Raw genomic sequence first — 57671 nt, forward strand, 5'->3', positions numbered from 1 at the left:
TTTAGGTGTGGTAACTCAAATATAACACTACAAAGGGTAGACTTAAAGCTACCCTTTTTTATAAACAAAAAAATATTTCTCCGGACAACAGTGAAATAAATTCAGCATGACGACAAACTAATTACTCAAAGGTAAACCTCACATTCTTATAACCCAATCCTTCAATAATTGGCTTAAGCACGGTTGTAGCATTAGTTTTCGTCTGCGTTAAAATGGTCGATTTTTTAACTTCAGCAGTAATTTGCCTTTCGGCTGCTTTATACGCTTCATCTACCAGATCAGCTTCACGAAAGAAAGCCATTTTTGTATCGTAAACACGAGAGTTTTTATGGTCTATTTTTACGTAGCAAATTTCAGGCTGTGGCAAATTTACTACAGCAGTGTCCGCATCAATATCAATATCTTCACGGGTAATTTTTGTTAAGTCGATACAACCTACCGCTTCAGCCTTAACAATCAACAAAACACTAGCCTCGGGCAAAAAATCTGTTTTATTTTTATGCTCTAAAACATCACTGATCTGATACCTCACCAGCTCTAATTTACCAATAGCCTCAATTTTTTCGACTAAAAGCTGGTGTTTGCTTTCTACGGAGGTATTGATACTAAATTTTTTAGAGATAAATAAATATCCTGCAACAACTAAAATTAACCAGGGGAAGAGGCGAAAAAAGAGCTTCATATCGATAAAAACTTGGCTGTGAACATTTGTGTATTTAATCTGTTGTACAATAATTAATCCACAAATCTTCGATTATATTTTTTTGGCAGCAGATTTGTAATAGCAATATCACACACAAATAAAAACTAATCAATATGAAAAAATTTACCATCTTAATGCTTTGCATTGCCACACTAGGTCTGGCTTCCTGCAAAAAAGAAACTATTTACCAAGAATTAAGAGCTAAAACTTATAATTTCACGATTAACTCAAATGAATGGGTGCGTAACGCCAATGGAAGTTATTCTGTAAGTAAGCCTTTAGCCGCTATTGATGGCGTAACATTAGATGACGAAGGCGTTCTAGTCTATTTTGAGCACCCAAGTGATCCAAATGGTGATATTCAATTACCTTACACATTCAATTACAATGCTTTTAGCTATAAAATTTCTAATGGCGGTTTGAGGTTTGATGTTCAAGACACTAATAACTTAACAGCTACGGTGCCTCCCAACTATAACACTTTAGTAAAAGTTGTGATCATTCCGTCTGATTATGCTGGAAATTAAATTTTAAAAGGTCTTTAAAACTCTAAAAAACGACCAATGTTCAACTGAACGTGGTCGTTTTTTTATGTTCTATTATTCCCACATTAAAAGTCTCAAATAAAATGTATTGTATTCTAAAAGTTACAAGTATAATTATAACTTCTAGGAAATTAACAGAAAGTTACAACTACAATTAAAACTCTAAAAAACGACCAATGTTCAATTGAACATGGTCGTTTTTTTTATGCGCCCCCCTGTTTAGCTGTAAGGCACGGATATTCACCCCATTTCTTTCCAAAAGTAATTCCTCATAAAAACCTTTATAGTATACATCTTTCACTTCAAAGCGTCTGCTGCTCCAGTTGTTACTAATCTCGGCCCATTCAGGGTAAAAAACGACGAATTCTTTTTCTGTCTTTAAACCGATTTTTTGAGCATCATTTTGTGTTAAAACCACAGCATTACCCAAAATCTGCGCAGTATAAATGTGTTTAGGATGTTGGTAAATTTCGGATGGTTTTCCTGTTTGTAAAAGTTCGCCATTCTTCAAAATCAATAACTGGTCTGCTAAGAATAAACCATCAGCAGGATCATGCGAAACTAAAATAACTGTTACGCCAGTTTCGGAGGCCACTCGTTTAATATCAGCGCGCAGTTGATTCTTAAGTAAGGCATCAACCTGACTAAAAGGTTCATCTAAAAGCAAAACCTGTGTGTCCGAAACCATTGCTTTGGCGATGGCCACACGCTGCTGCTCGCCCCCACTCAGTTCAATAATCTTTTTATTTTGAAGTGGTAAAATCCGAAGGTGCTCCATAATTTGAAGCGTTTTTTCGGCTTTGGTTTTAAGGTCGGTATTTGATAGCTGTGAAGCAATATTATCATAAACCTTCGCATAAATATTTAATGAAAAATCCTGCGTAACCATTTTCATTTGTTTGTGCCCGGGGATGAGTTGTTCATCGGGTCCTTTAACCCTTTCATCTCCAAAAAAGATTTCGCCCTCATCGGTTTTCAGCAATCCGTAAATGGATTTAAGCAAAGTCGATTTTCCGCTACCGCTCTCGCCAATAATAGCCACCACATCGCCTCTTTTAATGTCGAAACTTACATTTTTAATTCCACCGGCCTGTTCTGCCTGATATTGTTTGGTTAAATTTTTAACGCTGATTAGAATATTGCTCACGTGGTAAAGATAATAAAAAGGTGGAGGGTTTTAAGGTGGAAGGTATAAGGTTAAACCCGGTGTAATTGTTAATATTTTATTTAGAAATTCAGCGAAACTGTATTTATCTTTAAATCAACAAAATACAAAGACATGAAAGCTAAAATCACACTAACACTTGATGATGCTGTTATAGAGCAGGCCAAAATTTATGCGCAAGAGCAAGGTATAAGTTTGGATGAATTTATAGAGAATTGCTTAAAATCTTTAATCGATGAGAATAATCTTACCAAAACTTTAGAACCTGAATTCGATTAATACTTATGTATTTCGATCAGTTTTTTCCCTCTTTTTCTAACACGATCGTCACCCTGAATTTATTTCAGGGTCTTTCATGCTAAAAAGATGTTGAAATAAATCCGATAGCTATTGGATCAGTATAAGGAATCAATCTGGATTAGACGTTTTTAAAACACTTTTAACAAATAATTACTGAATTTAAGCTTATACCAAAAAATCCTATCTCGCCTAACCGAAACAGGATCTGTCTTATTTGTGTGTTGCTGTGTTTTAGTTTAATCCGAAAGTAACCCCGAAGCTCATATTCTTTAAACCAGCTTGCTGAGAAGTGGTAAACATATCGTTAAAGTAATATTTAGTAAACAAACCGATACCGCCGTAACCAAACCTTATAGTACCGCCATAACGAACCGATTGAAAGTGATAACTATCATATTGTTTTTCTTTACCACGCTCTTCGCTTACCTGTTTAATTTTTCCGTTTAACAAAAAGCTAACCTCTGGCCCTAAAACCAAGTAAAATCTTTTGCTGTTTTTGTTCTCGCTGGTACGGAATTCGAAATTTAATGGAATATGTACATAACTGCTCGAGAAACGGTTTTTAGAGAAATGTATGGGTGACTGATCAGTGTAAACAAATTCATTTGAGTTTTTAGCAATGGTAATATCTTTTCTTAAACGGATTAAGGTCCAGTCGAATCCTCCTGCTACATAAACTTTAAAATTAGAGTTAAAACGGTAGCCAAACTGTAAAACATCAAAAGAGAATGTGCTGGTTTTACCACCTTTATAATCCAAGAAATCGTTATTTGGTGATAAATTGAAGCTGCCGTTATCAATTAACCTGGAGAAACCCCAATCAACCCTGGTAAAAGTAATTCCACCTACAAAGCGGCCTTTTTTTACTGAATCTGCAGGCTTTGTCCTAATGATAATGCCATGTCCTTCACTATAATCCATTTTCTTTTTGGTACTATCTTGTTGAGCAAAAGCACCTGGAGCCATAACACCGGCAAGCCCGCTTACCAAAAGTGTTGTATAAATTAGACGTTTCATATATGCGTGTGTTTTATATTGTTAAATGTTGTAAAGTTGAAAGGTTTGAATGTTGAGTACCGCTAACTGATAATTGCCAATTGAAAACTATGAACTGAGAACTGTTATTTCTTACGTTTACCTATTTTAAAAGGACCGATATTGATCGATGCCAGAGAAGAATCATCATCATCCGTACGGAACTGGATCAGTTTATCTTTTCTTTTGTCCATTTTATTAACAATGAGGTTTACCACATCGCCAACATTACGGATGCCTTTACTGCTCTGCTCGTTATCGTTTACAGGCTCATCTGGTTTTACTGCTGTAGCATTAGCAACGATTACAGTTTCCGCTTTGGGTTGAATCGCCTCTTCAATTTTCGTATTGATATCTTTTTTAGGTTCCTCAACTTTGGCTATAACTGTTTCCTGTTTTAGCACCTCAGGTACAGTAATTATACTTTGTTTTTCTTTTAATGTAATAGGTTTCACTTCCTTTTTAACCTTTGTTTTGACAATAGTGCTTGCCGCTTTAGTTAGCGCTGGCAAAACCGGTGCAATATTTTCAACTACTACAGGTGAGGTATCTTTAGCAACAGGTTCCTGTACCTCAGGTTTAGTTTTTTCAATGGTATTACTTGCCAATTGTTTATACTCACTGCTTGTATTTTGTTGTTGATAAAGCAAAATCCCAATTGTAGCGATGAGTAGAACCGCTGCAGCCGATAACCAATAAATTGGTAAAGTTCTTTTTTTCTTCGGCATTATCTCGCTTTCTATATCGCTCCATAAATCCCTTGATGGCGTTACTTCAGCATCTGCAAAAGCATCCTTAAACAACTGATCAAAATCCTTATCCTGTATAGGTTGCATAACCAAATCCCTCCATTTTTATAATTTCTTCTTTTAATATTGCCCTTGCTCTCGATAGTTGCGATTTACTCGCCCCTTCTGAGATACCAAGCGTTTCACCAATTTCTTTGTGTGAGTAGCCTTCTATTACATACATGTTAAAAACCATGCGGTAACCATCTGCCAATTTTTGTATCACCTTCATCAGATCCTGCATCCCTAAAGTGCCAAAATCAAATCCGGTTGATGGTTGCTCGTAAGCTTCGTCTATTTCTACCACATTTAAGCTGCGTAAATTTTTACGGTAACTTTCAATTGCAGTATTCACCATAACCCTTCTAATCCAGCCTTCAAAAGAACCATCACCCCTATACTCTTTTATTTTCTGAAAAATTTTAATGTATCCCATCTGCAGCACATCTTCTGCCTCCATCCTATCTTTGGCGTAGCGCATACAAACGGCCAACATCTTGGATGCCGTTTGCTTGTAAAGCAACTCTTGCATCTTCCGGTCGCCAGCTTTGCAGCCTTCCATCAAATCGTTTATCGTATAGCTTCGCGTCAATTTCATTGTGTGTTTGTATATAGAAGATGGCAGATTACAAACAATGGTTGCATGGGGTGAGAAAAAAAGTTAAATAAAGTTAAAATCAGCTCAACAACAACTGATTATCAATAAGATATAGTTTAAATAAATTTCAAGAAAGATATAGATTTTTTATTTGAAAATGAACATGCAGTATTTCGTCGGGAGCAGCAGTCCCGCTATTCGCTCCAAAGCCTCGGTTCGTTCCTCACCATCGTGTTTTCGCTGCTATCGGGTTTAAAAACCGAGAGAAATGCTTAGAAACAAGAAACCTCGTAGGTTTTGAAACCTACGAGGTTTGAAATCGTATCACCCTCAGCCTTCCTATCTTTTACCTTCCGTCCTTTTTCACCTTAAACAATTTAAAATCCTGTTTATAGGTCAAGAAAAATGAGTGGTTAAACTGAAGTTGTTTATCAGTATGATCTAAATCGATATGTGGCTCGAAACGTACATCAAGGTATAAATGTGGAATTAACTCTTTTTGGTACGCATAACGCAGCGAAACAATGTTTCTGGCGCTTTGCTTCAAGCCTGGGCTATATAAATTATCAGAAACCGATTCGTATAATGGCATGCCCTTAATCGAAATAAAGTTATTACCTTTCCAATAAGAGGCCACCAAACTTCCCCATTTACTTTCTACACCTGCATTTAACCATAAACTAAAACCACCTTGGTAGGCCCTTCTTTTATCAGGAGAAAAATCTTTGTAAACAGCGATATAGTTATCAGTATATACCTGTTTAATATTGCTGTTAATATCTTTATGCAACTTAATACCCGTTGCACCGTTAAACATGGTGGTAATCGGGATTTCTTTCAGAACATCAATCTGCCCACCTTGATGAAAAGCCAAAAACTGTGCAGGAATGCTCAATTTCCAGTCATCATTTTTGATTAAAAAACTCTCCGTAGATAATCCGCCTATAATTTCTTCTTTGGTCGGATCACCCTTATAGATCATTTTTTGCCAGGCAATCCAGGCATCTAAAGTAAATTTCTTACGTTCAACCAATAACTGTGTTCCGTATTCAATCGGCGTGGTTAGAATTCTTTCGAAATCGTATAAAGGTTCAATATATTTATGCTGAATATTGCCTTCTAAACTTCCAAAAATTAGCGTAAGGTTTCTTTTATGGTATTTTACGCTGAACAATGGTTTCGCATCCGAAATCCCGTTTCGTCCAAAATCCTTTCTAATAAATGCACCAGCAGTGACGGCCAGATTTGGATGCGCGTAGTAAACGATTTGCGGCTGCAACTGCGTTCCATAATAAGTATAACCATCATGAAAATCGTTGGTGTATTCATAATTGCGGACGTAGTTTAAATTGTAAAAATTAAAGTGCACCTCATTGGTTAAGCTACTATCAGGACGGATCCGATTTTCAAAAGCCAATTGATTAAACTGAGCCGAAGCGAAATAAGTACTAAAAAGAAATGGTATTAAGAGTAAGGCCTTTTTCAGACCTGTATTTGTAGACATAGGCTTGGATTTTATCGCCCAAATTTAGAATAGTTTTTTATTAAAATATCAAGTAACAGGTATCAAGTACAAAGAAGTTTACGCAAAGTAAACAAAGTTTTATTCAAGTATCGAGTATTAAGTATTAAGATAAAAGTTTTGAAGGATTTGTTTTGATACTTATTACTCAATACCAATTACCCCTTATTTCTTCAATCGATAATTCTTATATAATTTAACTGCAATCATAATCGCCAGTGCAATGCCCATTATACCAATTAAACCATAAATCCAGTTGATTGCACTTTTTAAGATTACAACAAATACAATAGCAATCATAAAAATAGTGGCCAGCTCCCGCCATAACCTCAGCTGAAAGCTACTTAGCCTGTATTGGTTGTTTTTAAGCTGTTTAACAATATTTTGACAGATGAAATGATAAATGAGTAAACCAACAACAAAACCGAGCTTTACCCACATCCAATCGGCTTGAAGCAAGCCCGAATTTAAGGTTAACATAGATACACCCGCCAAAACAGAAATGATCATTGCCGGGGTAGCAATAATTTTCCATAAAGTACCCTCCATTTTAACAAACTGTTTCTGAAGAATACTTTTTTCGGGCTCTGGTTTATCGTTTGCTTCTGTATGGTAGATAAAAAGACTTAAAATATAGAATAAACCAGCCATCCAGCTAATTACAAATACGATATGTACAGCAAGGAAGTAATGATAATATGGCAATAAGGTTTCTATCATTATTTTATTTTATTCAAAATATAGGTCTCTATCCAATTCGGAATATTCAAAAACTCAAGATTTAAAATTCCGTTTTTAATATTTCCAACATACATATGTTTACCTTCTGAATTATCCCAAAGATAAGTTTCATCAACTTCTTTTAACATATCTATAAGTAAATCCATTGTAAGAAAATAGCGCTTCTCAATCTTGTCTTCACCAACAACATGGCCACCTTTTTTTACCCTATCTTTTACTCGTTCTAAGTTTATTATTGGTGTTTCTGTTCCAATAAAATATAAATAAACCTTATAGTCATTTTGATGAGCAAATTCGATTAATTCTAACTTCGATGGATGAGAAAAAACTGTTTCAAAAGAAAATGATTTCTTGGATTCAATTAATTTATGACGAATAAAGTCAGCTATTATTGCAAAATGATAGGAGTTATAATCATGAAAATTATGCTCTCCCTTTACAATAACATTCTCTTTTACAACTAAATTCCAATTTTCTATTGAAAAGCCAGCTTTAGTATATAAGCCATTTGTTACATTGAATTTTTCAAATTCGGATTGAGTACAATTAATATCGAAGTCGGAAAGGTTTAAAAAATTATTTCTCTTAAAGTCTGATTCTAAATTATCAGCATTTACAAAAAGTTTAGTAGAGAAATAGATTGGTTTAATTGAATAATAAATCGTTGTTTTTCCAGAACCATTTGGTCCTGCAAAAATTCTTAACTTAGGCTTAGTGGCCATGATTAAAAAAGTTTAATCCTTTTTTTAGCAACTCTTTTTTTAGCAAAATTTCCAGAAGAAATTTTTACAGTATCTCCATTGTTATAAGTTCTGTAAACACCATCAGCCTTCACCTCCGTTCTTCCCAAATCCATAGCATCAACCACGCGAAGAACATCATCCATCGTTTTATTTATGGCACTAATTACCTCTTTTATTGGTAATTTATCTTCGTCACTTAATGATTTAACTGTCATGGATGATAATATAATTTAAACTAATATAAGCAAAATGAGTAGAATTTTAGGCCATTAATACCTAAATTCCTTCACTACCTCAATAGCATACTTCACATTATCGAAAGGAATATCTGGCATAATACCATGACCTAAGTTAAAGATAAATCCTTCAGTACCGCGCATGCGTTCGAATAACTTATGGATCTGCGCTTTAATTACTGCTTTATCGGCATATAAAATATGTGGATCTAAATTACCCTGTACGGCAATACCTTTTGGCAAAGCATTTTTAATGTTCAATAAATCAGCATTCCAATCAACCGAAATTACATCTGGCTTTGCTTCTGCCATAATCGGTGCAAAAACAGAACTTCCTTTACAGAAAGAAATCACCGGAATATCTTTTCTGTTTAAGTTGGCAATAATTTCCTGTATATAACGGTGCGAAAACTCTTGGTAATCATTCCACGATAAAGCCAGCGCCCAACTGTCGAAAATTTGAACAGCATTAACACCTGCAGCGATCTGAAGGTTCAGATAATCTGCTGTTACTTTTGCAATTTTAGCCAAAAGTTTGTGTGCTAATTCTGGTTGGTTGTGTATAAAGAGCTTGGTTAATTTAAAATCTTTAGAAGAACCTCCTTCTATTAAATAACTCATTACGGTAAATGGCGCACCTGCAAAACCGATTAATGGAATTTTGTTATCCAATCGTTGTTGAATCACTTTAATCGCATCAGCAACATATTGCAATTCATCCAAACAATCAACATTTAGGTTTTCGATGTCTTTAGCATTACGTACAGGATTTGCAAATTTAGGACCAACACCTTGAGTGAAGCTTAAATCGCCACCCATAGCCTCTCCGGTTACCAAAATATCACAGAATAAAATCGCCGCATCAATATCCAACAAATCAACAGGTAACATGGTCACATCAGCCGCAATTTCTGGAGTTTTACACATCTCTAAAAAAGAGTATTTGTTTTTAATTTCCCAATATTGTGGCATAAAACGGCCTGCCTGACGCATCATCCATACTGGTGGGCGTTCGGTTTGTTTTGAAAATGCTGCGTCTAAAAATAAGTTATTCTTCATGATTTGTAGTAATATTCCATTTATCGTCATGCTGAATTTATTTCAGCATCTTTCTATCTAGTTAGCTCCTGAACTGAATTCAGGATGACGTATGGATAAAAATTTTAATTGCGCAAAGGTATAAATAAAAAAAAAACGAAGTACCTTTTTATCAAAAACTGGTGCTTCGTTTGTTCAAAATGACAATAGTTGTATTATATCTTGCCAATTTCCTTTTCTATTTTCACAATAATGTCTTTCGATCGTTGCGTTTCTGCAAGCTCTTTGGCCAATTTGGTATAAGCTTCTGCTCTTTCCCTGTCTTTCTTCCGCAAAGCCAGATTAGCCAAATGGATCAGCACATAAGATTTTTCATTCTTACCTCCTACCGGAAAGCGGCTTGCCAACTGAAAGTGATATTCAGCTTTATCATAGTCTTCTTCTTTCAAAGCTATATTGCCCTGCATGAATTCGTAGTAACCTCTGCGGCTTTTAGCCAAGCGCTCCGGCTTAACCACCTCAGCCAATAAGGCTTTGGTTTTGCCGAATTCATTATTCTTGAAATGCTTCGATGCCATTAACACCGAACTGTGCTTAAAATGGCTCCAAACAACAAAGGCAAACAATAGTCCTGAAACAGCCGCTAGCTGGTATTGACTATAAAATACACAAACCAATGCAGCAAGCGCAAAAACTGCCATTAAAGCATATCTGCCCTTATTATTGTACATTAATGACTATCGGTAAATTTATAGCCTACACCACGGATAGAGTGGAAATAAACTGGATTTTTTTGATCTGGCTCGAAATACTTACGGAACGTTAAAATAAAGTTATCTATTGTTCTGGTTGACGGGTAAACATCATAATTCCAAACAGTTTCTAAAATCTGCTCTCTTGAAACGGCATCATTTTTACGCTCGATCAACAGTTTCAACAACATCGTTTCCTTTTTAGTTAACGGTGTGATGGTACCATCATCATGTTTCAGTTCGAAAGAGTTAAAATAGATTGTTTTATCACCGATTTTGTAAGAATTCAATTCTTTTAAATCATCAGATTTTAAACTGCGTTTAACCAAAATACCAACACGAAGAATTAATTCTTCCAAGTTGAATGGTTTAACCAAATAATCGTCAGCTCCTTTTTTCAAACCTAAAACACGGTCTTCTGAAGTGTTTTTAGCTGTTAAAAACATAATCGGAACTTCTGCATTCTCTAAACGAATTGTTTCGCAAACCTGGAAACCATCCATCTCAGGCAACATTACATCTAAAATAATTAGATTAAAGCGTTCTTCTTTAAAAATTTTAAGAGCGGTTTTACCGTCTTTAACGGCGTGAACTTTATAACCCTCAAGTTCAAGGTTTAATTTGATAGCGTCTAACAAGTGATCCTCGTCTTCTACCAATAGAATTCTTAATTTTTGTGACATAATTGAGATTAACTAAATGTTACTTCAAAAATACTTCCTTGAGGCAAATTGTCTTTTACTGTAATATCTGCATCATGGTATTGTAAAACCTCTTTCACAATAAACAAGCCTAAACCTGTTCCTTTCGCTTTTCTGACATTCTCGTTACCAACGCGGTAAAACTTATCAAATATCAACATTTTTTCGGCATCTGAAATACCTGGCCCCTGATCCATCACACTTAATTGAATATGCCCATCTACCTTGTTTAAATGCACATTTATCTCATCACATGGGTTCGAATACTTCACTGCATTCTCAATTAAATTCGTTACTACTGACGATAAGGCAAATTTGTCACCTACTATCTGCAAATTTGGCTGAATTTTAGCATTTATGATCTGCTCGCAGCCGCAGGAATGAACTTGTAGCCTATCGGTAATTTTATATACTAATTCTGAAAAATTAAATTCTTCTTTCGGAAAAGTATACGAACGGTTTTCGATCTTGGTGGCCAGCAACATATTTTCGACCAGATCATCCAAACGTTCAATGTCTTTTAATGAATTGTTTAATAATGAAGTTTGGCGTGCCTTATCCAGATCCCGCTTAACAATGGTTTGAATAGAAAGTTTTATTGCCGCCAAAGGCGATTTCAGCTCGTGTGTAATCGACATTAGGAAATTCTGCTGTTGCTCTCTTAACTTATCTTCACGTTTTAACGATTGGTGAAGGAAATACCCACCGATACAGAGCAAAAACAAAAATACTGAACCTTCGCCCATAATCATCGTCATGCGGCTCGGCTGCAAACGCACCACCAATGTTCCCCACGAAACGAGTTGAATGAGTGCGTAAAGCAATAATGCGTAAAATATGATGATAGATTTCTTCATTCGTCGATTTTTCCTTCGGATTGATTACACAGTTTTTTGGATTTCACAGATTGTTTTTTTTCATCCTTGCTTAAAAAAGTCTTACTTCTTAAATACTAAATCCAATGCTTCAAAAATAGCGCGTTTCGCTTTCTCTAATTCAATCTTAGTATGTGCTGAAGATACGAAACCAACCTCATATCCCGATGGCCCCAAATAAATTCCTCTATTCAATAACTCCCGGTGCATAATTTTGAATTTCTCCATGCTGCTGGCATCAATATCATCAGCAGATTGGATTTTATCTTTATCGGTAAAAGCAAACCAGAAAATAGAACCAATGGTAAATACCTTAAATTTATAGTTACGTGCGGTTGCAAAACGTTGAATGCTGGCCACAAATTCTTGCGCTTTATTATTCAGATCCTTATAAAAACCAGATTTATTCAATTCGGTCAAAGTTGCAATACCCGCTGCCATGGCCACCGGATTTCCAGATAAGGTACCAGCCTGATAAACACCACCATCAGGGGAGATATGCGCCATAATTTCAGCACGTGCGCCATACATCCCAACAGGTAATCCACCGCCTATGATTTTGCCATAAGTAACAATATCTGGTGTAATGCCATAATGTGCAGCCGCCCCTTCAAAACCTACCCTGAAACCAGTAATAACTTCATCAAAAATTAAAAGGGAACCGTTATCAGTACAGATTTTACGCAAGAAATGGATATACTCTTCATCTTGCATAATCAATCCATTATTTGCCGGAATGCCTTCTATAATTACTGCAGCAATCTGATTTTTAAACTGGGCAAAAGCTTGTTCGATAGCTGTTTTGTCATTTAAAGGAACAACAATGGTTTCTTCGGCAAAAGATTTTGGTACACCTGCAGAAGAAGTTTCGCCAAAAGTAACCAAACCAGAACCTGCTTTAACCAAAAGCGAATCGCTATGGCCATGGTAACAGCCTTCGAACTTTAAAATTTTATCACGACCGGTAAAACCTCTTGCCAAACGTATCGCCGACATTACGGCTTCAGTACCAGAGCTCGTAAAACGGATTTTCTCCACAAAACGGTTGTTTTTGATAATCAGCTCTGCCAATTCATTTTCCAAAGCCGTTGGCGCGCCAAAACTCATTCCGTTTTGCATTACCTCGGTAACTTTTTCGCGGATTTTTGGATTGTTATGTCCTAAAATTAATGGCCCCCAGCTACCACAAAAATCGATAAACTGATTTCCATCTGCATCCCATATATAACAGCCATCACCTTTTTCGATAAAAAGTGGTGTACCGTAAACAGATTTAAAAGCCCTAACAGGTGAGTTTACCCCACCAGGGAAATACGTTTTTGATTTCTCGTACAGTTCGGCAGATTTTACCCTCGAAATATCAGGTTTACTACCTGTATTTACCGGAATATCGGCTTCGTTGCCTGAAAACATTTTCTTTAATGAATCTAACATTTTTTTAAGCTAAAAGCTGAAAGAATAAAGCTTAAAGCGAAGAATAAAGTGTATACATCATCACTTTGTTTTTTTGCTTTAAGCTTTCAGCTTATCTAAATCCAGTTGTTATTTAAAATATCTTTTATATGGTAAGTGGTAATAATACTTGCACCTGCACGTGCGAAGGCATGCATCGTTTCCATTACTACTTTTTGTTCGTCAATCCAACCGCGTTCGGCAGCTGCTTTTACCATGGAGTATTCGCCAGATACATTGTAAACCGCAATTGGCAAATTGCTATCCTGTTTTAACCTTTGGATAATATCCAAATAGGCCAAACCTGGTTTCACCATTAAAACATCAGCGCCTTCCTGTTCATCTAAAGCTGCCTCGCGCAAGGCCTCTAATGGGTTTCTGAAGTCCATCTGATACGCTTTTCTATCACCTTTACTTGGTGCACAGTCTGCTGCTTCTCTAAATGGGCCGTAATAAGCCGAAGCAAATTTTGTGGCATGGCTCATAATGGCTGCATTGATGAAACCATTTTCATCTAAGAGATTACGTATGACTTCAATCCTGCCATCCATCATATCTGATGGCGCTAACATATCAGCACCAGCTTCAGCATGTGTTAAAGCCATTTTAGCAATTACTTCAACTGTTTTATCATTTTGAACATAATCGTTTTCTAAAATACCGCAATGGCCATGCGTGGTATAAGAGCAAACGCAAACATCGGTAATTACATATAAATCATCTCCGAATTGTTTTTTTAACTCGCGTACCGCAGTTGGCACTAAGGAATGATTGTGATAAGCAGATTTAGCATCTTCCGATTTTTCATCACCTACACCAAAAAGCATAACCTTGTTCAGCCCTTTTTTCATTCCAAGCTCCACATCTTTTACCAAGGCATCAACCGAATAATGGTTTACGCCTGGCATGGCATCAATGGTATGGGTAACATTACTGCCCGGCACTACAAAATAAGGGTACACAAACATATCTTTCGATAACCGTGTTTCGGCTACCATCTCTCTCACCAACGGGTTTTTCCGTAATCTACGCGGACGATTTAACATATTTTATTCTATTTAGTATCAAGCGTTAACGCTAGCTATTTGTTTTACTGTTTAAGAAGCAAACCATTGAGATGCTGAAACAAGTTCAGCATGACGAACCAGGCACGCGATGCCTTGGATAGTAATATTTTCTTTATGCTTTGGTCTTTTTAGCTTTAAACTTATCTTATTTCTATTCCAAATACTGCTTCAGCCAATCCGATTTCATCAGGAGAATAAGGCAAAACATACTTCACACCCATTTCATCAAATTTCTTACCCGTTGAATTTCCAATGGCAATTACCTGTTGGCCCGGTTCCAACAAATTGTCAACGAAATACGCATCAACATTTGATGGACTGGTAAAAATGAGCACATCGGCATAACTCTGGTCTATATCTTCTTCGATTACCGTTTCGTAAATCGGTAGATCGATTATTTTAGCATCAGCAGGTAGTGATTTTTGAATCGACTGCAAAGAATCCTGTGCTCTCGGAAACAGTACTTGCTGACCGCCAACCAATTGCGCAAAATCTTCAGCAACCTCGGTAATATCGCCACTTTCGCCAACAAAATCGGCAATATGGCCAAATTTACGCAAGGCATCTTCCGAACCTCTTCCAACTACTCCAAATTTGGTTTTCTTTGGCATTACTGGTTTTAAGTTGAAAAAATATTCGACACTGTTGCGGCTACTGAAGAAAACCCAGTCTACATGTCTTAAGATAAACTGATCTAAAACAGTTACTATCGGAAACGTACGGATTAACGAACGGCCTTCTATTTCAATATTATTATTTTCTAAAGCCCTACGGAAATAACTGTGCTCACCAATTTCACGCGAAATGAAAACCTTTGTCGGCTTTTTTCTGTCTTTATTAAACTTGTCGACAATTTTTTCTGCCAAACCTTCGGTACTTTCTGCGCGTAAAAATAAACGCTCAGGAAAATCTTCGGCTGTTTCGGCTTTCGATGTCCATATTTCGAATTTTCCGTTTTCCTTTTTACAATAACAGCCTAAAGGCATGTGGCAACCGCCTTCAAAAAGGTTTAAAACCTTACGTTCTACAGTAACTGTTTCCGCTGTATGCGGATCGTGCAGTTTTTGCAGTGCATCAAAAAGCTCGGTATCATTTTCCCTGATCTGAATAGCTAAAGCGCCTTGTGCAGGAGCAGGGATAAACTCAGTGGTTTCCAATTCTTCTACATGTAAATCGCTTACATCAAGATTTAAGCGCTTAACACCTGCTTTTGCGATCAAGATCGCATCGTAATCTTCATCACGGAGCTTCTGGATACGCGTGGGTACATTCCCGCGTAAATCTTCAACCTCTAAATCGGGGCGTAAGCCCAGTAACTGCGCTTTACGGCGGTTAGATGAAGTGCCAACCATTGCACCTTTTTTTAACGACAACTTTTGTGAAACATCTACACAATCTTTTAAAATCAAAAGATATTCGCTTGCTTCCTCTCGTGGTGGTAAAGCAGCAATAATTAATCCTTCGGGATGCGTAGTAGGTAAATCTTTAAGGCAATGTACTGCCAGATCAATTGTTCCACCCAAAAGCTCTTCTTCCAGCTCTTTGGTAAAAAAGCCTTTACCCTCCAGTTTGTCCAATCTTAAATTCAGGATTTTATCACCCTGTGTTTTAATGATTTTTATTTCCGCTTCAATTCCAATGGCCGCCAATTCATCTTTGATATGATTTGCTTGCCATAAAGCCAGGTCGCTACCGCGTGTTCCAATGGTTAATTTCTTCACTATAAAGGTTAAATGAGTTACAAATTTAATTTAATTAGTGGTTTATACCATGAATTGTTTAAAAATGAGACAGTGAGGTTACAGAACCTATAATTTAAAGGATTTCTGTGACATTAGGAGATTGATTTGTCATTCTGAGCGCAACGAAGAATCTATCTGTGATGCAAGATGTTTCCATCTTACACTTAATCCATTTAAAATCCGAAAAGCCAGGTATTACTACCTGACTTCAAGATGTTATTTCTGGGTCTCCTGAAAAGGAAGATCCTTCATTTCATTCAGGATGACAGAAAAAGAATATTGAAAAAACGATAAAAGCTAATCTTGACGTTCTTTGCGCCTACTCTTAGCGATCTTTGCGGTAAAATTAAGATTGGTTAACCAAAATTTCTTTGGCCATTACCATCGGAACGCTTATGTATTTTTTCTCCATGTAGTTCATTACACGTTCTAAAACTTCTCGTGAGGCTTCATCCATCTGACTAATTTCATCGGCAAATACGCCATTTATGGCTGTATTTTTGATTTCTTTAATCTTTCTTGGCACTTCTTGCATGGCAAGTTCTATACGGCGTTGTTTTAAAACAGAGAAAAATTCGGTAATGTTGTTGCTGATAATTTCTTCGGCATGCACCAGTTCGTTATAACGTTCCTGGATATTTTTGCGTGCCACCTCTTTCAGCGATTCTACCTCAATATAATGTACAGGATTGTTATGGATCACTGCAGGCGTAACATCATTTGGAATGGCTAAATCTACAATTACCTTTTTGCCCTGGTCACCATTTAAAAGTTTAGCGTATAACGCTTCAGTAATAATCGCCTCGGTTGAACCTGTACAGGTAATGATCACATCAAATCCTTCATTAAAATCTTCAAGTGCTGCTAAGGGATAAGCCTTACCACCTAGCTCTCCTGCCAAAGATTCGGCCTTGGAAAAGGTACGGTTGAAAATTGAAAAATTTGAATATTTATGTTTGTTAAGATATTTTGCAATATTCTGATTGGTTTCGCCAGCACCTATAATTAAAATACGCGAGTTACCGCACATGTTCAACTCTTTTAGCTTACGGTAAGCCAATGAAACAACAGAAACGGGATTTTTTGAAATATTGGTATGTGTGTAAACTTCTTTTGCAGTTTTAACCACACGATCCATAATCATACGCATGTAATCGCCTGTAAATCCCGCATCGCGGCAGTTTTCGTAAGCTTTACGGATCTGGGCAAGAATTTCCTTTTCGCCAACCACCAAACTCTCTAAAGAGCACGATGTTCTAAGCAAATGGTTAAAAGCTTCTTCGTTTTCGTATACCGTAACATTATCCAGGAAACGCTCCATAAATTCGGGAGGCAGGCCCATGTCTAAAACAGTAAGAAATCTGGTTACAAATTCCTTGTTTGTTTTCTCTTTGGTAAGGAAAACAAACTCCACACGGTTACAGGTTCCAATATAAAAAATTTCGCTAACGGGAAGTTCTGCTTGAACATTCTTCAACCTGCTATCTAAACTCTGATCACAAATAACTAATTTCCCTAAAGATTTCAGGTCGATGTGGTGATGCGTAAAAGCTATTACTTTTAAATATTCCAAGTGCTTCCGTTATTAACTATTATCGGGATACAAAAGTAACATGGTGAATGCATGTGACTGTCATTAACCTGTAATTTACATCAATTTAGAACGGTTTTAAATAAAGGGTTTGAAGATTAAATCAAGCCTGATTGATTTACGTTAGCAAACCAATCAGGCTTGATTTTTCTTTAGATTATGCCTCCTTTTACGTTCTAGCTAGGTGTAAACACTTTTTTGTCCACTACAGTATAATACGTAATTACGCCAAAATGGTTGCCTGCATCTGGCTTTTTAATTTATTTTTCAGTGATATAGGAAAGCGTTTTTGGTTTTTTATTGTTGATTTATCCTGATATTGATCACTTTTCAGTCATTGTTTAGTTTAAATAACATGCGTGTTATTTGAAACGCAATAACGGTGCTATTGGGAAGGGTTCCGTCTTGCTGTACATTCCTTCTGAAGAAAAGTCGGGATTCATTTCCATCAGGGCTATTTAATAGGGGTTGTGATTAATATTCTTCTATTTTAAACAGCAAACACCACAACAAAATTAGATTTCGTAGGTTTATATTTTAAACCAATTCCTTTAAATTATGATTACACAAAGCAATTTTAGCCTTAGCGGTGCTGATGGAAAATTAATTATCGGTGATATCACTTTCGATGAGAAAAATCCCAATACGCCCATCATACTTTTTGTACACGGCTTTAAAGGTTTTAAAGATTGGGGCGCACACAATTTAGTAGCCAGGTATTTTGCCAGCAATGGTTACCGTTACATCAAGTTCAATTTATCGCATAGCGGTGTTCCGGTTGATGATCCTAAAGATGTAACTGATATGGATGCCTTCGCCTCCAATATCGTATCAAAAGAGCTTTTTGACTTAAATGCTGTACTCGATTTTATCGAAAAAGTCTACGGTAAAGACACAAAAGTAAACCTCATAGGCCATAGCCGTGGAGGTGGTTTATCCATTATTGAGGCTGCAAACGATTTAAGGATCAACAAACTAGTTACTTGGAGCGCCATTGGTGATTTTAGTAGTCTTTGGAAAAAAGAACAGGAAGCAGAATGGAAAAAAACAGGTAAAATATTCGTCACCAATGCCCGTACTAAAGAACAGATGCCGTTAAATGTAACTTTATTGGAAGATCTGGAAGAAAATGCTGCAACATTGAATATTTTAGAAGCAGCCAAAAGGATTAATATCCCTTGGTTAATTATCCATGGCGATGATGATGTAAATGTTCCTTTAGAAACTGCTAAAGCCCTGGCAGAGGCCAACCCAAATAGCAGATTGGTAAAAATTGAAGGAGCTAACCATGTTTATGGCGCTACCCAACCTTATGCCAGCGAAACTTTACCACCGCTTTTGTTTAAGGTTTGTGAAAAAGTAATCACCTTTATAAATGAAGTTTAAATTAATTATCTTGGGCCATCATAAATTATGGCTCAAGATAGAATCAACTTCTCAGGCTTCAATCAAGCTCTATTTAAGAAGATCTTAATTGGATTAACATTATTTTCCTCTTTTATCCTTTTTCTCGACAGTAATTTCTCGCCCGTAAAATCAAATGCTGAATTTATTGTTGATTTTGAGGGCTATCGCTCCAAAAACGGAAGAGAACGCATTTTTAGTGTTCAAACCCTTTATGAAAAATATAGGATCCCACCTAAACTTTTCAATGAAATAAATGAGAAAGATTCCCTGCTAATCTATAGATCAAAAATAACCGGCATTATTTTATATTATGGTTTGCGGAAACCAAATGTAATTATCGCTTGTAAAACGCGTTTTCTTAAAGATGATTTTTTTGGATTAGTTACCAGTACTATAGGTGTTTTTCTGGCAACAATTCTTTATTTTAATGATAAACTATCACAAAACGTTACCCTTCAAGGAATTTTAGTTTTTTTAATTATCATTTCTTTGGTATTCCTAAGAAACTACTTTGGTGGAAATTATTTATGGGAGTTCTAATTTCTTCAATATTAATCAACCCCTCTTCTCACAAAATTACGCATATCGCTGCCGCTTGGGCTTTGGAAGATTTCGAGATCGAAATAAGGTACCGCAGCCAGCAGGTGATCAAAAATATCTGCCGCCACTTCTTCAAAACGTTTTAAGCCTTTTTCTTTCGAGAATACGTAAATCTCAATTGGCAGCCCGTTTTCTGTGGCTTGTAACTGCCGTACCATAAAGGTGAGTTCCTTATTAATATGTGGATTGCTTTCGAGGTATTTTTCGGCATAAACCCTAAAAGTTCCGATATTGGTCATGTGGCGGCCATTAACCAGATTATTGGGATCTACCGTATTTTCGGCATTATAACGTTCTATAAATTGTTGTGTTTCTTTGAGGTAATCTTTCAAAAAATCGATGCTCTGTAGTCTTCCTATCAACTCTTCATCACAGAATTTAATACTCGAAATTTTGATATTGATGTGGCGTTTAATCCTCCTGCCTTCACTTTCTTCCATGGCGCGCCAGTTTTTAAACGATTCGCTCACAATGGCATAACTTGGTACAATGGTTACGGTTTTGTCCCAGTTCCGTACTTTAATGGTGGTTAAATTAATTTCGGTCACCTCGCCATCTGCACCATATTTCTCAACAGTAATCCAGTCGCCTACCCTCACCAGATCAATAGCACTCATTTGTACCGAAGCCACAAAACCTAAAATCGGATCTCTAAAAACCAAAATAAACACAGCGGTAACCGCACCAAAACCACCAAAAATATACAATGGTGATTCGTTTAGCAGGATGGACAGAATAAGGACAAAACCTACAATGTAAAAAACAATTTTAGCTACCTGTTTATAACTTCTTATAGGTTTATCGGCATATTTCTTTGATGATTCCATGATAGACACTAAAGCATTTAAAAATGCATTTACTGCAAACATCACCGCTAAAACCATGTAGATTTTAGCAAAAATCAAGGCATAAAATAACCCGTTTTTAAAATCGATAAAAAGGTAAGGAACAGCATTGTAAATAATATAAGCACCAAATATTAATGCAAATGCCCTAAAAACACGGAATTCGAACAGCGCTTTTTGCCAATCTGATTTGGTTTTTGCACTTTTTACAACGCCAATAAAAAGTTGTCGGGTTAAAAATATGGTAATGAACAGAAATAAGATTACACCAAGCAGCCCGATAAAAAAGTAAGCATAAATGAGTTCGCCACCGGCAAGGCCATTGCTTGCCAGCCAGTTTCTAAGTTCGTTAAACAGGAATTGAAACTCCGGTATTTTCATCAAGGCAATTTAGGATTTATTGGTTAGAAAATTAAATGGTGTGTGACTTGTCTGTAATGTCATTAACCACAGATTAAGAGGATACACACAGATAAAATCCAAACTCCTCAGTCTGTGTCAGATCGAAACTCAAAAATTAATAATTTAACTAGAAGTGGTCTGTGGGGACACAAACCACGGCACAAATAAAAATAACTATAAAAAATGGTTTGTAGGAACACAAACTAGCGCAAAAAGATTGCTTCGTCGTTCCTCCTTGCAACGGCGATTAGTTCTTTTCTACCCAGTTCCCGTCATCTTTGATAATATCAATCAGTTCATCCAAAGCGTAAGCAGTAGTTACATTTTTCTTTACTACTTCTTTACCACGGTATAAAGTAATTTTATCAGGCCCAGTGCCCACATAACCATAATCGGCATCGGCCATTTCGCCAGGGCCATTAACAATGCAGCCCATAATACCAATTTTTATTCCTTTTAAATGATCTGTACGCGAGCGGATCAGTTGCGTGGTTTCCTGCAGATCGAAAAGTGTTCTACCGCAACTCGGACAAGAGATGTACTCTGTTTTACTAATGCGTGTACGTGTAGCCTGCAAAATCCCAAAACTGGTAGAATTAATCAACGATAGGTTTTGGCCTTGCGCATCAATCCATACACCATCCCCAAATCCATCAGTAAATAAAGCACCGATATCGGTTGCAGCATAAAGCATTAAATGATCGGCATCTGCATCTTGATAAGTTCTTTTTATAATTACCGGAACTTGGATATTTTTCGCTTGCAATTCAACAAAGAATGCTCTTTGCTCGGCCATTCCGTGAGTGGCTGAGGTTTTGAGGATTAGAACAACATTGGTTAACTGGTTAATTGTTAAATTGGTTAATTGCTGCGCATCAACATCAACAAAGTTCAACAGTTCATCCCTAGTCTCAATTTTACTAAATTCTTCAAAAGAGAATAGTGGGTGGCAATTGTTCTTATCTTTAAGTTTTACCCAGGTTTCGTAATTATAAACTTGCTTTAAATTTCCAGGGAAGGAAAAAGATGGCAAATTATCACCTAAAAAGGCTAAATCGCAAGCCTGGTCGACCAAATTATATTTATCTAAACCTGCACTATAATTGTAACCAACAGAACTTAAAAAGTAAGGGTCTTTCAAATTTTCTTTCGAAACATCGATCATCACTACTGGGTGGTGGTGCCCGCCAATATGCTGTACAGGATTGGTAATTCTGCGGTTGTATTCGTAAGGGCTGTAAGTTGGGCGGAGGGCGTGTGGCGTGGACTGTAGATTAATCGACTCCTGACTTCCGACTTCGGACTTCGGGCTTCTTAAGGCATATCGGCCTGCCAGAGCTTTAGCTACAGGCGCTTCAAATTCAGGATCTTCAGTTAACGAAACACGGATGGTATCACCTAAACCGTCTTCTAATAGGGTTCCAATACCAACGGCTGATTTAATACGGCCATCTTCGCCATCACCAGCTTCAGTAACACCTAAATGCAAAGGATAATTCATCCCCTCTTTCGCCATGGTTTCTACCAATAAGCGATAGGCTTGAACCATCACCTGGGTATTACTGGCTTTCATCGAGATCACCAGGTTATAGTAATTCTGGTCTTCGCACATACGGATAAATTCCATTGCCGATTCAACCATTCCGCGGGGCGTATCGCCATAATGGCTCATAATCCTGTCTGAAAGCGACCCGTGGTTAGTGCCGATGCGCATGGCAGTGCCATACTCTTTACAGATTTTAACTAAAGGGATAAACTTTTTGTAAATCCTGCTTAACTCCGCATTGTAAGCATCTTGTGTGTATTCTAAATTTTCGAATTTCTTTTTATCTGCATAATTGCCTGGGTTAACCCTTACTTTTTCTACAATACGTGCAGCCATTTCGGCAGCATTAGGCGTAAAATGGATATCTGCAATTAATGGCACATTATAACCACGGAAACGTAGTTCTTTTTTAATATTGGCCAGATTTTCGGCTTCTTTAATGCTAGGTGCAGTGATACGAACATACTCGCAACCCGATTCTACCATGCGGATGGTCTGCTCTACCGTACCCAAAGTATCCATGGTATCGGTGGTTGTCATCGATTGAATCCGGATTGGATTGTGCCCACCTAAAGCAATATCACCTATGTTAACTTCACGGGTTAAATATCTCGAATAAGCCGTTAAACTGTTGCAATATCCGCCAGCCAGATCATGTTTTGCCAATATATTTTCCATCTGTTTGCAAAGATAAGGATTGTTGGAATGTTTTAATGTTGGAATGTTGTAAAAGATAATGCCAGGGAAAGTCGAATAACCTTAATTGTTTTTTATTTATCCAAAAACGAAAGTACTTTGGTATTAAATTCTGAAACCATTTCTACAGGAACGTAATGCGAAGCACCCTTAAAAATAAAAAGCTGAGATTTAGGAATATTAGCTGCAATAAACTTTGTGTGTTTCTCTAAAATCATATCCTTCTCACCCGCCATTACTAAAACTGGTGCTTTAATATGCTTTAAATCTAAAGCTGTAATATGTGGCTCAGTAAGCAACATGGTGAATAATCGAACCTGATATTTAGATTTAACATCCTGTTTGGTTTTCAAACTTTCAATTGCTTTGCTAACCTCTTCTAAAGTGCTGGCCGAAACTGCTTCATTCGGGTTTGTACATGCACCGGTTACAGCGAGCTTCTTCACATATGTAGGATATTTGGCAGCCATAATCAGTCCTGTATTGCCACCGTCACTCCAACCTAAAATGTTTGTTTTGCTGATATGCAAAGAATCGAGCAAGGTTTTCATATCCTCAGCGTAAAGGTCATATGAAAGTGGCCCAACACTAGAATCGGTACTTTTTCCTTGCCCCCTGGTATCTACGGCAATAACTTTATATGTTTTGGCGAATGTTTTAATCTGTTTTTTAAAAACATTAATAGATTGACTATTTCCATGTAACAACAACAATGGTTCACCTTTTCCATAGGTTTCATAATATAATTCAGCATCTTTTACTTTTACTTTACCTGATGCTGCAGTATTGCCTCCGTAATTAATGGGCTGTGGGGCATTAGGATCATAATCTAATTTTATTTTTGCCTGGCTGATATCTACACCATCAATCAATACCTGAACATCATCAATCCACAGCTTACCCGAACCATACAGGGCTGGCCAAAAACAAATCCTTCTGGCATCGTGGCTTAATGGCAATATTAAACTATACTGTTGCCAATCTCTATTACCAGATATCCGGGTTTTTAATGAATTTTTGTATTGTAACATATCATAGTCTTGGTCATCAATACGAACCGAAAAATCAACATGATGTGCTACATCTTTAAGCTTGGCATATAATCTTATTTCTACTTCGCGGCCTTCGTATTTTGAGAGAATAAAAATTCCAGATTGAACATATTTTGCCGCCCCGTCGCTATTGAGGTTTTCAATTAATAGAGAATGTTGCCCACTATGTTTTTCTATTGTATCGGTAATTATCATAACTCCTTTCGAATTATCGATACTAAACCATTTTGAAGCAAATTTTGTATTTGATATTAACTTTTCAAAACCTAAATTATACTCATCCGCTGCATATTTTAACGAATCTGATGAGGTTTGAGAAAAAGAGGAAAGCTGATAAAAAGCAAAAACTATAGTGAAAATTGAACGTAACATATATTAGATTAATTTTTACTAAAACTAACAAATAGAACAATGGCATATTTTTATTTAACATCTTTTAACCGACCACCGAAATTGAAAACGTTCAACTTAATTATGGCAGCTAAGCCTGATGTGCATGAGAAAATTCTGAATTTAAATGGCTTTTTCTGAAAAGCAATACCAGCATTGCTTGGCAAATGTAGTCCTGCTCCCGCTTCTGCCGATGGAAATATCGGCATCCCGCTTTGATCAGGTTTATTTTTTAACGGTGGGTGGGTTTGGCATCATTGCACTGGCCCAGGTTTACTAAACGGGATGGAAGCGGCATCCTTTGGCTGTCACAGCCTGAGCATAGTCGAAGACCAGCCAAAGATATAGCGTACAGCCCGGCTAACGAAAATAGTTGTATTGACTTGCTTTTCTAACTTATATTAACCGATCCTTAATCACCAAGGTATTGGCTGCAATATCGTGCCAGCACTGGTTTTTCTTATTGAGGAAACTGTATAAATAACCAAAGAAAACAGGAATTACAGATAAGATTTTAGAAAAATTCCTCACCAGGGAAATACCGAAAGAAACCCGGCTCCCTTCTAAATCGGTTACTTTAATATTGAGGAGTTTTTTACCAATGGTAGCCTGACTTTTAGACGCCTCGGCAATGCTGCCATAAATGAGTTTAAAGATAAATATGGATGGAAATGGGATTAGAAAAGCCATAATCCGCTGATCTTTGCCTTCAATAAAAATATAGCTCGTTAAAATAATGATGCTATATATTCCAAAAATAATAAAATGATCAATCACCGATGCCAACAGCCTTTGATCGAAAGCGGCAAAATATTGGGGCGCAGTTTTTTGATAACTAAAACCCAAAAGCTCACGCAATTCGGGAATTGCGTGAGCTTCTTTATAATCGTCCATTCCGGGTTTACGTATAAAAGTATTCGCACTAATGTTTAAATCTTTCAGTTCGGTTAAACTATATGGCCCTTGTGGCTTTCCATTAATTACCACTATATATTGATCAGGATTCATTAGATTGGATCAGGATTATGAGATTAGGATTGTAAGATCAGCATTTTATAAAGATTCCGTTAATGAAGTCTTAGCCTTACGCCTTCTACCTTCTAACCTTCAACCTCCCTAGTATCTGCTTACTTCAAAGTTACTCAATCCGCCATCTAAATTGATAAAGATTTTTTTGGTTGAGGCTTTATAGTTTGAAGTTTCGTAAACACCATCACTCAATTTCTCAAAACCATCGAAATCTTTAGCTGATAAACCTGTTTTGGTTTTAATCCGGCAACCCGAGTTGGTAGGTACCTTAATTTTCACATCGGCCACGCCAGATTTCACAATTACATCGGTTATTGGCAATAAATCTCCGAATTTAATATCTAAAGCTGCTGCTCCACCATCAAAGCGGAAAGTACGCACTTTGTAATTGGCAAAATCAAAGTTTGCCTCTCCAGCTCCCAGTTTCATTAAAATATCCCAGTTAGCTTCTTTATTCAATTTAAAGTTAACATCGTTACCACCATCACCAAAATTCCACTTGCTCTTTTTATCTTCCATTTGGAAAGTAAGTACGGTAGCGCTATCGGTAAGTAATTTCTTTAAAGAGAAGTTACCATGTCTTTTCTTTACGTCAGCATTAATTAATTCTGCTGTTTCACCATCAAGATTAAATGAAATGCCACCTCCAGAAATATTTAACACCGTTTTTTTCACATTATCTGCTGCTACAAAAGGCTCAGATAAACTTAAGTGATTATACGAAGTGTCTTTATCGTTATCATCATTGTCGTCATCGTTATGATCGATATTAACATCTATATCTTTTTTAAAGTGGTGCCCCCACCAGTTACCACGTTCAGGTACCTGTTGCCCTTTATAAAAAAGGAACGACAAGGCCACCACTAAAACGCCTATAGAAATAATACTGCCTGTTTGCGAATTGTTTTTATTAAACAGGATATTTAAACCTGCTATGATTAAGAATACTGGCCAAAAGCTCCAAACGTTGCGCCAATAAAAATTGATTACGCCAAAGTTTTCGAGTAGAAGTACACCGCCGATAAAAAGCAGGATAATACCCCAAATTAATCTATCTAATTTCATTTTATTTATACTTGAGGGTTAGCGGATGTTGAATTATCGTCTTTGTTAACAGGTGCTGTAGGTTCGGTTTCTACAATGGTTTCAGAAAAATCAGCTGTTTTTTGTTGTTCAGCCTCCTGTTGATTCTGAAATGCAGCCCAGTCATTTTTTCTTTTTGATTTGGCTATAATGCTTATACCTAAAGCAATAAATATTAACGGCCACATGTACCTGAATAAATTGCGGATACTAAACCAATCGGGTATAAAATCCATTTCGCGCATCAGGAAAAAACATCCTATTACCAGCAATACTAACCCGCCAATGGTGCGGCCGGTATCATTAGATTTATTGAATTTACTGAAATCAGGCTGTGTTTCGAAAGGTGTTTTCTGTGTTCCGTCTACAGGTTGTGTCCAATTCTGATTTCCCTGATTAGCAGACCCTGCAAAAGGATCGGCAGTTCCAAACGGTTGTGCATTTGGATTTTTACCAAAGTAATCATTGAATTTAGAAAATCTTGCTGCTGGGTCGTTGTTCACCGGAACAATAATCCACATTACAATATAGGCAACTAAGCCACCTCCAGCCATAAATATAGCCGATAATGCAAACAATAACCTGATTATGGTAACCTCAACCTGCATGTAATCTGCAAGTCCCGAAGCTACACCGGCAATCATCTTATCGTGTTCGTTTCTAAAAAGCTTCTTTTCCATAACGTTGTTCATTTTGTGTTTAAAAATCAAGCGGAGTAATCAAAACCTCATCTACATTTACCCCTTTACTTAAGTTTAAAATGGTAAACAAAGTTTCTGCAATATCTTCAGGCTGTACAAATTTTTCATCTGGAATTGTTGTGCCTTCCCAAGATGAGGTTTTAGTAGAACCTGGCAAAAATGCAGTTACTTTAACATTGTGAGGTGCTAACTCTTGCCGCAATACGTGATTTAGACTTAACATCGCTGCTTTTGTTACACTATAACTGCCACCATCTTTTACAGGTGCTTTACTGGCCACCGAACAGATATTGAATATATGGCCTCGCTTGGCTGAACGCATTTTTTTTCCAAAAAACTTACTGATGTAATAACTGGCATTTGTATTTAAATGCTGTTGCTTTTCGAAGGTTTCGTCATCCTCATCTAGCATACTACCAGGCAAAAAGATCCCTACATTATTTACCAAGACATCTACATGATCAAGATTTATAACCGTCGAATTTAAAAAAGCGTACACCTCTTCCTTAACCGAACAATCTGCTGCCTGGATAAAAACAGCATTCCCATAAAGGGCTAATTCTTGTCGAAGCCTTTCGAGTTCGGCTAAACCTCTTGCTATCAAAACTAAATCGTACCCATTTTGGGCAAATTTAATCGCAATAGCCTTACCAATTCCTTTAGTTGCTCCGGTTATTACAGCTTTCATTATTTATGGTTTAATTTTTGTTGACAAAAAACCATATTTATATTCAAAACCACGAATATTTTTGTAATTAGCTAAGCGCTCCAACTTTTTTATCGTTTCTTTGTAGTATTATAAATGATCATTTAAATTAAGCAAATACATACGGAATGAATTTTACCAATTTCGGCAGATACATCCTGCTACTCAAGTCTGTATTCAGAAGGCCGGAAAAACTGAAAATATACCTGAAAGAAATCGCCAAACAAATGGATTATGTTGGTGTAGGCTCTTTAGGTTTAATTGCTATTATCTCTACCTTTATTGGCGCAGTAATGACTTTACAAATTGCTTTCCAGTTGGTTAGTGATTTTATTCCGAAAACAATTATCGGTTCTGTAAACCGCGATTCGAGTATATTAGAGTTAAGTCCAACTATTAGTGCAATTGTTTTGGCAGGAAAAATCGGCTCGGCCATTTCATCAGAAATTGGTTCGATGCGTGTTACCGAACAGATTGACGCTTTAGAAATTATGGGTATAAATGCCCCAGGCTACCTCATCCTCCCTAAAATTATTTCAGGCATAACCATGGTACCTATGCTGGTTATCATTTCTATGTTTTTAAGTATTACCGGTGGTTATATTGGCGGTTCTGTTTCTGGAGCAGTAACACCAGCAGAATATATTCAGGGTATTACCACCGATTTTAATCCTTATACCATTACTGTTGCTTTGGTAAAAGCATTTGTATTCGGTTTTATTATCACATCTGTTCCGGCATATGAAGGCTTTTACGTTCGCGGTGGTGCCCTGGAAGTTTCTCAAGCCAGTACAAGGGCTGTTGTAATTAGCTGTATTTCTATTTTAGCTTGCGATTATATCGTGACCCAATTGTTATTGTAATGATCGAAATTAAAGATATTTATAAATCGTTCTCCGGAAATGACGTATTGCAAGGTATTTCTGGAAAGTTTGAAGAAGGCGTAACCAACTTAATTATCGGTGGCTCAGGATCGGGAAAAACAACCCTGCTGAAATGTATGGTAGGTTTACACCAACCAGATTCTGGTTCGGTATTGTACGATGGTCGTGATTTTACACCAATGACCTACGAGCAGCGCATTGAGGTACGTAAAGAAATCGGCATGTTATTTCAAGGCTCTGCCCTGTTTGACAGTATGACCGTTGAAGAAAACATCATGTTTCCTTTAAATATGTTTACTGATCAAAGTAGAAAAGAAAAACTCGAAAGGGTTGATTTTTGTTTAGAACGGGTAAACCTGGCGGGTAAAAACAAATTATTCCCGGCAGAATTGTCGGGTGGGATGAAAAAACGTGTAGGTATTGCACGTGCTATTTCCATGAACCCAAAATACCTTTTCTGTGATGAGCCCAACTCAGGTTTAGATCCGAAAACTTCTATCGTAATTGATGAACTGATCAAGGAAATTACCGAAGAATATAAAACCACCACCATTGTGGTAACGCATGATATGAACTCAGTAATGGGGATTGGTGATTATATTTTATTCTTACACGAAGGAAAAAAATTCTGGGAAGGCAGCAATAAAGAAATAGCACATACCGACATTAAAGAGCTGAATGACTTTGTATTCGCCAGCCGCTTCATGAAAGCCGCAAAAGATAAGTTTTAAGAAAATTCTTATATTTGTAATATGACTACGGCTACAAAAAATATCATTCACAAATTGGAAACCTTACCAGAAAGCATGGTAAACGAGGTAGAAGATTTTATTGATTTTTTAAAAGCTAAACATTCGAAAAGTTTTCCAAAGTCGAAAAGTGAAGAGTCAAACATTGTTGAAGAACCAAAAAGCTTATATGGTGCTGCAAAAGGTTTATTTATCATCCCTGAAGATTTTAACGATCCATTAGATTTCAATTAAAATAAATAAATCGTCATTGCGAGGCACGAAGCAATCTCCTTCTGTATATCTATCGCATTAAGATTGCTTCGTGCCTCGCAATGACGAACTATACAAATAATACATGATACAATTACTTGCCCCCACCCACTGGAAAGATTATGAACTGATTGATTGCGGGGATTTTGAAAAATTAGAACGTTTTGGAAATGTTACCCTTATCCGTCCTGAGCCTCAGGCAGTATGGAAAAAAACATATTCAGAGCAAGATTGGAAAAAAACGGCCAACATTACTTTCAGAGGCCGTTCAGCTACTTCTGGCGAATGGGTAAAGAAAAACCTATCCATTCCAGACCGCTGGCATGTAGAATACAAAAACAATGAAGTGGCTATCAAACTCCGTTTAGGTTTAACCTCTTTTAAACATGTTGGCGTATTCCCAGAGCAGGCAGTAAATTGGGATTTTATCTCGTCATCGATTAAAAAATTTAAAACACCACAACCTAAAGTTTTAAACCTTTTCGCTTATACTGGTGCTGCATCGTTAATTGCAAATGCGGCAGGTGCAGAAACTACACACGTTGATTCGATTAAGCAGGTAGTAACATGGGCAAATGAAAACCAGGAGCTTTCGGGATTGAAAGATACCCGTTGGATGGTTGAGGATGCGCTAAAATTTGTTAAAAAAGAATTAAAAAGGGGCAAAAAATATAACGGCATTATTCTAGATCCTCCAGCTTATGGCCATGGCCCTAATGGCGAAAAGTGGAAACTCGAAGATCATATCCAGGAAATGATGCAGGATGTGGTACAACTTTTGGATGAAAAAGAACATTTTCTTATCCTAAACACCTACTCACTTGGTTTTTCTTCAGTAATTGTTGAAAATTTAATCCGTACCTCATTCCCTTCCGTTAAAAACCTCGAAACGGGAGAACTCTTTTTGCAGGCTACATCAGGCATTAAATTACCATTGGGTGTTTTTGGCAAATTCTGTAATGTGTAAATGTTGATTACTTTATTTTAAACTACCAGATTTCCATCCTACTTTCATCGAAACAGATTCGGAAAACTGTTTAACTTTAATTATCTATAATATATCTATGAAATTCCCTCAATTAGCAGGCACACTAATACTTGGTTTTGCCGCAATCAGCTTATTTGCCAACTGTAATTCAGATGGCAAGAGTAGTGGCGGTATCGGTAAAATCTTTTCTTCTGATTCGACTAAAAAGAAAACGGACTCAACGGTTAACGTCATGAAACCGGTTGATCCAAAGCTTTATGATTCCTTAGTAAAAAAACTGGCAAACGGAGATACTACCGGGAAATGGCCGGTAAAAAAACAACCATATCCTTTAGCTGGAGCTATTTTACCTTTTAAACGCATAGTTGTTTATTATGGAAACCTGCATTCGAAAAAAATGGGTGCACTTGGTGAATATGCGCCTAAAGAAATGTGGCAACGTCTAAATGCCGAGGTTAAACATTGGGAAAAGGCTGATCCTTCTACCCCGGTACAACCAGGATTACATTATATTGCCGCAGTAGCAAGCGGAACGCCAGGGAAAGATGGAAAATACATCAACAGGATGGGTAATAAACAGATCGATTCTGTTTTGAAAATTGCCAAAATGCAACCTAACACGATAGTATTTTTAGATCTTCAGGTAGCTCTAAGTACTATAAAAGCAGAATTACCTCATATTGCAAAATACCTGGAATTGCCATATGTTCACTTAGGTATCGATCCAGAATTTTCAATGAAGGATGGAACATTACCAGGCAAAAAAATTGGTACTTACGATGCTGCCGATGTGAATTATGTGACCGGATATTTAGCCGATATTGTTAAAAAATACAATTTACCTCCAAAAGTATTTGTATTACACCGTTTTACAAAGAAGATGGTAACTAATTCAGCTAGCATTAAATTACGTCCTGAGGTGCAGGTAGTGGTGCATATGGATGGATGGGGCGAACCTGAATTAAAAAAAGGAACCTATCGTCATTTCATTCAGGCAGAGCCTGTACAGTTTACTGGCTTCAAGCTGTTTTACAAAAATGATCTGAAGAAAGACCCTAAGCGGTTAATGACTCCTGAAGAGCTGTTAAAGCTTACACCAAAACCGATATACGTTCAATACCAATAATATACCAAACGCCTGTGAATGAGATTACAGGCGTTTTTTAATTTAACCATATAATCCGCTCTCAAAATGAAAAACCTTATTGCACTTGCATTATCTTTATTTATAACTTATTCTTCTGGTATTGCCCAAGAATTAAAAAAATCAAAATCCTTAAAAACGGCTCTGGAACAATCTTTGTCATCTAAAAAACCAGTATTGCTAATTATAGAGGTATCTGGTTTACCCAAACCAACAGATTTACCCCCAAATGCAAAAATCAGTTTTAAATCTGCTTTAGATGAGCCTGAAGTGATAAACAGTATTAATGAAAATTTTGTCGTTTATAAAACCACAATGTCGGATACTAGCGTGAGGTCAATCATTAGGGAAGCAAATGTAAAATCGTTCCCAGCATTTGTATTTCTTCGCGCCAATAAAGATGTTTTCTACAAAGATTTTGGAAATTCTACTGATCAAAAGAAATATATTTCGATGATCGAAAAGGCGCTTTCGGCTTCAAAAGAAGCATCAATATCTGATCTGGAAGCCCAATTTAATGCTGATAAAAACAACAATACCGTATTAAGAAAATTAATCGACACCAGAAAAAAGATTGGCATTACAAACAATGCACAACTTATTGAGCAATATGCCAACAACCTAAAAATTGGAGACTTTAACGACTATCAAAATGTGTTGTATATTTTGGAAGCTGGCCCATACAGTGATGGAAACGCCTATAAGCTGGCCAACACCAACCGGAAGATTATTGACAGTTTATACAGAACAGAACCTTTACAGCGAAGAACTGCACTTAATAACGCAATTATTTCCAATACGATTGCCGATGCAGCAAAGAACAAAAATACGTCAAGGGCTATATCTGCGGCTTCTTTTGCCAGGAATACATGGACAAGAGATTACAGAAGAGGAGAGCAAGCATATAACACGCAGATTTTATGGTATTACAGCACCATAAAAGATACCGCTAATTATTTGAGAACCGCTAGTTATTTTTATGATAATTTCTACATGAATATTGGTGTAGATAGCATAAAAAAAATTGAAGCTAAAGACCGGAAAGCGCTATCCCAAAAACACATTGCTTCGATGCCCAACCAAAAACAAATTTCAAAAGAGAAATTGGATAGTTTACAAAAAATTGACGGCAAAACAGTTGTCACACAATCGGTAGTAACCTTCAGTTCGACTTCTAACAGCTATGCTAACGAATTAAATAATGCCGCCTGGAAGTTTTATGAAATTGGGACTAAAAATCTTAATTATCTTAGTAAGGCCATGATTTGGAGCAGAAGATCGATTGAATTAAATCCCATTGCAGGATATTACGATACTTTAGCTCATATCCTTTATCGTTTAGGTTATAATGAAGAGGCAATTAAAACACAAGAAATAGCAATAGACAAAGCGAAAATAGAAAAATCCTCAACAGCTAGCCTAGAATTAGAATTAAAGAAAATTAAAGCCAAAACGCTTTAGGCAGCCCCACTTTTTTAATGCAAGAGGACTTGCCTTTATAAAGTTAGTACATAGATACATTTTGCTATGTATTTAACCTAAAGTACTGTCCAAACAGCACCTACTTAAAACTTATAGGAATAATCGCCACCCAACCAATGTTTAATATCAAAAAAATGTCTTTTTTTGATTTATTTAAAAATTGGAATAAATATATTGTAGGATATGCAAATAGCAACATTTGGCGGAGGCTGCTTTTGGTGCACTGAAGCCGTTTTTCAGACATTAAATGGGGTAAGCCAGGTTACAGCGGGCTATATGGGGGGAGATTTAAAGCACCCTACCTATATGGAAATTTGTAATGGCAATACCGGGCATGCAGAAGTAATTCAAATCACATTCGATGAAAACATTATTTCGTTCAGTGAGCTTCTATTGGTATTCTTTAAAACCCATAATCCAACAACCTTAAATAGGCAAGGTAATGATGTTGGCACACAATACCGCTCAGTGGTTTTTTACGAAAACGAAGCGCAAAAAAAACTAACGGAGGAAATGATTGAAGATTTAACCCAACAACATGTTTTCAACAAACCAATTGCGACAGAAATTTCTCCTATAGCCGAATTTTATGAGGCTGAAGACTATCATCAGAACTATTTTAATAACAATCAGGGAAAACCCTATTGCGCATTTGTGATACAACCAAAGTTGAATAAGTTTGCTACTGATTTTAAAGATAAAATTAAACCAGAGCTTTTGGAATAATTAAATTTCGAAGGTAAGCAAGGCATGCTGACTAGCTGTATGAATATCTCTCCAAACCCTATTAATTTCTGATTCTTTTTTTGCGGCTTCTAAACCGCAGTAAGGAAATAAAGTAGCTGCTGATTTCCAACAGGCATGTGCCAATTTACGGCTGATTAAACTCACCTCGCTTAATTTCTCATCAGCAATTTCCCCATTACCCATTAATTGATCCCAAGATTCCTCAAACGCATGATAGAATTTTGTACGAAGGGTTAACACTTCTTCTTTACAACGGCTGAGTTCGCTGTTAAAAAGCAAAATTTGCGCTTCACTATATCTCCCCAATCCGGAACGGGAGTAAAAAGATTGCGCTACCAGCTTAATAAAATGATTGGTCATTCCTAAACTATTTACGGTTAACGTGGTTTCTGCGAGCTGTAAAAAGGGATAATCAAAGCCTGTATCTGTTACTTCAATTTGTTGATTAATTTTAAAGGTCCTGTTTTCATCAACGTTTAAATCGCAAACTTCAAAAGCATGGCTTCCTGTAGCTATTAAACCAAAGTAAGACCAACCGGGCAAAATATTTACTTCTTCTTTTTTAAGAATGAATGATTTAATTTCAGGCTCTCCATTTTCATCCAAAATATCATCTCCATTTTCGTTTTTAAGTGTGCAGTTAGCTGTAAATATAGTAGCATGTAATGCACCACTGGCATAACTCCATTTTCCATTGAGCAGATAGCCTTCCTTCGTTTTAATGGCTACCCCACCAACTGCACCACTCCCCGCAAAACAAACCTCACGGTCGGCAAAGATCTCTGCGGCCAATTCGGGATTTAGAAACCCGGCAAACCAGCCTGCACCGGCACAGAGTGTTACGGTCCAACCTAAACTTCCGTCGGCTTCTGCTAATTCTTCTTCCAATTTTAAAATTTCAGGAAGTTTTTTATTTGGTCCCCCATAAATTTCGGGTACAAAAAGCTTAAACCAATTTTCCTGATAGGTCAGTTCTAAAATTTCGGGATGAAGTTTACCCATTTCTTCGGAAATTGCTGCATAAGCTTTTACTTTTTCCTGCCAGGTGGTGGTTAATGTTTCTTGCATGATTATTTTTTGCTTTGGCGTACGAAAGTAATTAAGCCAATTTGAGTCTGCTTTTGTTAATAATCTTCTTCCAATCTAAAAATCCAAATATGGCAACTGTAAACAAAAACGTAGTTAAACAGGCCATTAGTGGAAGCTTTTTATGGAACAGCAACGGAATGGCAACAATATTCGAAATATTTAGGAATATCCAGTTTTCTATTTTGCGCTTGGCTAACAGCCACATGCCTGCCCAGGCAAATGCAGAAACAAAGGCATCTGCAATTGGAACATCCGATTTGGTAAAGAAAATATCTATTTTAGCAATTACAAAATGTTCAGGCAAATTTATTAGAGCGGTGTAGAAAATTCCGAATCCTATTACAGAAATTAAAACAGCTATAACTAATTCTTTTCTTGTTGACCATTGAACTTCCTTATGGTGATGATTTTCCTGATTTTTCCAAATTAACCAACCATACACGCTCATTACCAAATAATAAACATTGAGTACAATTTCTGCATATAAATTCGCGCTATATAGTAAGGTCATCACCAATAAAATAGAAATGATACCTGTTGGATAAAGCCAGATGCTATTCTTCTTCGCTAATAAAACTTCAGATACGCCAAAACCAACAGCCAGCCATTCGATTAATGAGGTGTGTAAAATCTGCTCCTGAAAAAGCTTAAACCAATCTTGAAAATTCATTTACAATAGTTTGCTTTGCAGCCGGTAAAAATAATTAGATACCGTTTTCGGGGCGAAACAGCTTTGTAAATTTTAACCTCTTCCTACGGCGGCATTACCCGCATCAGGTTCATTTAAGGTTGAGGGCCGGAGGGTTGTAAGGTCGAGGGGAAACCCTCTGCCTTCTACCTATCTACCTTTCACCTCAAAATGGGTATAATCTCAGCAAATTGAGGGCAACAGAAATTGCAGCATCAACAAGCACCCCTTTGAGCAGGGCAAATATAGGCTTTTTTATCCTAATGAGATTTAAAATATAATAAGCCACCCCTAATCTACTTACCATCAACGGACACACAAGTGGTAAAATATTATTTTTATCAATACGGGTACGGATCTAATACATTGATCAAAGTAAGGGCATCAATATTGCGAGGATCATAAAAGGAAATTCTCGTCAGATGCTATCATGTTGAGCCTGTCGAAACAAGACCCTTCAACTACTTGTTTCGATTTATCTGAAAGCTCAGGGGGACAAATCTATATTTATGATATAATCCCTTTGTTGTCTTGCAACAGCACACGTCATCAATCCGATTTCTTTTTCAATTGGGTTTCTCTATCTTTATAGAAAGCGATTACTATGAAAATTTCACTCTCACTCCTTATCTTATTTTTCTTGCCTTCTATTTTATTTGCCCAGAAAATTAATTATAGTTCTTCCCTGTATAGTGCATTACAATCTGCTCGTTATCTTAAAAAGGATGTTTTGGTGATCATCAATTCAGAAAACACAAATGCAGAAAAACAAAATCGGCTTTTTAGCTATCTTGAAATCGTAAATAAAGTAAATACACATTTTATTTCTTACCAAGCAAATTATGGTGACACTGCTTTAAAATCAATAATTCAATATTATAATATCCAAAACTGCCCAACCTATATTTTTTTACATAGCAATATGGAGTTGTTTTACAGAAGCTTAGAGTTTGATGCACCAAGGGAACGATTTCTAGATATATTGAAAAATGCAGTAGAAGCTTCACAACAAACAACCATCAAAAAAGCAAAAGAAGATTATCTAAAAGATACTTCTGACATAACTAAATTAAAACAATTGATAGATGTACTTAAAAAGCGGGGCGTAACGAATAATGCATATTATATAGAACAATATGCTAAAAAATTAAGTCCGGCATCTTTTGATGACTATCAAACAATACTATATATATTGGAAGCAGGTCCAATCATTAACGGAATTGCTTATAGAAAAGCTTTTGCAAATAGGGTTATAATAGATAGCATATTTAAAAAGGAGCCTGAACCAAAAAGAGCATTTATATTGAATGTTATTTCAAATAATACAATGGTTACTGCTATAAAAACGATTTGTTTAGCTGATGCTCAAAATACGGCCAATTTCCATAAAAACCAATGGCAAAATAGCCAATATAACGGCCAAAAAATCTATAATGAAAAAATGCTTTTTTATTATAATTCTGTTAAAGACACTAGTAGCTATTTTAAGCTAGCGACCAATCACTATGATAAATATTATATGAGCATTAGGATCGATAGTATTGAAAATTTAAAGTTACAGGAGAAAACCGATAGTACATTACGTTTTAAACCAGGATGGAACGCAAAATCATTCCCAGATGGATTGAATGAGGTGGCTTGGAACTTTTATTCCTCCGGCACCAAAAATCGCGAGCACCTTTTAAGAGCTATAAAATGGAGTAAAAGATCTGTTAAGTTAGATCCAAATCCAAATAATTTTGATACCCTAGCACATTTATATTATTCATTACAAGATTTCAAAAAAGCTATTAAAGCACAGGAAACTGCAATAAATACAGCTAAAATTAATGGACTTCCAACTAATACCTTTTCCGAAAGCTTATTGAAGATGAAATCAAAAACACTTTAACGAAGAAATATGAGTTCATAACTATCTGCACTCCGGTTGAGATAGCAACGTAACTCAACATTTAACAGCGAATTAATTCCAGGTGACAATCTTAAAACTTATTGTATTAGAATTCCACCTACGTGGGAATGACGAATCACCAGAAACCGCATGATCAATTTACAACACTCGAATCTATTTAGAATAAGCCTAACTGCCCTTTATCATCAATATCGATATCATCCGGATTGGTGATTTCGAAATCTATCTTCTTGGCAGGTTTTTCTTCTGCCTCAGGTTCATCTTCGGTTTTAACTTCTTCCTTTTTAACAGGTTCAGTCGCTGGCTTTGGTTTTTCTTTTACTTCTGGTTCAGCCTTAACTACAGGAGTTTCTGTACGTTCGAATTTTGGCTTTGGCGGTATTACAACAGGTTCATCAGCTACTGTTGCTTTGGCCGCTTCGCTATCCGTTACCGTTTCTTCATTGGTAACTTCCTCTTCAACTGTCGACTCCTCATCGTCACTTTCTTTAATAGATGTTTCTTCTGGTTCTTCAACGGCTATCTCTGGCTCTTCCAATACCACTTTCTGTACATCATGCGGCGACAGTCTATTTCCATTTGCTTTTAAACCTTTAACATCAATCAGTTCTGCTAAGGTTAAATCCAATGTTTCAGGAATCTGAGTTTTGCCTTTTAAAACATCAACAATAATTTTTGCCGCTGGATTTGAAGTCAGGTGCAATAATCTCGATTTCTGCTCCTCGCTGATAAAAATAGTTTTCCTTCCGTTAGCTTGCAGTTCGAATGCAAAACGTTTGATAAAATAATTTTGTGCTTTGCCTTCAAAATGAACAGCAGCAAAAATCAGTTCCGGATCAAACTTCTGAATCAAGATTAATCCATCATCAAAGTGATTGCTCAGTTCGAAAGAACTTAATTCATAATATCCATCTTTGTGTACCTGTAGAATACGATCGTCGCCATCAAACTCACCCAGGTATTTTCCACGACCATCAACATTTAAGCGCTTTAATAAATCATCATACCAGATTTTCAGTCCCGATAAGGTAGAAACGCCCTTGCTCTTCAAAATAATTTTCTTAATTGGATATTTTGAAATGATATTCCCCTGCGATCCGCGCCCTTTAATGGCTACCTCTGCAAAATCCTGATCAAACTGAAGCTTGCGCAATTTAGAATGGGGTTTCAGGGCAACATTTACTACCTCAGCCTCACCGTTAGGATTTGCAGTAAAATACAAAACCTTCGATCCTTTCGATCCCTTGGTTAAATCGTATTCCTTATCGCGCGTTACCCCAACTACGGCAAATCTTTTAATATACGAAGTACCATTTGCGCCATCTTTATAAATCATATTATAAATGGTACGCTCATCGTTTTTCTTAAATACCTGGGCATGGATAATGCCTTTACCTACAAAAGTTTTATCAGCCACCTTTGTGATGATACATTTACCATCCTCACGGAAAACAATTACCTCATCAATATCCGAACAATCGGCAATGTGTATATCTTTCTTTAATCCTGTACCAATAAAACCATCCTCTTTATTCATGTACAGTTTCACGTTCGCCAATGCTACTTTCGACGCCTCTACCCGATCGAACAAACGGATTTCAGTTTTACGTTCCCTTCCTTTTCCGTACTTATCTTTTAGTTTCTGGTACCAGGCAATGGCATAATCGGTAAGATGTTTTAAGTGGTTTTTAACTACTTTAATCTCATCTTCCAGGTTTTTCATCTGCTCATCAGCCTTTTTCACATCAAAACGGGTGATGCTACTCATTGGCTTATCAATCAGCTTTTTAAAATCTTCAGGTAATATTTCGCGGTAAAGCGATGGTTTAAACGGATCGAATAAAATGTGTAATACCTCAACTACGGTTTCAAAATTAGATGAGTTTTCATATTCAGGATTTTTGTACATCCCTTCCTGAATAAATATTTTTAGTAACGAACTAAAGAAAATCTTTTCCTGTAACTCGTGCAAGCGAATTTCGAGCTCTTTTTTAAGTAAACTCTTGGTGTGTTTTGTATTTTCGATCAGGATATCGTTCACACTTAAAAAGTGCGGCTTATCATCCTGAATGATACATGTGTTTGGTGAGATCGATACTTCGCAGGCCGTAAAGGCATAAAGTGCATCAATGGTAACATCGGGCGAAATCCCTGGTGCAAGGTGCACTACAATTTCTACATTGGCCGCCGTGTTATCCTCAATCTTTTTGATCTTGATTTTGCCTTTATCATTAGCCGATAAAATGCTATCGATAACAGAACCTGTTGTGGTACTGAACGGAACTTCGCTGATCACCAAAGTTTTTTTATCCTTCTCGGTTATTTTTGCGCGCACGCGGATTTTACCCCCCCGCTGCCCTTCATTATAATTCGAGAAATCGGCCATACCGCCCGTAAAGAAATCGGGTAATATATTGGGACGCACACCTTTCAATGCTTCTATTGATGCATCTAATAATTCGATAAAATTATGCGGCATTACCTTAGTTGCTAAACCTACAGCAATACCTTCAGCCCCCTGCGCCAATAACAAAGGGAATTTTACAGGTAAAGTTATCGGTTCGTTGTTACGTCCATCATAACTTAACTGCCATTCGGTCGTATCCGGATTAAATACCACTTCGTTGGCAAATTTTGATAAACGTGCCTCAATATAACGAGGTGCCGCAGCGCTATCGCCAGTAACCGGATCGCCCCAGTTACCCTGCATATCAATCAATAAATCTTTTTGTCCAATCTGCACCATCGCATCGCCAATAGAGGCGTCACCATGCGGGTGGTACTTCATGGTGTTACCGATGACGTTGGCTGCCTTATTAAAACGCCCATCATCCATCTCCTTAAGTGAGTGCATAATGCGCCGTTGAACAGGCTTTAATCCATCGTTAATGTGTGGAACTGCCCTATCGAGAATTACATAAGACGCATAATCGAGAAACCAGTTTTCGTATAAACCGTTGATTGGGGTTATGGTATGTTTGTGCTCTTCGTTTACGTTTTGATCTAATTCTTCACTCATTTATTTACAAAAATTGGCAGCCGTAAATATAATAAAAATGATTGCATAGAATAAAGAGAGGTTATTCACATTTCGGAATCGAAAATTTGTTCTTAACAGATTTTAAAAAGAAAGCTAATATTAAATAAGCTATTATAAAATGGCTCCACACAATAGAAGCTATGTGCCTTTTGAGCCAGGAAAATTGTTTTTTAAGGGTTTTGGAAAGCAGGGTTCGGTAGGTTTTGTTTAATTGTTTCTTCCGGCTTTCCGATGCGATCTTTTTTGCCCTCCTTCCCCCGCTCATGGCAGCAAAAAGGATCTCCCCTGCAATCCGGTTTAGAAAGATAGTTTTGTGCTACTATTTAGGGTTGCAGGATGTATAGAACCACTCCTAAACGCTAATTGATAAGAAAAAAAACAATTATGGGCTCAGTCAAGCTTATATCCCCTTAACTATCTTATATGGTAAAAAAGAGAAAAGATCCTTCACCGCATGCAGGATGAAAGATTTAATAGAAAAGTCGTCTCGACTGTAGCGCAGCGAAATGAAGATATCTATCTAGAGAAATTTAGCTTCGCTGAGCCTTCGGGTTCTCGACTGCGTTGCACCCAGCTCGAAATGACGATTCGCATGAGGGGTACTCATCTCCCGAAAAAATATTGCACTATTCCACTCCCAACAATACGCCCGAAACATTCCATGCACTCGAGCTCGAGCCTTCCGGCTTACCCATCGGGATGGTTACTTTTATGGTATGCAGTCCGGCTTTTAAATCGCCCAAACTAATCCATTCAGGATTGGTAACGGTACCCGGACACCAGTTAGAACGGCTTAAATCCGACGAGGAAAGACCAGTTTCAAAATTTCCAGAGGCAGGGTTTGATAATCGGTACGAACCGCAGTCCTGGCGCCATGGCGTAAAAGCGAATGCTTCTTTTTCATCCAGCCAGATGGTATTTTTCCGAGGTACAAATTCATCACCATTACCCCAACCACCATGACCTGTTGTAATGTAGCGCAGTTTAGCATCTTTCAGGTCTTTTGCTAAGGTAAAAGAAACTTCCAAACCTTTATCACTGCTAAACATGGTTGCATATTCTTGTCCAGCCATTTCCATTACATTAGTCGAATTAAATAAAGGCAAAATCACTTCCCCAGCCTCTTTTTGCCTTCCACTGTTGTGCAGTGTAATATTTAAAGAAATTTTATGTCCACCCTTATCATAGTTACCAATAAAAACGGCTACCCAAGCTTCTTTGCCTTTTACCAGCGGAAACAGTTCCGAAACATCCTGTCTATAGTAAACTTTCTCAGCCCAATTTTTATCCTTCAATTTTAAAGTATTGTATTTACCAACGCCAAAGGGGGTAAAAAAGCGCATTAATTCTATAACGGGGTTATAATTTGCGGTGGCTACAACACCCTGGTATTTCTTTCCATTACCATTATCGTAAACAGGTAGGTCTTTAACAGAGTTTTTAAGTGCATCCATTAAGCTGATCTGTTTATCAGTCGGGATAATAAACACCGATCCTGTTCTGTCGTATGCATCGCCGTTGGATTGCTCGGTTAAATCGACAAAAACATTGGGGTTGGACTGAAACTCGGGAAATTTAACTTTCCTGGCAATCACTGTCCCCCCTGCAAAACGGAATACAGAATCGTTCGATTGTGGTTTATCAATAAAGTTAATTGTTTCGTTATTAAATACACTCAGTGTGGTAAACCTGCTTTTCCAGAGTAAATCTTTATAGGTTAATCCATCAGTGAGTTTAGCACTTATTTTTTGCAGATCGATTGGTTTCGAATTTTTAACTTCTTCAATTTTTGTAGCTGTTACAAAACTACTGCCATTACGCACCTGTTCTAAAACCAATCCAAGATTCTGTCCTAAACTGGTTGGCGCTGCTTTTATACCAGCATCGTTAGTATACCATAGATCTATTCTATTGGAATTAACAACTGTTGTGGCCTTTTTACACGTATAACCCAAAATCACTTTGGTTTCGTTGCTCAACTCAAAAGTTTGCTTGCCAATTGCAGCACTATCGGCGGTTGCAATCTGCTTATTCACATCTAAATTGGCAAGCTGAAATAAAATTTGTGCTGGTTTCGTAACAACGCTCTGTTCGTAAGGGTACTTTGCCCTATGATCAAGAATAGCTACATTACTGATTAAATTTTGACCTGCAGAAGCCAGTACCACTGTAGCATTTTGGTCTTCTTTCGATTTCCCATCCGACGATCGGAAGTAAATTATTTTATAAACCGCATTACTTTTAAGTACGGCTTGGGCTTGTAATTTAAAAGAAAGAAAAATCGAAAAAATAAGGATGCAGAGATGCTTCATATAGTTAAAAAAACCAAATATAGATAAAGTATCTGTCATTGCGAGAAGACTTTTCAGCCGACAGCTTGCCCCGATTTTAGGGAAAGCAATCTATTTCCTTCATGGTTCTTTCTACAAAGATTGCTTCTTCCAATGAAAAATTGGCTTCGCAATGACGACCTGCGGAGAGATGCCTCCCCTTCTACCGCTCCAACCGATCCTCTACAAAAGCAAAGGGCAGTAAACTCTTCACGCTTGGCACTTTTAACACTTCTCCATTTAGGCAATAAAAAATCACTTCAATTGGTGTATTTTGCTTACGCTCAAACTCTGCCATCACCTGTAAACAGCCTCCACAGGAGGTAATGGGTTTCAAAATCTCAAAACTATCGGTTTGGGCAGTTATGGCCATACTTTCTATAACTGCATTTGGATAGGTAGCGCCAATGGTAAAAAGCGCAACACGCTCTGCACAAAGCCCTGATGGATAGGCTAAATTTTCTTGGTTGCTGCCCAGTATAGTTTCGCCGGAGGACAAGCGGATTGCCGTACCTACTCTAAATTTTGAATATGGGGAATAAGACGTATTTAAAGCCTGCGCTGCAAGTTCACAAAGCGTTCTATCTACCGTCGTTAATTCTGTAATACTTTCGTATTGTTCAAAAGTTATATTTAGATTTATTGAATTCATTTGTAACCGATTATTAAACCGCCAATGTTAAATTTTTATAGCGGGCGAACAATTTAAGTTATTTTTTGTATTATTTAATAAAAACCGCCTTAAAATTAATTTTAATGGCATGCATTTATCAAACACCAAACACACTTAGCTTTGAATAAATACGTACGCAAAAGTCTAAAAATTTTATTGTGGGTAATTGCTTCCATCATTATTCTGGTTGTTGGTTTAGCCCTGTCTCTAAATATTCCGGCGGTTCAGAATTTTGTTAAAGACAAAGCCATAAACTACCTTAAAAATAAAACCAAAACAGAGGTAAGTTTAGAAAGCATTAAAATTGCCTTACCAAAAGATGTGGTTTTAAATAAATTTTATATCGAAGACCGTAAAGGTGATACCTTATTATACGCCGAAAAACTAGCAGTTGATATCAGCTTATTTAAACTGTTAAAAAACACCATCGAGGTTAACAATATTGAGCTGAAAAACATACGTGCAAATGTTAAGCGTATTAGTCCTGATACAACTTTCAACTTTTCGTTTCTGGTTGATGCTTTTATGAGCGATCAGAAAAAGCCTGAGGAAAAAGTAGATAAAGACACTGCCTCTACCCTTAAATTTTCTGTCGATAAAGTTTCATTTGAAGATATAGGCATCAACTATCGTGATGACGTGGCAGGTAATGATGTGAAATTATACCTGGGCGCATTTAAAACCAAAATCAAAGATTTTGATCTGGCCAATCAGCATTATGTAATTAAAGAATTGAGTTTAGTGAACACTTCTTTACGTTATCTGCAACAAAAACCACTGGTACAGTTGGTGCAACACATTACAAACAGTGTTGATAGCAGCGAGAAAAAACAGGGAAAGTTACCATTAATAGAAGTGCAGAACTTCATTTTCAGTAAGGTAAAAGTAAATTATGACGATCAGCTATCCACTACCAAAGCTGTTGCCGACGTAAATGACCTGGGGCTGGTAAGCCTAAAGGTAGATTTAACCAACAGTAAATATGCTGTTGATGATGCACATTTAAACAAATCGAATATTCTTTTTGCTTTTAAGCCAGCGCCAAGTAATGATTTAAAGAAAGTTAAAGATACTGTAGTGCCCGAAAAATCGCCTTTGGGTTTAATTATTAAGCATATCAGCTTAGCGGATAACAATGTACAATTCGATAATCTTGGGGCAAAATCTACCCCGAAAGGTATGGACTTTAACCACCTAAAAATTAACCAGCTCAATTTAGGCGCCAGTGATGTAAGTTACAGCGCTGCAGGTATAAAGGCCAATGTTAAAAATGGATCGTTAAAGGAAAAAAGTGGTTTTGTCTTGGATCAATTGAGAGGTAATGCGGTTTATAACGACAAACAGATTAAGCTGAGTAATTTCATTTTAAAAACGCCTAACACTTCAATCGAAAATGCGACAGAATTAAATTTTACCTCGATGGAGGATTTAACCAAACATCCTGAACGCGTTAAATTGAATTTAACCTTTAAAAATACCAACATTGGTTTAAAGGATGCTGGCTTTTTTAGCGATGCCATACCAGCCAACTACCGCAACGAAAAAATAAAGCTGAATGCCGATGTTAATGGCTATCTGAATAACCTGAACATTCCAAAACTACAGATCAGCGGTTTGAAAAATACCCAGATTGATATTAGCGGAAAGGCAAAGGGCTTACCAGATATCAAGAAAACTTATCTCGATTTAAACATTAAAAAACTTCATGTTACCAAAGGAGATATCGTGGTAGCTGTACCTAAAAAATCTTTACCGCCAACAATCGAATTGCCGAACGTAATTGATGCGAAAGGTAATTTTAAAGGTTCAATGACCGATTTTAACACCAACATGAACATTAATACCGATATGGGTGGTGCTGTTGTGGTTGCAGGAATGAAAGGGCCTAAAGGTAAAGAAAGCTATAAGGCAGATATTAGTTTAAGTAACTTCAATGTTGGCAGGCTCTTAAAAATGCAGCCAAAATTGGGTAGGATTTCAGTTAAAGCAAATGTTGCAGGTATAGGGCTCGATCCTAAAAAGATTAATGCAAAATTTAACGCAAGGGTTATTAATGCTTACTATAATAAATATACCTATCGTAATTTAAGCCTTGCCGGCAATTACAGTAACCAGAATGTCAGCATTAAAAGTAACATGCCCGATAGTAATGCCAACTTTAATTTAGATGCTAAAGTGAATTTGGCAGGTAAATATCCAGCGGTAAAAGCCGATTTAAACTTAAAGCAGGTAAACTTACAGGCATTAAACTTTAGCCCAACAGTATTAAGTGCTGCAGGTATAGTTAAAGTAGACTTAGCCACTGCAGATGCTGATTATTTAAATGGATCGGTTGATGTTACCAGCTTACAGTTGGTAAAAGACAAACAAAAAATCAATGTAGATACGATTTCCATCCGTGCAAAATCGACCGCTACAGAAAATGAGCTAACCTTAAAATCTGAAATACTATCGGCTAAAATTGATGGCAGATACCAGCTCACCAAAGTAGGCGATGCCATCATCAACGAAATTAATAAATATTACGCTTTTGGCACTGTAACTAAAGTTCCCGATCAACGCTTAAGGTTTTTTGTACAGGTTTACGACTCTAAATTATTAAAGGAATTTGTACCCGAGTTAACGGTATTCAAACAATCTCAGTTTTACGGATTAATCGATACACATAAAGATAGCTTACAGATTAAAGGGAATTTCCCACAGGTGGTATATGGTGATTTTAAGGTCGATACCACCGTGCTAAACATCAATAACGACAACAATAAATTAGACTATAGTTTAACCGTTAAACGTCTCCAAAGCCCATCTATTGCACTCTTCAATACCGAAGTAAGTGGCGAAGCAGCCAGCAATAATTTAGGCGTAAATGTTTTCTTACGAGACAGGCAGCGCAAAAATAAATATGTAATTGGTGGTAATTTCCAATCTATTAACAAAGATTTTAAATTCACCCTCGATCCACAGAAACTTCTGCTCGATTACCAGAAATGGGTAGTTTCGCAAGACAATTATATCCAGTTCGGTGCCTCAGGTGTATTGGTTAATCAATTTCAGATCAGCAATAAGGGCCAATCACTTTCCATCAATAGCAATCCTACCGAAGCAAATGCCCCCTTGGCAGTAGAATTTAAAGATTTCCAGTTAGAAACCTTAACCAAATTTGCAGAAACCGATACCACTTTGGTTGGCGGTCGTTTAAATGGAACGGCTAATGTTAAAGACCTGGCCGGCACACCAAAATTTGAAGCTAACTTAACCATCGATCAGTTACGTTACCAAAAAGATCAGCTGGGTACCTTGCGCCTCGCCGTAAACAACAATATCGAAAATGCCTTCGAGGTAAATGTGGCCCTAACCGGCGTGCATGAGTTAAGGGTTAATGGCTTCTATTATACTGCACCAGAAAGCGCTTTAGATCTTACGGTAAACGTAGATAAGATTGAAATGAAAAACATCGAAAGTTTATCCGCAGGCCAGCTTAAAAACGGTACAGGTACCTTAACCGGGGCACTTACTGTTAAGGGCGCACTAGCGGCTCCGAAAATTCTGGGCGACTTAACCTTTAACAATGCAGGAATCAAAGTGGCTTATGTAAACTCATATTTCCGTATGCCGAATGAAAAAATATCGTTTACAAATGAAGGCATCAGTTTTAATAACTTTACACTAATTGATTCCTTAAATCAAAAAGCAACTGTAAACGGAAAGATCTACACCACCGATTTTAAAAACTACCGCTTCGGTTTAGATATCCGAACGAACAATTTCAGGGCAATCAATTCTACCGCAGCCGATAATGATATGATTTATGGTACGGTGTTTTTAACCAGCAATGTTAAGGTGCGTGGAGATTTGAACCAACCAGATGTAAACATGAACATCAAGGTAAATAAGGGTACAAAATTTTTCTTTGCTTTACCTTCAAGTGATCCAGCGATTATTGATCAGGAAGGTATAGTGCAATTTATTGATGCCGATGCCCCCCCATTTAACGGACAAAAAGCCTTAAAGGTTGACAGTATCAGCAAATCACCCATCAAAGGCTTAAACCTTGTGGCAGCAGTAACTGTCGATCCTGAAGCAGAACTAAACGTTGTGGTAGATCCATCTACTGGTGATAATCTAAAAGTTAGAGGTGATGCAGACTTAAATGTAACAATGGATCCCAGTGGTAAAATCAGTATGACCGGTCGGTACGAGATCGTTGATGGTTCATACAATTTAACGCTGGCCGTTGTAAAAAAAGAATTTAAACTGGTTAAAGGGAGTACCATTGTGTGGACAGGCGAACCTACTTCTGCTACTGCAAATATTACGGCACTATACGAAGTTAACGCTGCACCTATCGATCTGTTAAATCAGCCAGATCTTTACGAGGCCAGAACCAAATTGCCTTTCCAGGTTTATTTGATGATAAAAGGGGAATTGTTAAAACCTACGATTTCCTTTAAGCTCGATCTGCCAGAAAATGAGCGCGGGGCTTTAAGTGGTCAGGTTTATACCAAATTGATTAATGTAAACCGCGATGAAAGTGAATTGAACAAACAGGTTCTTTCTTTACTTGCCCTAAACCGGTTTATTGCAAACAACCCTTTCCAAAGTTTGGCTGGCGGCGGTGGCGGTGTTTCTACGCTTGCCCGTTCGAGTGTAAGCAAACTGTTAACCGAGCAATTGAATAATTTAACCTCTGATCTAATTCAGGGTGTTGATCTGAACTTCGGTGTAAATTCATCTGAAGATTATTCAACCGGTTCGATGCAGCAAAAAACGGATCTGGAGGTTGGCTTATCGAAAAAACTTTTAAACGACAGGTTAACCGTTAGCGTAGGAAGCTCTTTTGCACTGGAAGGGCCACAGGCTCCAGGAGAAAAATCGACCAATATTGCGGGGAATGTAAACGTAGAATATGCGCTTTCTGCTGATGGACGTTATCGTTTAAGGGCCTATCGCCGAAACCAGAACGATATGATTGTACAGGGACAGATTGTTGAAACAGGCTTAGGCTTTACGCTGGTTGTAGATTACAATAAATTTAGAGAGATTTTCCAAAAGAAAAGGATCAGAAGAATAAGAAACATTGAACAGAAAGCACAAGATGAGAAAACTAATTAGACCGCTTTTATTTTTATTGGCCTGTTTAGTTTGGGCAGCTTGCAGTAGTACCAAATCGTTAAAACCAGGCCAGATTTTGTACACCGGTGCCGAGGTAAAAATCAATCCTGATTCATCCGGAAAAATTGACAATGAAAAACAGGTTAAAACCGATTTGGAAGCTAAAACAAGGCCACGCCCAAATAAATCTATTTTGGGCATAAAGTTTAAATTGGGCATTTACAATCTTGCTGGCGAACCCAAAAAGCCAAAAGGTTTTAGAAACTGGTTGCGCAGACAAGGAGAAGCCCCGGTGTTATTGAACGATGTAAAACTGAAATACAACAATGATGTACTATCCAGTTACCTCATTAGTGAAGGATATTTACAGGCCAATGTTACCGGCGATACCGTTATTAAAGGAAAAAAAGGTAAAGCCATTTATACTGCAGTCACAGGTCAACGTTATAAAATCAACAAGATTAATTTTCCGCCAGATACCGGGGTGCTTACCAAAATCATTAATGCCAACAAAGGCAAAACCTTGCTAAAAGTTGGCGATTATTATGATATTGACACCTATAAAAATGAGCGGATCAGGATTGATAACGATTTAAAGGAAAATGGCTATTTCTATTTCAGTCCCGATTATTTAATTATGCAGGTAGATAGTACCATAGGTAAAAACCTGGTTAATGTTTCGGTTAAGGTAAAAGATATTGCTCCAGATGCAGCATTAAAACCTTATACCATTAAAAACATTAACATATACCCTAGTTATTCGTTGAGGAGAGATAGTACATTAAGAAAGTTAAAACCGCTTCAATATAATGATTTCAATATATATGATGACCGAAACACCTTTAAACCAAGACTTTTCGATCGTTTGGTATTTTTTCAAAAAGGCGAACCTTATAACCGTAAAGATCATAACCAATCGTTAAACCGAATGGTAAATGTAGGTGCTTTTCAAGATGTGAGGGCCGAATTTTTACCGGTTGATAGTTTCAAAAACAATCAGCTCGATTTAAATATCTATTTAACGCCTTTAAAGAAAAACTCTCTTACCTTTTCTGTTACAGGAACAAGTAAATCAAACAATTTCGTCGGCTCAGAGGTAAAAGTTACACAAACCACCAGAAACCTATTTAGAAATGCAGAGCAGTTAGACATCAGTTTAAGCGGTGGTTTCGAAACACAAACTAAAGGAACTTCACTAGGCAAAAACTCCTTGTCGTTAACCGCCGAAGGAAAGCTAACCTTTCCGCGGTTAATTGTACCATTTTACAAACCCAACAGCACCAATGCCTTTATTCCGAGAACCATTACTTCACTTTCTTACCAAATGCTAAACCGAGGTTCTGAATATACTTTGCATGCCGTAAAAGGCGAATACGGTTATAATTTTAAAGAAAATCAGTACAAAGAGCATAATTTTAACCCGATTTCGATTAGTTACGTGTCAACAGGGTTTCCAAATAAAGATGTCGAAGATAGTCTTTATAAAGTAAATCCATTATTAAGAAGCACCTTAGAAAGTCAGTTTATCGTCGGCAGCAATTACAACTTCACCTATACCAACCAGATGGAAGATAACCGCCGCAACAACACCTATTTCTATGGTGCTTTAGAAACCGGCGGAAACGTTTGGGGCCTGTTTACCTCTAAAAATGACGAAGGGAAACGCACCATTTTTAATACTCCGCTCAACCAGTTTATCAGAGCAGAGGCCGATTTAAGAGATTATTATAAAATTACCAAAAGCCTGATCTGGGCCAACCGCTTAAATTTAGGTTATGGTTTTGCTTATGGCAACAGCACCTCATTGCCTTTTGTAAGGCAATTCTTTGCCGGTGGCAGTAACGATGTTAGGGCTTTCCCTGCCCGTACTTTGGGGCCTGGCACTTATAAAGTTCCGGATGATGCGATTTTTGCCGATCAGGGTGGAGATATTAAGCTAATGCTCAATTCGGAACTCCGTTTTAAAATAGTGAGTGTTCTCTACGGAGCACTGTTTGTAGATGCCGGAAATATCTGGTTGAGAAAAGAAGATCTTGGAGAACCTGACAAACCTGAGACAGCAAGGCTTGGATCTGGTTTTAAGCTAAAAAATGCCTTTAACGAACTGGCTGTAGGTACTGGTGCAGGTGTACGGGTAGATGTCAGCATTTTTGTAGTCCGTTTAGATGTAGCTTTCCCGGTACGTAAACCATACTTACCAGAAGGACAAAGATGGGTGTTCGATGATATTGCCTTCGGTAATAAGGACTGGCGTAAACAGAATTTAATTTTTAACATTGGGATAGGGTATCCTTTTTAATTTTTCGATGAAAAGAGTAAGAGTATTACATAAGATCAAATATTTTTTTGTTGCCATTTATCACCTTTTTATAGCCGCAGGAAAAGGTTTTATGGAAGATAGGGTAACTAAATTAAGTGCTTCACTTGCTTATTACACCATTTTTTCGCTTACGCCGCTTATCATAATCCTCCTCTCTGCCGCCACGCTATTTTTGGGTGATAAAAAAAATGAGGAAACACGGGGGAAATTTTTTGGCCAGGTTACCGAATTGGTGGGTAAAGATGCGGCAGGCCAGATACAGGGTTTTGTAGAACATGCCAACAAAACAGGTCAATCAACTTTTAGTTTAGTTGTGGGGATTGTTGCGCTTATTATCGGTTCTACCGCTATTTTTATCGAAATACAGGATAGTATAAACATGATTTGGAAAGTAAAGGCTGTTCCTAAAAAAGGCTGGATTAAAATGCTTTCTAACAGGCTATTGTCTTTTTCACTAATTGTTTCAATGGGGTTTTTATTACTGGTATCCCTAGTAGTAAATAGTGTAGTGGTAGGCTTAGGTTCTAAATTAGCCAACCTACTTTCACAAAGTAATATAGATGAAGTGATTCCGGTTGCTAATGATACCATGGCCTTACTGATTTATATTTTAAACAATGTAATTACGCTTGCGGCTGTTACGGCTGTATTTGCCGTTATATTTAAAGTATTACCCGATGTTATCATCCGCTGGAAATCTGCAATAATTGGGGCACTATTTACCGCGGTTCTTTTTAGTTTAGGTAAATATCTGATCGGGATTTATATCGAAAAAGGTAATCCAGGTTCGGCCTTTGGCGCAGCCAGTTCAATCATTGTTATTTTATTGTGGATTTATTATACTTCCATTATACTCTACTTCGGCGCTGAATTTACACAGGCTTATGCCGAAAAGTACGATAATGGCATTTCTCCTAGTAAGTATGCTGTATTTACCAAAATTACTATTGTAGAGAAAAAGGTAGATATATTGCCCCCACAACACCCTGAAGATACGGTAAGTGTACCTAAAGAATAAAACGGCCGTCATACAGCATCAAGCTTTGGGATCAACATCTTTCCAGCAAAATAGCCCCTGAAATAAATTCAGGGTGACGATTTAAACATAAAGAACACATTATAAACCAGAGAAGTCAAGTTTTTAAAACTTGACTTCTCTTTTATGTTATGAATAAAAACTGGTTAGTGAAGACACAAACCAGATATTACTAAGCTACTTCTTCAGTAATCACTTTAGGCTCTTCAGTTACTTCATCCTTCTCTATTCTTAGGTTACGGATAATGTGCTGCTGCCTGTCTGGCGTATTTTTGCCCATATAATATTCCAGCAAACTTTTAATCGTTTGATCTTTCAAAATAACAGGGTCTAACCTGATATCTTTTCCGATAAATAACCCAAATTCATCAGGAGAAATTTCTCCTAAACCTTTAAATCGGGTAATTTCTGGTTTATTGCCCAGTTTTTCGATTGCATTTTTACGTTCTTCGTCACTATAGCAATAAATAGTTTCCTTTTTATTCCTAACCCTGAAAAGTGGCGTTTGTAAAATGTAAACATGGCCCGCTTTTACCAGATCAGGGAAAAACTGCAGGAAGAAAGTCATCATCAGCAAACGGATGTGCATACCATCCACATCGGCATCTGTTGCAATTACAATATTGTTATAATGAAGCCCTTCTAAACCATCTTCGATATTTAAAGCGTGTTGTAACAAGTTAAATTCTTCATTTTCGTAAACCACTTTTTTGGTAAGCTCATAACAGTTAAGCGGCTTACCCTTCAAACTAAACACCGCCTGGGTATCCACATCACGCGATTTAGTAATTGAGCCTGAAGCCGAATCTCCCTCAGTAATAAACAAGGTGGTTTCGTAACGTTTCTCGTGCGTGGTATTAAAATGCACCTTACAATCACGCAGTTTTTTATTGTGTAAAGAAGCTTTTTTAGCCCTGTCGTTGGCCAGTTTTTTAATTCCTGCAATATCTTTACGCTCGCGTTCTGATTGAATAATGCGTTTTAAAAGTGCATCAGCAACGTCTGGGTGTTTGTGCAGATAGTCATCAAGCTCTTTTTTAACAAAATCGTTAATAAAAGTAGCTACCGATGGGCCTTCGGGGCCCATGTTCTGTGAGCCTAGTTTTGTTTTGGTCTGCGATTCGAAAACAGGCTCCTGTACACGCACAGAAATTGCCGCTATAATAGATGAACGTACATCGGCCGCATCAAACTCTTTTTTGAAAAACTCCCGAACGGTTTTCACCACCGCAGCTCTAAACGCCGCCTGGTGCGTTCCTCCCTGTGTGGTGTGCTGTCCGTTTACAAATGAGTGGTAATCTTCGCCATACTGTTGACCATGGGTCATGGCAATTTCTATATCTGGCCCAATCATATGGATAATCGGGTAACGGATTTCTTCTGGCTTATTAAATTTAGAAAGCAGATCGTATAGACCTCTTTCTGAAAAGTATTTCTGGTTATTGAAATTTATAGTTAAACCGGTATTTAAGAATACATAGTTCCAAACCATACTCTCTACAAAATCGGGTATGTAATGGTAGTTTCTGAAAATGGTTTCATCCGGATAAAAAGTAATGGCTGTACCGTTACGCTGAGTAGTATCAATAACGGGTTGTTCGTTTACAATTTCTCCTTTAGAGAATTCTACTTTTTTTGTTTTTCCATCACGGTACGATTGTACGGTAAAACTGGTAGAAAGTGCATTAACCGCCTTGGTACCCACACCATTTAAACCTACCGATTTTTGGAAGGCATTACTGTCATATTTACCTCCGGTATTTATTTTGCTTACACAATCGATTACCTTACCTAATGGGATACCACGACCGTAATCGCGTACATTCACTTTTTGTTCCGAAAGCGTAATTTCGATGGTCTTTCCAGTACCCATAACAAACTCATCAATAGAGTTATCTACAATTTCTTTTAGCAAAACGTAAATACCGTCATCTTGAGCAGAACCATCGCCAAGTTTACCAATATACATACCTGGACGAAGCCTGATGTGCTCTTTCCAATCTAATGAACGAATACTGTCGTCGTTATAAATTACTTCTGCCATACTGTGTTTATCTGTTCTTCAATGAAAAACTTTGCATTTATAGGCTTGCAAAGCAATGAAGAATTTGTAGAAATAACCCTGATGATTGAAATAAAAATATTTTCAAATACATTCTTCAGAATTATTATACAATAATAGATTTATTCTGTGAGGCTCGCAAAATAAAATTTCCACATATAAACAGTGAGTCGTAAAGGGCAATGGTTCATGGTCAATTGGCTTATGGGCGATCAGCCATGAGCGATCAAACGATGAACCATTTTTCCACATCCTCAGAAGCCGATTACACCTAATTTATTACCCCTAATCAATCATTCAAATTTTCCTATCTTCATCCCATATTATAAATCCTATTTAATGCAACAGAAGAAGCAACTTTCACTATTCGACCTATCCATGATTGTGGTAAGTTTAGTTATTGGAATGGGTGTATTCCGCACGCCCGTAAATGTTGCAGCCAAGGCCCAGGTTCCTGAACTTTTTTACCTGGCCTGGTTTATTGGTGGCTTTGTGGCTTTTTGCGGGGCATTAACCTATGCTGAAATAGGTTCGCGTTTTCCGGTAACAGGCGGGTATTACAAAATATTTTCAGCGGCTTATCATCCTTCTATTGCTTTCGCCATTAACTGTATCGTTATTATTTCAAGCGCAGCATCTGTAGCAGCAATTTCAATTATTGGCGCAGAATACCTGAGCAAAATTATTCTCCCACTTGAGAAACAAACCGAAACCTACCGGGTCGCCATAGCCATCATCACTATTTTAGCTTTCTATTTTATTAATCTGTTAGGCTTAAAAGCGAGTGCTAAAACACAGAATGTATTAACAGTGATTAAAATCGGAATGATTTTAACACTCATCTGTGCTGTATTTTTTGGCGGGAAAACGCAAACCGTTACACCAATTTTTAAAACAGCAAACAGCACTTTACCAACCTGGTCTGATTACGGAAAAGCATTAGGTCTTTGTTTAATTGCCGTTTCTTTTTCTTACGCAGGTTATGCACAGACCATTAATTTTGGTGGCGAAGTTAAAGAAGCCAAGAAAGTAATCCCGCGTTCCATCATTATCGGCTTAACTATTATTGTGATCCTTTATTTGGCTATTAACTATGTATATGTAAAAGTTATCGGTTTCGAAGAACTGAAATCAGCAGAAAGTATAGCAGCGATATTAGCTTCAAAAATATTTGGTACAGCAGGATTCAACGCCCTTTCTGTAATTATTTTTTTCTCGGTAATGGGTTATGTAAATGTAAACCTTTTGAGTAACCCGAGAGCGATGTTTGCCATGGGCGAAGAAGGTGCCCTGCCAAAAATATTCAGCAGGATGAATAAAAAAACAGCGGTAATTACCATTAGCTTAACGGTTTTTACATTAATTGCCGTTGTAATTATTTTCTATGCAAAAACTTTCGACAAGATTTTAAACTATACCATTTTCTTAGAAAGCATTAGCATGGCCAGTTCTGCAGCCACTATTTTCATCCTCAGAAAAAGAACAGCACATCTTGATAAAAAAACTATCTATACTGTTCCTTTATATCCTATATTGCCTGTCATATTTATTGCCGCTTATACCTTTGTTGCCTTCAGCATTTACGCTGATGATCAAAATGCGGCACTTAATGGTTTATATATTTTTGTTGGCTTTCTGGCAATGTATTTTGTGAGCAGGTGGTTTAAGAAAAAATAGTACCGGCGGATCGTCATTCCCAACTTGATTGGGAATCCTAATGCAATAAGCTTTAAGATTCCCGCCTGCGCAGGAATGACGCCAAATCTTTGGAACTTGCCAAAGGCAGACCTAAGTAAAATAAACCTGATTGGAATGAACATGAAGCGCAGCGAAATAAAATGGAAAGCAGGACTAATTTAACCGATGAAAACAGAAACCTGCTTTACAAAAACATAAAAGAATTTAAATAATTAATGAACAGAACACTCTCCTTAAAACAAGAAATTGCTTACGCTGCAGGTATGATTGGTTGGAGCACAATGACAAATATTATCATTGTAATGCTTCCCTATTTCTATCTTCCACCAAGTAATGCTGGCTTACCGCCCTTGGTGCCGCAGCTTGTTTTATTGGGTGCATTTAATATTCTTTCTATTATTGCTGCCTCAGGCAGATTGGTAGATGCCATTTACGATCCCTTTATTGCATCTAAAAGCGATGCAAGCACCAATAAAAATGGCCGTAGAATGCCTTTTATGAAATGGGCTATTATCCCGGCAATGCTTTTCTGCGGACTGGTTTTCTACCCGGTCCAAAAAACCGAAAGCCTGCACAATGCTTTGTGGCTCACCGTAACGCTTTGCTTGTTTTTTGTATCGGTTACCACCTACATTATCCCCTATAACGCTTTACTAGCCGAAGTAACCAATACGCCAAGACAGAAAGTTAAGCTGTCCAGCTATCAACAAGTGGGCTTTGTCATCGGCATTATTTTATCAGCCTGCACCAACAATTTTGCCGATCTGGTTGAAGACAATTTTCATGTAGCCAACCGTAGCGAGGCGATCCAGATTGCCATATGGGGTTTATGCATTTTATCGGGCCTGGTAATGTTATTGCCAATTTTTTTCATCAATGAAAAAGAATTTTCGGTGGCCAAACCTACCCATATACCTTTATGGCCCGCAATAAGGAGCACCTTTAAAAACAGCAATTTTAAATATTACCTGATCTCTGATTTTGCTTTTTATACCGCATTAAGCATTATATCAAGCGGTTTATTGTTTTTCTGTACCGTTTTATTGGGTCTCCCAGAATCAGAAGGTGGGAAATTTATGGGTGCCATGGTTTTGGCTTCCTTACTATTTTACCCGCTGGTTAATTTTGGTTCTGCTAAAATTGGTAAAAAACCTTTTGTATTACTTGCCTTTGGTGTACTTTGCTTAATATTTGTAACCATTTTCTTTTTAGGCAAATTGCCATTAGGCCCGCATACACAGATTTACATCCTGGTACTATCCGCTTCATTTCCCTTAGCGGCGCTCGGTATTTTACCCACGGCGATCTTAGCGGATATTGCTCAAAGAGATACTTTAGAAACGGGTGAAAACCACGAGGGTATGTTTTTCGCTGTGAAATACCTTTTCGTAAAACTCGGCCAAACCTTAGGTAT

48 protein-coding genes (1 of these 48 running past the window's edge) are annotated in these 57671 nt (G+C 37.3%); 17 read left to right on the top strand and 31 right to left on the bottom strand.

Going from position 1 to position 57671, the window contains the following annotated elements:
* Positions 1–121: 121 nt before the first annotated feature.
* Positions 122–682: a DUF4230 domain-containing protein gene (locus tag HDC90_RS02615; RefSeq protein WP_184463617.1), complete on the bottom strand. Its 561-nt coding sequence runs from the start codon at positions 680–682 to the stop codon at positions 122–124.
* A 134-nt stretch (positions 683–816) separates the two neighbouring features.
* Here HDC90_RS02615 and HDC90_RS02620 point away from each other — a divergent pair, with 134 nt between their 5' ends.
* Positions 817–1230, top strand: a complete 414-nt coding sequence (locus HDC90_RS02620) for a hypothetical protein (RefSeq protein WP_184463619.1) — start codon at positions 817–819, stop codon at positions 1228–1230.
* Between the two features lie 172 nt (positions 1231–1402).
* Here HDC90_RS02620 and HDC90_RS02625 read toward each other — a convergent pair whose 3' ends face one another.
* Complete coding sequence (locus HDC90_RS02625) at positions 1403–2395, bottom strand: ABC transporter ATP-binding protein (protein WP_184463621.1); 993 nt, start codon at positions 2393–2395, stop codon at positions 1403–1405.
* A gap of 132 nt (positions 2396–2527) precedes the next feature.
* Between HDC90_RS02625 and HDC90_RS02630 the strand changes: the two genes are divergently transcribed.
* Positions 2528–2692 carry a DUF6364 family protein gene (locus HDC90_RS02630; protein ID WP_184463623.1) on the top strand — a complete coding sequence of 55 codons (165 nt, stop codon included), beginning with the start codon at positions 2528–2530 and terminating at the stop codon, positions 2690–2692.
* Positions 2693–2944: 252 nt separating this feature from the next.
* On the opposite strand, the gene HDC90_RS02635 is transcribed toward HDC90_RS02630, so the two are convergent.
* From HDC90_RS02635 to hemA, 15 genes are all read right to left on the bottom strand, one after another.
* A complete protein-coding gene (locus tag HDC90_RS02635) occupies positions 2945–3730 on the bottom strand; it encodes an outer membrane beta-barrel protein (RefSeq protein ID WP_184463624.1) in 786 nt (261 codons plus the stop codon).
* Positions 3731–3834: 104 nt separating this feature from the next.
* Complete coding sequence (locus HDC90_RS02640) at positions 3835–4584, bottom strand: hypothetical protein (protein ID WP_184463626.1); 750 nt, start codon at positions 4582–4584, stop codon at positions 3835–3837.
* On the bottom strand, positions 4565–5134 hold the full coding sequence (locus HDC90_RS02645; protein WP_025146912.1) for an RNA polymerase sigma factor: 570 nt from the start codon (positions 5132–5134) through the stop codon (positions 4565–4567). Before HDC90_RS02645 ends, HDC90_RS02640 begins: the two co-directional genes overlap by 20 nt.
* Positions 5135–5480: 346 nt before the next feature.
* Entirely contained in the window at positions 5481–6638 is a 1158-nt protein-coding gene (locus tag HDC90_RS02650) for a hypothetical protein (RefSeq protein WP_184463627.1), read from the bottom strand.
* Positions 6639–6821: 183 nt separating this feature from the next.
* A complete protein-coding gene (locus HDC90_RS02655) occupies positions 6822–7376 on the bottom strand; it encodes a CopD family protein (protein ID WP_184463629.1) in 555 nt (184 codons plus the stop codon).
* Positions 7376–8119, bottom strand: coding sequence for a hypothetical protein (locus HDC90_RS02660; protein ID WP_184463630.1), 744 nt, complete (start codon positions 8117–8119; stop codon positions 7376–7378). The genes HDC90_RS02655 and HDC90_RS02660 overlap by 1 nt, the downstream gene beginning before the upstream one ends.
* 2 nt (positions 8120–8121) lie before the next feature.
* A complete protein-coding gene (locus HDC90_RS02665) occupies positions 8122–8355 on the bottom strand; it encodes a hypothetical protein (RefSeq protein WP_184463632.1) in 234 nt (77 codons plus the stop codon).
* 54 nt (positions 8356–8409) lie between these two features.
* Complete coding sequence (gene hemE / locus HDC90_RS02670; protein ID WP_184463634.1) at positions 8410–9435, bottom strand: uroporphyrinogen decarboxylase; 1026 nt, start codon at positions 9433–9435, stop codon at positions 8410–8412.
* A 194-nt stretch (positions 9436–9629) separates the two neighbouring features.
* Positions 9630–10145, bottom strand: coding sequence for a hypothetical protein (locus tag HDC90_RS02675; RefSeq protein WP_184463636.1), 516 nt, complete (start codon positions 10143–10145; stop codon positions 9630–9632).
* A complete protein-coding gene (locus tag HDC90_RS02680) occupies positions 10145–10849 on the bottom strand; it encodes a response regulator transcription factor (protein WP_025146905.1) in 705 nt (234 codons plus the stop codon). Before HDC90_RS02680 ends, HDC90_RS02675 begins: the two co-directional genes overlap by 1 nt.
* Before the next feature lie 8 nt (positions 10850–10857).
* On the bottom strand, positions 10858–11724 hold the full coding sequence (locus tag HDC90_RS02685; protein WP_184463638.1) for a sensor histidine kinase KdpD: 867 nt from the start codon (positions 11722–11724) through the stop codon (positions 10858–10860).
* A gap of 81 nt (positions 11725–11805) precedes the next feature.
* On the bottom strand, positions 11806–13176 hold the full coding sequence (gene hemL, locus HDC90_RS02690; protein ID WP_184463640.1) for a glutamate-1-semialdehyde 2,1-aminomutase: 1371 nt from the start codon (positions 13174–13176) through the stop codon (positions 11806–11808).
* A 95-nt stretch (positions 13177–13271) separates the two neighbouring features.
* Positions 13272–14240, bottom strand: coding sequence for a porphobilinogen synthase (gene hemB, locus HDC90_RS02695; protein WP_184463642.1), 969 nt, complete (start codon positions 14238–14240; stop codon positions 13272–13274).
* A 161-nt stretch (positions 14241–14401) separates the two neighbouring features.
* Positions 14402–15982, bottom strand: a complete 1581-nt coding sequence (gene hemC / locus HDC90_RS02700) for a hydroxymethylbilane synthase (RefSeq protein WP_184463644.1) — start codon at positions 15980–15982, stop codon at positions 14402–14404.
* A gap of 367 nt (positions 15983–16349) precedes the next feature.
* Positions 16350–17576: a glutamyl-tRNA reductase gene (gene hemA, locus HDC90_RS02705; protein WP_184463646.1), complete on the bottom strand. Its 1227-nt coding sequence runs from the start codon at positions 17574–17576 to the stop codon at positions 16350–16352.
* Positions 17577–18152: 576 nt separating this feature from the next.
* Here hemA and HDC90_RS02710 point away from each other — a divergent pair.
* Together HDC90_RS02710 and HDC90_RS02715 are read left to right on the top strand one after the other, a co-directional pair.
* Positions 18153–18980: a S9 family peptidase gene (locus HDC90_RS02710; protein WP_184463648.1), complete on the top strand. Its 828-nt coding sequence runs from the start codon at positions 18153–18155 to the stop codon at positions 18978–18980.
* Positions 18981–19007: 27 nt separating this feature from the next.
* Positions 19008–19541, top strand: a complete 534-nt coding sequence (locus tag HDC90_RS02715; RefSeq protein WP_184463650.1) for a hypothetical protein — start codon at positions 19008–19010, stop codon at positions 19539–19541.
* A gap of 11 nt (positions 19542–19552) precedes the next feature.
* Here the strand turns inward: HDC90_RS02715 and HDC90_RS02720 are convergent, their stop codons facing one another.
* From HDC90_RS02720 to HDC90_RS02755, 8 genes are all read right to left on the bottom strand, one after another.
* The gene (locus HDC90_RS02720; RefSeq protein ID WP_184463652.1) at positions 19553–20827 is read right to left on the bottom strand and encodes a mechanosensitive ion channel family protein; all 1275 of its coding nucleotides are present in this window, start codon (positions 20825–20827) and stop codon (positions 19553–19555) included.
* A 268-nt stretch (positions 20828–21095) separates the two neighbouring features.
* Complete coding sequence (ispG, locus tag HDC90_RS02725) at positions 21096–23072, bottom strand: (E)-4-hydroxy-3-methylbut-2-enyl-diphosphate synthase (RefSeq protein WP_184463654.1); 1977 nt, start codon at positions 23070–23072, stop codon at positions 21096–21098.
* A 92-nt stretch (positions 23073–23164) separates the two neighbouring features.
* Positions 23165–24514 (bottom strand): alpha/beta fold hydrolase, encoded by a 1350-nt coding sequence (locus HDC90_RS02730; protein WP_184463656.1) that lies wholly within the window; start codon positions 24512–24514, stop codon positions 23165–23167.
* A gap of 50 nt (positions 24515–24564) precedes the next feature.
* The gene (locus HDC90_RS02735) at positions 24565–24741 is read right to left on the bottom strand and encodes a hypothetical protein (protein WP_184463658.1); all 177 of its coding nucleotides are present in this window, start codon (positions 24739–24741) and stop codon (positions 24565–24567) included.
* 187 nt (positions 24742–24928) lie between these two features.
* Positions 24929–25540: an RDD family protein gene (locus tag HDC90_RS02740; RefSeq protein ID WP_184463660.1), complete on the bottom strand. Its 612-nt coding sequence runs from the start codon at positions 25538–25540 to the stop codon at positions 24929–24931.
* 108 nt (positions 25541–25648) lie between these two features.
* A complete protein-coding gene (locus tag HDC90_RS02745) occupies positions 25649–26626 on the bottom strand; it encodes a LiaI-LiaF-like domain-containing protein (RefSeq protein WP_184463662.1) in 978 nt (325 codons plus the stop codon).
* 5 nt (positions 26627–26631) lie between these two features.
* Entirely contained in the window at positions 26632–27324 is a 693-nt protein-coding gene (locus tag HDC90_RS02750; RefSeq protein WP_184463664.1) for a PspC domain-containing protein, read from the bottom strand.
* Between the two features lie 19 nt (positions 27325–27343).
* Entirely contained in the window at positions 27344–28033 is a 690-nt protein-coding gene (locus HDC90_RS02755; protein WP_184463665.1) for an SDR family oxidoreductase, read from the bottom strand.
* Between the two features lie 146 nt (positions 28034–28179).
* Between HDC90_RS02755 and HDC90_RS02760 the strand changes: the two genes are divergently transcribed.
* The 7 genes from HDC90_RS02760 to msrA all read left to right on the top strand — a co-directional run bounded on the left by HDC90_RS02760 (position 28180) and on the right by msrA (position 34276).
* Positions 28180–28914, top strand: coding sequence for an ABC transporter permease (locus tag HDC90_RS02760; protein WP_113949422.1), 735 nt, complete (start codon positions 28180–28182; stop codon positions 28912–28914).
* Positions 28914–29666, top strand: coding sequence for an ABC transporter ATP-binding protein (locus HDC90_RS02765; protein ID WP_184463667.1), 753 nt, complete (start codon positions 28914–28916; stop codon positions 29664–29666). The genes HDC90_RS02760 and HDC90_RS02765 overlap by 1 nt, the downstream gene beginning before the upstream one ends.
* A gap of 21 nt (positions 29667–29687) precedes the next feature.
* Positions 29688–29918 carry a DUF2281 domain-containing protein gene (locus tag HDC90_RS02770; RefSeq protein ID WP_184463669.1) on the top strand — a complete coding sequence of 77 codons (231 nt, stop codon included), beginning with the start codon at positions 29688–29690 and terminating at the stop codon, positions 29916–29918.
* Positions 29919–30021: 103 nt separating this feature from the next.
* The gene (locus HDC90_RS02775) at positions 30022–30903 is read left to right on the top strand and encodes a class I SAM-dependent methyltransferase (protein WP_184463671.1); all 882 of its coding nucleotides are present in this window, start codon (positions 30022–30024) and stop codon (positions 30901–30903) included.
* 97 nt (positions 30904–31000) lie between these two features.
* Entirely contained in the window at positions 31001–32050 is a 1050-nt protein-coding gene (locus HDC90_RS02780) for a hypothetical protein (protein ID WP_184463673.1), read from the top strand.
* Positions 32051–32116: 66 nt separating this feature from the next.
* A complete protein-coding gene (locus tag HDC90_RS02785; RefSeq protein WP_184463675.1) occupies positions 32117–33529 on the top strand; it encodes a hypothetical protein in 1413 nt (470 codons plus the stop codon).
* A 204-nt stretch (positions 33530–33733) separates the two neighbouring features.
* A complete protein-coding gene (msrA, locus tag HDC90_RS02790; protein WP_184463677.1) occupies positions 33734–34276 on the top strand; it encodes a peptide-methionine (S)-S-oxide reductase MsrA in 543 nt (180 codons plus the stop codon).
* Here the strand turns inward: msrA and HDC90_RS02795 are convergent, their stop codons facing one another.
* Both HDC90_RS02795 and pnuC read right to left on the bottom strand, forming a co-directional pair.
* Positions 34277–35365, bottom strand: coding sequence for an acyl-CoA dehydrogenase (locus HDC90_RS02795; protein ID WP_184463679.1), 1089 nt, complete (start codon positions 35363–35365; stop codon positions 34277–34279).
* A 31-nt stretch (positions 35366–35396) separates the two neighbouring features.
* Positions 35397–36056, bottom strand: coding sequence for a nicotinamide riboside transporter PnuC (gene pnuC, locus HDC90_RS02800; RefSeq protein WP_184463681.1), 660 nt, complete (start codon positions 36054–36056; stop codon positions 35397–35399).
* A 622-nt stretch (positions 36057–36678) separates the two neighbouring features.
* Between pnuC and HDC90_RS02805 the strand changes: the two genes are divergently transcribed.
* The gene (locus HDC90_RS02805) at positions 36679–37965 is read left to right on the top strand and encodes a hypothetical protein (protein WP_184463683.1); all 1287 of its coding nucleotides are present in this window, start codon (positions 36679–36681) and stop codon (positions 37963–37965) included.
* A 178-nt stretch (positions 37966–38143) separates the two neighbouring features.
* Here the strand turns inward: HDC90_RS02805 and HDC90_RS02810 are convergent, their stop codons facing one another.
* The 3 genes from HDC90_RS02810 to HDC90_RS02820 form a co-directional block, all read right to left on the bottom strand.
* Entirely contained in the window at positions 38144–41005 is a 2862-nt protein-coding gene (locus tag HDC90_RS02810; protein ID WP_184463685.1) for a DNA gyrase/topoisomerase IV subunit A, read from the bottom strand.
* 647 nt (positions 41006–41652) lie between these two features.
* A complete protein-coding gene (locus HDC90_RS02815; RefSeq protein ID WP_184463688.1) occupies positions 41653–43338 on the bottom strand; it encodes a PNGase F N-terminal domain-containing protein in 1686 nt (561 codons plus the stop codon).
* A gap of 181 nt (positions 43339–43519) precedes the next feature.
* Positions 43520–44008 (bottom strand): cytidine deaminase, encoded by a 489-nt coding sequence (locus HDC90_RS02820; protein ID WP_184463690.1) that lies wholly within the window; start codon positions 44006–44008, stop codon positions 43520–43522.
* A gap of 141 nt (positions 44009–44149) precedes the next feature.
* On the opposite strand from HDC90_RS02820, the gene HDC90_RS02825 reads away from it, so the two are divergent.
* The 3 genes from HDC90_RS02825 to HDC90_RS02835 are packed head-to-tail and all read left to right on the top strand — an operon-like array spanning position 44150 to position 52479.
* Positions 44150–49141, top strand: a complete 4992-nt coding sequence (locus HDC90_RS02825; protein WP_184463692.1) for a translocation/assembly module TamB — start codon at positions 44150–44152, stop codon at positions 49139–49141.
* Positions 49125–51440 carry a BamA/TamA family outer membrane protein gene (locus HDC90_RS02830; RefSeq protein WP_184463694.1) on the top strand — a complete coding sequence of 772 codons (2316 nt, stop codon included), beginning with the start codon at positions 49125–49127 and terminating at the stop codon, positions 51438–51440. The genes HDC90_RS02825 and HDC90_RS02830 overlap by 17 nt, the downstream gene beginning before the upstream one ends.
* A gap of 7 nt (positions 51441–51447) precedes the next feature.
* Positions 51448–52479, top strand: a complete 1032-nt coding sequence (locus tag HDC90_RS02835) for a YihY/virulence factor BrkB family protein (RefSeq protein ID WP_184463696.1) — start codon at positions 51448–51450, stop codon at positions 52477–52479.
* 190 nt (positions 52480–52669) lie between these two features.
* Here the strand turns inward: HDC90_RS02835 and HDC90_RS02840 are convergent, their stop codons facing one another.
* On the bottom strand, positions 52670–54541 hold the full coding sequence (locus HDC90_RS02840) for a DNA topoisomerase IV subunit B (RefSeq protein ID WP_184463698.1): 1872 nt from the start codon (positions 54539–54541) through the stop codon (positions 52670–52672).
* 357 nt (positions 54542–54898) lie between these two features.
* On the opposite strand from HDC90_RS02840, the gene HDC90_RS02845 reads away from it, so the two are divergent.
* Together HDC90_RS02845 and HDC90_RS02850 are read left to right on the top strand one after the other, a co-directional pair.
* Entirely contained in the window at positions 54899–56236 is a 1338-nt protein-coding gene (locus HDC90_RS02845; RefSeq protein ID WP_184463700.1) for an APC family permease, read from the top strand.
* A 236-nt stretch (positions 56237–56472) separates the two neighbouring features.
* On the top strand, positions 56473–57671 hold the 5' portion of the coding sequence (locus HDC90_RS02850; RefSeq protein WP_184463702.1) for an MFS transporter. Its footprint extends 136 nt past the window's final position; the window shows 1199 of its 1335 coding nt (coding positions 1–1199); its start codon is at positions 56473–56475; its stop codon lies off the right edge, out of view.

Origin of the sequence: Pedobacter sp. AK013, assembly GCF_014205835.1 — a bacterium.
GTDB lineage: Bacteria > Bacteroidota > Bacteroidia > Sphingobacteriales > Sphingobacteriaceae > Pedobacter.

Bases quoted from the DNA above. Each gene is read 5' to 3' on its own strand.
- HDC90_RS02840 (WP_184463698.1), bottom strand. From the start codon at position 54,541: ATGGCAGAAGTAATTTATAACGACGACAGTATTCGTTCATTAGATTGG.
- HDC90_RS02795 (WP_184463679.1), bottom strand. From the start codon at position 35,365: ATGCAAGAAACATTAACCACCACCTGGCAGGAAAAAGTAAAAGCTTAT.
- HDC90_RS02640 (WP_184463626.1), bottom strand. From the start codon at position 4,584: ATGCAACCTATACAGGATAAGGATTTTGATCAGTTGTTTAAGGATGCT.
- HDC90_RS02760 (WP_113949422.1), top strand. From the start codon at position 28,180: ATGAATTTTACCAATTTCGGCAGATACATCCTGCTACTCAAGTCTGTA.
- HDC90_RS02675 (WP_184463636.1), bottom strand. From the start codon at position 10,145: ATGTACAATAATAAGGGCAGATATGCTTTAATGGCAGTTTTTGCGCTT.
- HDC90_RS02775 (WP_184463671.1), top strand. From the start codon at position 30,022: ATGATACAATTACTTGCCCCCACCCACTGGAAAGATTATGAACTGATT.
- HDC90_RS02805 (WP_184463683.1), top strand. From the start codon at position 36,679: ATGAAAATTTCACTCTCACTCCTTATCTTATTTTTCTTGCCTTCTATT.
- HDC90_RS02740 (WP_184463660.1), bottom strand. From the start codon at position 25,540: ATGAATCCTGATCAATATATAGTGGTAATTAATGGAAAGCCACAAGGG.
- HDC90_RS02645 (WP_025146912.1), bottom strand. From the start codon at position 5,134: ATGAAATTGACGCGAAGCTATACGATAAACGATTTGATGGAAGGCTGC.
- hemL (WP_184463640.1), bottom strand. From the start codon at position 13,176: ATGTTAGATTCATTAAAGAAAATGTTTTCAGGCAACGAAGCCGATATT.
- HDC90_RS02815 (WP_184463688.1), bottom strand. From the start codon at position 43,338: ATGAAGCATCTCTGCATCCTTATTTTTTCGATTTTTCTTTCTTTTAAA.
- pnuC (WP_184463681.1), bottom strand. From the start codon at position 36,056: ATGAATTTTCAAGATTGGTTTAAGCTTTTTCAGGAGCAGATTTTACAC.
- HDC90_RS02680 (WP_025146905.1), bottom strand. From the start codon at position 10,849: ATGTCACAAAAATTAAGAATTCTATTGGTAGAAGACGAGGATCACTTG.
- HDC90_RS02735 (WP_184463658.1), bottom strand. From the start codon at position 24,741: ATGCCGATATTTCCATCGGCAGAAGCGGGAGCAGGACTACATTTGCCA.
- HDC90_RS02715 (WP_184463650.1), top strand. From the start codon at position 19,008: ATGGCTCAAGATAGAATCAACTTCTCAGGCTTCAATCAAGCTCTATTT.
- HDC90_RS02630 (WP_184463623.1), top strand. From the start codon at position 2,528: ATGAAAGCTAAAATCACACTAACACTTGATGATGCTGTTATAGAGCAG.
- HDC90_RS02765 (WP_184463667.1), top strand. From the start codon at position 28,914: ATGATCGAAATTAAAGATATTTATAAATCGTTCTCCGGAAATGACGTA.
- hemB (WP_184463642.1), bottom strand. From the start codon at position 14,240: ATGTTAAATCGTCCGCGTAGATTACGGAAAAACCCGTTGGTGAGAGAG.
- HDC90_RS02830 (WP_184463694.1), top strand. From the start codon at position 49,125: ATGAGAAAACTAATTAGACCGCTTTTATTTTTATTGGCCTGTTTAGTT.
- HDC90_RS02635 (WP_184463624.1), bottom strand. From the start codon at position 3,730: ATGAAACGTCTAATTTATACAACACTTTTGGTAAGCGGGCTTGCCGGT.
- HDC90_RS02650 (WP_184463627.1), bottom strand. From the start codon at position 6,638: ATGTCTACAAATACAGGTCTGAAAAAGGCCTTACTCTTAATACCATTT.
- HDC90_RS02770 (WP_184463669.1), top strand. From the start codon at position 29,688: ATGACTACGGCTACAAAAAATATCATTCACAAATTGGAAACCTTACCA.
- HDC90_RS02780 (WP_184463673.1), top strand. From the start codon at position 31,001: ATGAAATTCCCTCAATTAGCAGGCACACTAATACTTGGTTTTGCCGCA.
- hemE (WP_184463634.1), bottom strand. From the start codon at position 9,435: ATGAAGAATAACTTATTTTTAGACGCAGCATTTTCAAAACAAACCGAA.
- HDC90_RS02730 (WP_184463656.1), bottom strand. From the start codon at position 24,514: ATGTTACGTTCAATTTTCACTATAGTTTTTGCTTTTTATCAGCTTTCC.
- HDC90_RS02615 (WP_184463617.1), bottom strand. From the start codon at position 682: ATGAAGCTCTTTTTTCGCCTCTTCCCCTGGTTAATTTTAGTTGTTGCA.
- HDC90_RS02785 (WP_184463675.1), top strand. From the start codon at position 32,117: ATGAAAAACCTTATTGCACTTGCATTATCTTTATTTATAACTTATTCT.
- HDC90_RS02665 (WP_184463632.1), bottom strand. From the start codon at position 8,355: ATGACAGTTAAATCATTAAGTGACGAAGATAAATTACCAATAAAAGAG.
- ispG (WP_184463654.1), bottom strand. From the start codon at position 23,072: ATGGAAAATATATTGGCAAAACATGATCTGGCTGGCGGATATTGCAAC.
- HDC90_RS02820 (WP_184463690.1), bottom strand. From the start codon at position 44,008: ATGAATTCAATAAATCTAAATATAACTTTTGAACAATACGAAAGTATT.
- HDC90_RS02745 (WP_184463662.1), bottom strand. From the start codon at position 26,626: ATGAAATTAGATAGATTAATTTGGGGTATTATCCTGCTTTTTATCGGC.
- HDC90_RS02810 (WP_184463685.1), bottom strand. From the start codon at position 41,005: ATGAGTGAAGAATTAGATCAAAACGTAAACGAAGAGCACAAACATACC.
- HDC90_RS02845 (WP_184463700.1), top strand. From the start codon at position 54,899: ATGCAACAGAAGAAGCAACTTTCACTATTCGACCTATCCATGATTGTG.
- HDC90_RS02660 (WP_184463630.1), bottom strand. From the start codon at position 8,119: ATGGCCACTAAGCCTAAGTTAAGAATTTTTGCAGGACCAAATGGTTCT.
- msrA (WP_184463677.1), top strand. From the start codon at position 33,734: ATGCAAATAGCAACATTTGGCGGAGGCTGCTTTTGGTGCACTGAAGCC.
- HDC90_RS02720 (WP_184463652.1), bottom strand. From the start codon at position 20,827: ATGAAAATACCGGAGTTTCAATTCCTGTTTAACGAACTTAGAAACTGG.
- HDC90_RS02620 (WP_184463619.1), top strand. From the start codon at position 817: ATGAAAAAATTTACCATCTTAATGCTTTGCATTGCCACACTAGGTCTG.
- HDC90_RS02750 (WP_184463664.1), bottom strand. From the start codon at position 27,324: ATGGAAAAGAAGCTTTTTAGAAACGAACACGATAAGATGATTGCCGGT.
- HDC90_RS02755 (WP_184463665.1), bottom strand. From the start codon at position 28,033: ATGAAAGCTGTAATAACCGGAGCAACTAAAGGAATTGGTAAGGCTATT.
- HDC90_RS02685 (WP_184463638.1), bottom strand. From the start codon at position 11,724: ATGAAGAAATCTATCATCATATTTTACGCATTATTGCTTTACGCACTC.
- HDC90_RS02655 (WP_184463629.1), bottom strand. From the start codon at position 7,376: ATGATAGAAACCTTATTGCCATATTATCATTACTTCCTTGCTGTACAT.
- HDC90_RS02710 (WP_184463648.1), top strand. From the start codon at position 18,153: ATGATTACACAAAGCAATTTTAGCCTTAGCGGTGCTGATGGAAAATTA.
- HDC90_RS02835 (WP_184463696.1), top strand. From the start codon at position 51,448: ATGAAAAGAGTAAGAGTATTACATAAGATCAAATATTTTTTTGTTGCC.